The sequence below is a fragment of the Faecalimonas canis genome, from assembly GCF_054601575.1.
The window spans coordinates 57,672-115,175 of sequence record NZ_BAAHSI010000016.1; the positions used below are offsets into that span (position 1 = coordinate 57,672).

General features: G+C 36.7%; 64 protein-coding genes and 1 tRNA gene (2 of these 65 running past the window's edge). 57 read left to right on the forward strand and 8 right to left on the reverse strand.

The window, feature by feature from the left end; translation table 11 throughout:
• Positions 1-589: the 3' portion of a tRNA uracil 4-sulfurtransferase ThiI gene (gene thiI, locus ACYPXO_RS04805; RefSeq protein ID WP_459639515.1), read on the forward strand. 596 nt of this gene lie to the left of the window's left edge; only the last 589 of its 1,185 coding nucleotides appear in the window; its start codon lies beyond the left edge, outside the window; its stop codon occupies positions 587-589.
• Between the two features lie 60 nt (positions 590-649).
• Here the strand turns inward: thiI and ACYPXO_RS04810 are convergent, their stop codons facing one another.
• Positions 650-880, reverse strand: a complete 231-nt coding sequence (locus tag ACYPXO_RS04810) for an HPr family phosphocarrier protein (RefSeq protein ID WP_009757235.1) — start codon at positions 878-880, stop codon at positions 650-652.
• Between the two features lie 131 nt (positions 881-1,011).
• Here ACYPXO_RS04810 and mtaB point away from each other — a divergent pair, with 131 nt between their 5' ends.
• From mtaB to ACYPXO_RS04850, 8 genes are read left to right on the forward strand one after another with little or no spacing between them, the layout of a single operon-like run.
• Positions 1,012-2,304, forward strand: a complete 1,293-nt coding sequence (gene mtaB, locus ACYPXO_RS04815) for a tRNA (N(6)-L-threonylcarbamoyladenosine(37)-C(2))-methylthiotransferase MtaB (protein ID WP_459639516.1) — start codon at positions 1,012-1,014, stop codon at positions 2,302-2,304.
• A gap of 56 nt (positions 2,305-2,360) precedes the next feature.
• Complete coding sequence (locus ACYPXO_RS04820; RefSeq protein ID WP_459639517.1) at positions 2,361-2,624, forward strand: IreB family regulatory phosphoprotein; 264 nt, start codon at positions 2,361-2,363, stop codon at positions 2,622-2,624.
• Between the two features lie 4 nt (positions 2,625-2,628).
• Complete coding sequence (gene ruvX / locus ACYPXO_RS04825; RefSeq protein WP_459639518.1) at positions 2,629-3,057, forward strand: Holliday junction resolvase RuvX; 429 nt, start codon at positions 2,629-2,631, stop codon at positions 3,055-3,057.
• 19 nt (positions 3,058-3,076) lie between these two features.
• Entirely contained in the window at positions 3,077-3,337 is a 261-nt protein-coding gene (locus ACYPXO_RS04830; protein WP_459639519.1) for a DUF1292 domain-containing protein, read from the forward strand.
• 24 nt (positions 3,338-3,361) lie between these two features.
• On the forward strand, positions 3,362-3,838 hold the full coding sequence (locus tag ACYPXO_RS04835; protein ID WP_459639520.1) for a Fur family transcriptional regulator: 477 nt from the start codon (positions 3,362-3,364) through the stop codon (positions 3,836-3,838).
• A 13-nt stretch (positions 3,839-3,851) separates the two neighbouring features.
• A complete protein-coding gene (locus tag ACYPXO_RS04840; RefSeq protein WP_459639521.1) occupies positions 3,852-5,519 on the forward strand; it encodes a ribonuclease J in 1,668 nt (555 codons plus the stop codon).
• A 57-nt stretch (positions 5,520-5,576) separates the two neighbouring features.
• Complete coding sequence (locus tag ACYPXO_RS04845; protein ID WP_459639522.1) at positions 5,577-6,218, forward strand: O-methyltransferase; 642 nt, start codon at positions 5,577-5,579, stop codon at positions 6,216-6,218.
• Between the two features lie 14 nt (positions 6,219-6,232).
• Positions 6,233-7,462, forward strand: a complete 1,230-nt coding sequence (locus ACYPXO_RS04850) for a peptidase U32 family protein (protein WP_459639523.1) — start codon at positions 6,233-6,235, stop codon at positions 7,460-7,462.
• A gap of 16 nt (positions 7,463-7,478) precedes the next feature.
• On the opposite strand, the gene sigK is transcribed toward ACYPXO_RS04850, so the two are convergent.
• The gene (sigK, locus tag ACYPXO_RS04855) at positions 7,479-8,099 is read right to left on the reverse strand and encodes an RNA polymerase sporulation sigma factor SigK (RefSeq protein ID WP_459639524.1); all 621 of its coding nucleotides are present in this window, start codon (positions 8,097-8,099) and stop codon (positions 7,479-7,481) included.
• Between the two features lie 136 nt (positions 8,100-8,235).
• Between sigK and ACYPXO_RS04860 the strand changes: the two genes are divergently transcribed.
• The 15 genes from ACYPXO_RS04860 (at position 8,236) to efp (ending at position 23,244) form a co-directional block, all read left to right on the forward strand.
• Positions 8,236-8,811 carry a YARHG domain-containing protein gene (locus ACYPXO_RS04860; RefSeq protein ID WP_459639525.1) on the forward strand — a complete coding sequence of 192 codons (576 nt, stop codon included), beginning with the start codon at positions 8,236-8,238 and terminating at the stop codon, positions 8,809-8,811.
• Between the two features lie 10 nt (positions 8,812-8,821).
• Positions 8,822-9,859 carry a hypothetical protein gene (locus ACYPXO_RS04865; protein WP_459639526.1) on the forward strand — a complete coding sequence of 346 codons (1,038 nt, stop codon included), beginning with the start codon at positions 8,822-8,824 and terminating at the stop codon, positions 9,857-9,859.
• Positions 9,860-10,027: 168 nt separating this feature from the next.
• The gene (locus tag ACYPXO_RS04870) at positions 10,028-11,536 is read left to right on the forward strand and encodes a YifB family Mg chelatase-like AAA ATPase (protein WP_459639527.1); all 1,509 of its coding nucleotides are present in this window, start codon (positions 10,028-10,030) and stop codon (positions 11,534-11,536) included.
• Position 11,537: 1 nt separating this feature from the next.
• The gene (gene dprA, locus ACYPXO_RS04875; protein WP_459639528.1) at positions 11,538-12,623 is read left to right on the forward strand and encodes a DNA-processing protein DprA; all 1,086 of its coding nucleotides are present in this window, start codon (positions 11,538-11,540) and stop codon (positions 12,621-12,623) included.
• A 35-nt stretch (positions 12,624-12,658) separates the two neighbouring features.
• Complete coding sequence (topA, locus tag ACYPXO_RS04880; RefSeq protein WP_459639529.1) at positions 12,659-14,725, forward strand: type I DNA topoisomerase; 2,067 nt, start codon at positions 12,659-12,661, stop codon at positions 14,723-14,725.
• Positions 14,726-14,867: 142 nt separating this feature from the next.
• Positions 14,868-15,650, forward strand: coding sequence for a GTP-sensing pleiotropic transcriptional regulator CodY (codY, locus tag ACYPXO_RS04885; protein ID WP_459639530.1), 783 nt, complete (start codon positions 14,868-14,870; stop codon positions 15,648-15,650).
• Positions 15,651-15,722: 72 nt separating this feature from the next.
• A complete protein-coding gene (locus tag ACYPXO_RS04890) occupies positions 15,723-16,049 on the forward strand; it encodes a hypothetical protein (protein ID WP_459639531.1) in 327 nt (108 codons plus the stop codon).
• A gap of 80 nt (positions 16,050-16,129) precedes the next feature.
• Positions 16,130-16,414, forward strand: coding sequence for a co-chaperone GroES (locus tag ACYPXO_RS04895; RefSeq protein WP_459639532.1), 285 nt, complete (start codon positions 16,130-16,132; stop codon positions 16,412-16,414).
• Between the two features lie 30 nt (positions 16,415-16,444).
• Positions 16,445-18,067 carry a chaperonin GroEL gene (gene groL, locus ACYPXO_RS04900; protein ID WP_459639533.1) on the forward strand — a complete coding sequence of 541 codons (1,623 nt, stop codon included), beginning with the start codon at positions 16,445-16,447 and terminating at the stop codon, positions 18,065-18,067.
• Positions 18,068-18,182: 115 nt separating this feature from the next.
• Positions 18,183-18,671: a DUF6106 family protein gene (locus ACYPXO_RS04905; RefSeq protein WP_459639534.1), complete on the forward strand. Its 489-nt coding sequence runs from the start codon at positions 18,183-18,185 to the stop codon at positions 18,669-18,671.
• Between the two features lie 132 nt (positions 18,672-18,803).
• Complete coding sequence (gene guaB, locus ACYPXO_RS04910; protein ID WP_459639535.1) at positions 18,804-20,258, forward strand: IMP dehydrogenase; 1,455 nt, start codon at positions 18,804-18,806, stop codon at positions 20,256-20,258.
• 162 nt (positions 20,259-20,420) lie between these two features.
• Positions 20,421-21,095 carry a peptidoglycan recognition protein family protein gene (locus ACYPXO_RS04915; RefSeq protein WP_459639536.1) on the forward strand — a complete coding sequence of 225 codons (675 nt, stop codon included), beginning with the start codon at positions 20,421-20,423 and terminating at the stop codon, positions 21,093-21,095.
• A 26-nt stretch (positions 21,096-21,121) separates the two neighbouring features.
• Positions 21,122-22,090: a carbohydrate kinase family protein gene (locus ACYPXO_RS04920; RefSeq protein WP_459639537.1), complete on the forward strand. Its 969-nt coding sequence runs from the start codon at positions 21,122-21,124 to the stop codon at positions 22,088-22,090.
• Between the two features lie 2 nt (positions 22,091-22,092).
• Entirely contained in the window at positions 22,093-22,614 is a 522-nt protein-coding gene (locus ACYPXO_RS04925; RefSeq protein WP_459639538.1) for a YqeG family HAD IIIA-type phosphatase, read from the forward strand.
• 72 nt (positions 22,615-22,686) lie between these two features.
• The gene (efp, locus tag ACYPXO_RS04930; protein WP_459639539.1) at positions 22,687-23,244 is read left to right on the forward strand and encodes an elongation factor P; all 558 of its coding nucleotides are present in this window, start codon (positions 22,687-22,689) and stop codon (positions 23,242-23,244) included.
• A 44-nt stretch (positions 23,245-23,288) separates the two neighbouring features.
• Here efp and ACYPXO_RS04935 read toward each other — a convergent pair whose 3' ends face one another.
• Positions 23,289-24,074 carry a hypothetical protein gene (locus ACYPXO_RS04935; RefSeq protein ID WP_459639540.1) on the reverse strand — a complete coding sequence of 262 codons (786 nt, stop codon included), beginning with the start codon at positions 24,072-24,074 and terminating at the stop codon, positions 23,289-23,291.
• A gap of 208 nt (positions 24,075-24,282) precedes the next feature.
• Here ACYPXO_RS04935 and ACYPXO_RS04940 point away from each other — a divergent pair, with 208 nt between their 5' ends.
• The 3 genes from ACYPXO_RS04940 (at position 24,283) to pepV (ending at position 26,870) form a co-directional block, all read left to right on the forward strand.
• Entirely contained in the window at positions 24,283-25,158 is an 876-nt protein-coding gene (locus tag ACYPXO_RS04940; protein ID WP_459639541.1) for a DUF5688 family protein, read from the forward strand.
• Between the two features lie 67 nt (positions 25,159-25,225).
• Positions 25,226-25,297 (forward strand) — tRNA-Arg (locus ACYPXO_RS04945).
• Between the two features lie 202 nt (positions 25,298-25,499).
• Positions 25,500-26,870 carry a dipeptidase PepV gene (gene pepV / locus ACYPXO_RS04950; RefSeq protein ID WP_459639542.1) on the forward strand — a complete coding sequence of 457 codons (1,371 nt, stop codon included), beginning with the start codon at positions 25,500-25,502 and terminating at the stop codon, positions 26,868-26,870.
• Between the two features lie 44 nt (positions 26,871-26,914).
• Here the strand turns inward: pepV and ACYPXO_RS04955 are convergent, their stop codons facing one another.
• From ACYPXO_RS04955 to ACYPXO_RS04975, 5 genes are all read right to left on the reverse strand, one after another.
• Positions 26,915-27,712, reverse strand: a complete 798-nt coding sequence (locus ACYPXO_RS04955; protein WP_459639543.1) for a hypothetical protein — start codon at positions 27,710-27,712, stop codon at positions 26,915-26,917.
• On the reverse strand, positions 27,706-28,404 hold the full coding sequence (locus ACYPXO_RS04960; protein ID WP_459639544.1) for an ABC transporter ATP-binding protein: 699 nt from the start codon (positions 28,402-28,404) through the stop codon (positions 27,706-27,708). The genes ACYPXO_RS04955 and ACYPXO_RS04960 overlap by 7 nt, the downstream gene beginning before the upstream one ends.
• Positions 28,405-28,773, reverse strand: a complete 369-nt coding sequence (locus ACYPXO_RS04965) for a GntR family transcriptional regulator (protein ID WP_459639545.1) — start codon at positions 28,771-28,773, stop codon at positions 28,405-28,407.
• Between the two features lie 111 nt (positions 28,774-28,884).
• Positions 28,885-29,790, reverse strand: a complete 906-nt coding sequence (locus ACYPXO_RS04970) for a deoxyribonuclease IV (RefSeq protein ID WP_459639546.1) — start codon at positions 29,788-29,790, stop codon at positions 28,885-28,887.
• Between the two features lie 20 nt (positions 29,791-29,810).
• Positions 29,811-30,449, reverse strand: a complete 639-nt coding sequence (locus tag ACYPXO_RS04975; RefSeq protein ID WP_459639547.1) for a flavin reductase — start codon at positions 30,447-30,449, stop codon at positions 29,811-29,813.
• A gap of 178 nt (positions 30,450-30,627) precedes the next feature.
• Between ACYPXO_RS04975 and argS the strand changes: the two genes are divergently transcribed.
• From argS to ACYPXO_RS05125, 30 genes are all read left to right on the forward strand, one after another.
• Complete coding sequence (gene argS / locus ACYPXO_RS04980; protein ID WP_459639548.1) at positions 30,628-32,394, forward strand: arginine--tRNA ligase; 1,767 nt, start codon at positions 30,628-30,630, stop codon at positions 32,392-32,394.
• 2 nt (positions 32,395-32,396) lie between these two features.
• A complete protein-coding gene (locus ACYPXO_RS04985) occupies positions 32,397-33,560 on the forward strand; it encodes an alanyl-tRNA editing protein (protein ID WP_459639549.1) in 1,164 nt (387 codons plus the stop codon).
• A 30-nt stretch (positions 33,561-33,590) separates the two neighbouring features.
• A complete protein-coding gene (locus tag ACYPXO_RS04990; protein WP_459639550.1) occupies positions 33,591-34,442 on the forward strand; it encodes a CPBP family intramembrane glutamic endopeptidase in 852 nt (283 codons plus the stop codon).
• A 103-nt stretch (positions 34,443-34,545) separates the two neighbouring features.
• Complete coding sequence (locus ACYPXO_RS04995; protein WP_459639551.1) at positions 34,546-35,580, forward strand: C40 family peptidase; 1,035 nt, start codon at positions 34,546-34,548, stop codon at positions 35,578-35,580.
• Between the two features lie 163 nt (positions 35,581-35,743).
• Positions 35,744-36,931, forward strand: coding sequence for a C40 family peptidase (locus ACYPXO_RS05000; protein WP_459639552.1), 1,188 nt, complete (start codon positions 35,744-35,746; stop codon positions 36,929-36,931).
• Positions 36,932-37,099: 168 nt separating this feature from the next.
• A complete protein-coding gene (gene rpsB, locus ACYPXO_RS05005; RefSeq protein WP_459639553.1) occupies positions 37,100-37,846 on the forward strand; it encodes a 30S ribosomal protein S2 in 747 nt (248 codons plus the stop codon).
• Positions 37,847-37,931: 85 nt separating this feature from the next.
• A complete protein-coding gene (gene tsf, locus ACYPXO_RS05010) occupies positions 37,932-38,855 on the forward strand; it encodes a translation elongation factor Ts (RefSeq protein WP_459639554.1) in 924 nt (307 codons plus the stop codon).
• 144 nt (positions 38,856-38,999) lie between these two features.
• Positions 39,000-39,530, forward strand: a complete 531-nt coding sequence (locus ACYPXO_RS05015) for a GNAT family N-acetyltransferase (protein WP_459639555.1) — start codon at positions 39,000-39,002, stop codon at positions 39,528-39,530.
• A gap of 150 nt (positions 39,531-39,680) precedes the next feature.
• On the forward strand, positions 39,681-40,217 hold the full coding sequence (locus ACYPXO_RS05020) for a dihydrofolate reductase family protein (RefSeq protein ID WP_459639556.1): 537 nt from the start codon (positions 39,681-39,683) through the stop codon (positions 40,215-40,217).
• 26 nt (positions 40,218-40,243) lie between these two features.
• On the forward strand, positions 40,244-40,774 hold the full coding sequence (locus tag ACYPXO_RS05025) for an N-acetyltransferase family protein (protein ID WP_459639557.1): 531 nt from the start codon (positions 40,244-40,246) through the stop codon (positions 40,772-40,774).
• Between the two features lie 46 nt (positions 40,775-40,820).
• Positions 40,821-41,576, forward strand: a complete 756-nt coding sequence (locus ACYPXO_RS05030; RefSeq protein WP_459639558.1) for a class I SAM-dependent DNA methyltransferase — start codon at positions 40,821-40,823, stop codon at positions 41,574-41,576.
• A gap of 174 nt (positions 41,577-41,750) precedes the next feature.
• A complete protein-coding gene (locus ACYPXO_RS05035) occupies positions 41,751-42,071 on the forward strand; it encodes a GNAT family N-acetyltransferase (protein ID WP_459639559.1) in 321 nt (106 codons plus the stop codon).
• 196 nt (positions 42,072-42,267) lie between these two features.
• Complete coding sequence (locus ACYPXO_RS05040; protein WP_459639560.1) at positions 42,268-44,358, forward strand: polyribonucleotide nucleotidyltransferase; 2,091 nt, start codon at positions 42,268-42,270, stop codon at positions 44,356-44,358.
• Positions 44,359-44,489: 131 nt separating this feature from the next.
• Positions 44,490-45,413 carry a stage III sporulation protein AA gene (gene spoIIIAA, locus ACYPXO_RS05045; RefSeq protein ID WP_459639561.1) on the forward strand — a complete coding sequence of 308 codons (924 nt, stop codon included), beginning with the start codon at positions 44,490-44,492 and terminating at the stop codon, positions 45,411-45,413.
• A gap of 14 nt (positions 45,414-45,427) precedes the next feature.
• Positions 45,428-45,946: a stage III sporulation protein AB gene (locus ACYPXO_RS05050; RefSeq protein ID WP_459639562.1), complete on the forward strand. Its 519-nt coding sequence runs from the start codon at positions 45,428-45,430 to the stop codon at positions 45,944-45,946.
• A gap of 12 nt (positions 45,947-45,958) precedes the next feature.
• On the forward strand, positions 45,959-46,153 hold the full coding sequence (gene spoIIIAC / locus ACYPXO_RS05055; RefSeq protein WP_459639563.1) for a stage III sporulation protein AC: 195 nt from the start codon (positions 45,959-45,961) through the stop codon (positions 46,151-46,153).
• A gap of 10 nt (positions 46,154-46,163) precedes the next feature.
• Positions 46,164-46,550, forward strand: coding sequence for a SpoIIIAC/SpoIIIAD family protein (locus ACYPXO_RS05060; protein ID WP_459639564.1), 387 nt, complete (start codon positions 46,164-46,166; stop codon positions 46,548-46,550).
• A gap of 6 nt (positions 46,551-46,556) precedes the next feature.
• The gene (locus ACYPXO_RS05065; protein ID WP_459639565.1) at positions 46,557-47,702 is read left to right on the forward strand and encodes a stage III sporulation protein AE; all 1,146 of its coding nucleotides are present in this window, start codon (positions 46,557-46,559) and stop codon (positions 47,700-47,702) included.
• A gap of 11 nt (positions 47,703-47,713) precedes the next feature.
• The gene (locus ACYPXO_RS05070) at positions 47,714-48,043 is read left to right on the forward strand and encodes a stage III sporulation protein AF (protein ID WP_459639566.1); all 330 of its coding nucleotides are present in this window, start codon (positions 47,714-47,716) and stop codon (positions 48,041-48,043) included.
• Positions 48,024-48,572 (forward strand): stage III sporulation protein AG, encoded by a 549-nt coding sequence (locus tag ACYPXO_RS05075; protein WP_459639567.1) that lies wholly within the window; start codon positions 48,024-48,026, stop codon positions 48,570-48,572. The genes ACYPXO_RS05070 and ACYPXO_RS05075 overlap by 20 nt, the downstream gene beginning before the upstream one ends.
• 19 nt (positions 48,573-48,591) lie before the next feature.
• Positions 48,592-49,194 (forward strand): SpoIIIAH-like family protein, encoded by a 603-nt coding sequence (locus ACYPXO_RS05080; protein WP_459639568.1) that lies wholly within the window; start codon positions 48,592-48,594, stop codon positions 49,192-49,194.
• Between the two features lie 69 nt (positions 49,195-49,263).
• On the forward strand, positions 49,264-50,856 hold the full coding sequence (locus ACYPXO_RS05085; RefSeq protein WP_459639569.1) for a peptide chain release factor 3: 1,593 nt from the start codon (positions 49,264-49,266) through the stop codon (positions 50,854-50,856).
• A gap of 74 nt (positions 50,857-50,930) precedes the next feature.
• Entirely contained in the window at positions 50,931-51,311 is a 381-nt protein-coding gene (locus ACYPXO_RS05090; protein WP_459639570.1) for an Asp23/Gls24 family envelope stress response protein, read from the forward strand.
• 132 nt (positions 51,312-51,443) lie between these two features.
• The gene (nusB, locus tag ACYPXO_RS05095; RefSeq protein WP_459639571.1) at positions 51,444-51,842 is read left to right on the forward strand and encodes a transcription antitermination factor NusB; all 399 of its coding nucleotides are present in this window, start codon (positions 51,444-51,446) and stop codon (positions 51,840-51,842) included.
• Positions 51,843-51,852: 10 nt separating this feature from the next.
• Positions 51,853-53,088 (forward strand): exodeoxyribonuclease VII large subunit, encoded by a 1,236-nt coding sequence (gene xseA / locus ACYPXO_RS05100; protein WP_459639572.1) that lies wholly within the window; start codon positions 51,853-51,855, stop codon positions 53,086-53,088.
• A complete protein-coding gene (gene xseB / locus ACYPXO_RS05105; protein ID WP_459639573.1) occupies positions 53,057-53,260 on the forward strand; it encodes an exodeoxyribonuclease VII small subunit in 204 nt (67 codons plus the stop codon). Before xseA ends, xseB begins: the two co-directional genes overlap by 32 nt.
• The gene (locus ACYPXO_RS05110) at positions 53,250-54,140 is read left to right on the forward strand and encodes a polyprenyl synthetase family protein (RefSeq protein ID WP_459639574.1); all 891 of its coding nucleotides are present in this window, start codon (positions 53,250-53,252) and stop codon (positions 54,138-54,140) included. The genes xseB and ACYPXO_RS05110 overlap by 11 nt, the downstream gene beginning before the upstream one ends.
• A gap of 12 nt (positions 54,141-54,152) precedes the next feature.
• Positions 54,153-56,015 carry a 1-deoxy-D-xylulose-5-phosphate synthase gene (dxs, locus tag ACYPXO_RS05115; protein WP_459639575.1) on the forward strand — a complete coding sequence of 621 codons (1,863 nt, stop codon included), beginning with the start codon at positions 54,153-54,155 and terminating at the stop codon, positions 56,013-56,015.
• A gap of 3 nt (positions 56,016-56,018) precedes the next feature.
• On the forward strand, positions 56,019-56,828 hold the full coding sequence (locus ACYPXO_RS05120) for a TlyA family RNA methyltransferase (protein WP_459639576.1): 810 nt from the start codon (positions 56,019-56,021) through the stop codon (positions 56,826-56,828).
• 14 nt (positions 56,829-56,842) lie between these two features.
• Positions 56,843-57,504 carry the 5' portion of an NAD(+)/NADH kinase gene (locus ACYPXO_RS05125; RefSeq protein WP_459639577.1) on the forward strand. 148 nt of this gene lie beyond the right edge of the window, so only the first 662 of its 810 coding nucleotides appear in the window; the start codon lies at positions 56,843-56,845; the stop codon falls past the right edge of the window.

Here is a 57,504-nt window from a genome sequence, read left to right on the forward strand (position 1 = left end):
GATTTCAAAGAGGGGGGTAGGATTGGAAGCAACTTATTTCCATGCACCACCGTATACAAGTGAACGCGCAAAACAGAAAGTAATTGATTTGGCAAAACTTGTTTCAAAATATTCAGGACCGATTAAATTAAACATTGTTAATTTTACTGATATTCAGTTGTATATTTATGATAAATGTCCTCATGATGAACTGACAATTATTATGCGTAGATATATGATGAAGATTGCAGAACATTTTGCGAAAGAAAGCGGATGTCTGGGACTTATTACAGGGGAAAGTATAGGACAAGTTGCCAGTCAGACAATGCAGAGTCTTATGGCAACAAACGATGTATGTACATTGCCCGTATATCGTCCGGTAATAGGCTTTGATAAACAGGAAATTGTAGATATTGCAGAAAAAATTGATACTTATGAAACATCTATTTTACCATTTGAAGATTGCTGTACAATTTTTGTTGCAAAACATCCTGTAACAAAACCAAACTTGAATATTATCAGACGTTCAGAAGAAAATCTGGCAGAGAAAATTGATGAATTGTTTGAGCAGGCAATAGAAACTGTGGAAACAATTGTTGTAAAACCGTAAGTAGTACAAAAATGAAAAAGCCCCACAAAATTTGTGGGGCATTTAAACTCATAAATTCAATTAAACGATATATGGTTTTAATACTTCGAGAACAGTTTCTGCATCATCTTCAGCATGAATGTTTAAGTCGATTGGTTTTGATAAATCTAAACTGAAAATACCCATGATAGATTTTGCGTCAATTACATAACGACCGGATACTAAATCAAAATCATAATCAAATTTTGTGATTTCATTTACGAATGATTTAACTTTGTCAATTGAATTTAAAGAAATTTGTACTGTTTTCATTGGAATAACCTCCTTGAATGTTTTTTACTCTATGAATATATTAAGTTGTAAGACAAAAAAAGTCAAGGAACAATATGCCAAAGAAAAGGTTAAATTTTCGTTATTTTATACATAGATTTAAGGAGGAGAAAATGAAAAAAGTTGCACTACATAATTTAGGCTGTAAAGTGAACGCCTATGAAACAGAAGCAATGCAGGAATTATTGGAAAAAGAGGGGTACGAAATTGTTCCGTTTAAAGAAGGAGCGGATATTTATATAATTAATACCTGTACGGTAACAAATATGGCTGACAGAAAATCCCGCCAGATGCTTCACCGTGCAAAAAAAATGAATCCCAATGCTATTGTTGTAGCGGCAGGGTGTTATGTACAAGCAAAAAGTGAATCGGATGAAGTGGACGACAGCATCGATATTATTATCGGGAATAATAAAAAACAGGATTTAATTTCTATTTTGAAAGAATATGAAGAAGAGCATAACGGCGTTCAGAAAGAAATTATTGATATTAATCATACGAAAGAGTATGAAGAATTGCATTTAAGTAAGACGGCGGAACATACGAGAGCATATTTAAAAGTACAAGACGGATGTAACCAGTTCTGTACATACTGTATTATTCCGTATGCTAGGGGAAGAGTACGTAGTAGAGAAAAAGAAAATGTTGTTGCGGAAGTAAAGGAATTGGTGGCAAACGGCTATCAGGAAGTTGTTCTTACGGGAATCCATTTAAGTTCTTATGGGGTGGATTTAGAAGGAGAAAATTTATTGTCGCTTATTTTGGCGGTAAATGAAATTGAAGGATTAAAAAGAATACGTTTAGGCTCATTAGAACCTCGAATTATTACAGAAGAATTTGCAAAAACAATTTCCGGTTTAGAAAAAATATGTCCACATTTTCATCTTTCACTGCAAAGTGGATGTGATGCAACTTTAAAACGAATGAATCGAAGATATACCGCTGAAGAATATTTAGAGAAATGTGAATTGCTTAGAAAATATTTTGATAGCCCGGCATTGACAACAGATGTAATTGTAGGATTTCCGGGAGAAACGGAAGAGGAATTTGAAGAATCAAGAGCATTTGTGGAAAAGGTCAATTTCTATGAAACACATATTTTCAAATATTCCAGACGTGAAGGGACAAAGGCTGCTGTAATGGAGAATCAAGTTCCTGAGCAGATGAAAACAAAAAGAAGTAATATTCTTTTAGAGTTGGATGCAAGAAAAAGAAAAGAATATGAAGAAAAATTTATTGGAAAAACAGTGGAAGTTTTAATGGAAGAAGAGATTGAAAAAGAGGGGAAAATTTATCAGACAGGGCATACAAAGGAATATATAAAGGTTGCTTTGGAGAGTGATGAGAACCTACAAAATCAGTTAACAAAGATTAAAATTGATAATCATTCACAAATTATACGTTGAATTTTATAGGTAATTATATTAGAATAAGGTTGAAATAAAGTAAAGGACGTGGTGAAATGAAAGATTTAAACAGTACACAATTTTTCCGTGTAGAACCCGCTCCACAAATTCAGGCAAAAGATATTCTTGAAATTGTGTATCAGGCTTTGCGGGAAAAAGGATACAATCCGGTCAATCAGATTGTCGGATATATTATGTCAGGCGACCCTACATACATTACAAGTCATAACGGGGCAAGAAGTCTGATTATGAAAATGGAAAGAGATGAGTTAGTGGAAGAAATGCTCAAGACGTATATTGAGCATCACTCATGGGAATAATATAATGAGAATTATGGGATTAGATTACGGCTCTAAGACAGTGGGAGTCGCAATTAGCGATGCCCTTTGTCTTACAGCACAAGGGATTGAAACGATTCAGCGAAAAGAAGAAAATAAGTTGAGGAAAACGCTTGCCCGTATTGAAGAACTGGTAAAGGAATACGAGGTGGAGAAGATAGTTCTTGGTTTTCCGAAGCATATGAATAATGATATAGGCGACCGCGCGGAGAAATCTTTGGCATTTAAGGAAATGTTGGAGAGAAGAACAGGACTTGAGGTCATTATGTGGGACGAGCGTCTGACTACGGTGGAAGCGGAACGGACATTAATAGAGAGTAATGTAAGAAGAGAAGACCGCAAAAAATATATTGATAAAATTGCGGCGATTTTCATTCTTCAGGGATATTTAGACTCGGTTTATTTAAAAAAATAAGTGTTCACGAGGTGAAAAAATGGAAAAAATTCAGTTTATGTTTGATGAAGGGACAGAGTCTGTAGATTTTTATGTTCTGGAAGAAACAAAAGTAAATGGCGTATCTTATATTCTTGTGACAGATTCGGAAGATGATGATGCGGAATGTATGATTTTAAAAGATACAAGTAAGGCGGAAGAAAGCGAAAGTGTTTATCAGATAGTGGAAGATGACACGGAGCTTGAGGCAGTATTGAAAATATTTGAAGAACTATTAGAAGATATTGATATAGAAATGTAACGTACAATTTTTAAGAGGTGGAATATGTCTGTAAATCAGGAAGAATTTAAAGAGATGTTAAAAGAAAAAGGGCTGAAAGTGACAAATCAGCGGTTGGTTGTTCTGAAAGTTTTGGCAGAGCATAAAGATAGACATATGACAGCGGAAGAAATATATGATTTAGTTAGAAATGAGTTTCGGGATATAGGAATTGCGACTGTCTATCGGACGGTTCAGTTACTTTTGGAAATGAAGTTGATAGACCGTATTGAATTAAATGACGGCTGTGTAAGATATGAAATAGGACATCAGTTTTTTGGTGATACGAAACACTATCATCACCATTTAATTTGCAAAGAATGTGGAAAGATTATTCCCTTTGACGATGATTTGCTAGAGGATTTAGAAAAACATATCGAGGAAACATTGGGATTTTGTGTTTTGGACCATGAATTAAAACTTTACGGAAAATGTAAGGATTGTATAGAGAAAGAAAAGAATGTGCGGGAACATATAAAATGATGGAGGTGTAAATTTGAAAAAAGAGAACAATTCAAAATTGAAAATTATTGCTCTTGGCGGACTGGAGCAGATAGGAATGAATATTACTGCTTTTGAATATGAAGATAGTATTATCGTAGTGGATTGTGGGCTGGCATTCCCGGAAGATGATATGCTTGGAATTGACTTGGTTATTCCTGACATCACATATTTAAAAGATAATATTCAAAAAGTAAAAGGGTTTGTGATTACTCATGGTCATGAGGATCATATCGGTGCATTATCATATGTATTGAAAGATTTAAATTTCCCTATTTATGCGACAAAACTTACAATGGGGATTATTGAAAACAAATTAAAAGAGCATAATTTACTTCGCAGTACAAGAAGAAAAGTAGTACGCCACGGACAGTCTATTAATTTAGGACAATTTAGAATTGAGTTTATTAAGACAAACCACAGTATTGCGGATGCTTCAGCATTGGCAATTTATTCTCCGGCAGGTATTGTTGTGCATACAGGTGATTTTAAAGTAGATTATACGCCGGTTTTTGGTGATGCTATTGACTTGCAGCGATTTGCTGAATTAGGTAAAAAAGGTGTGTTGGCGTTGATGTCTGACAGTACAAATGCGGAGCGACCGGGATTTACGATGTCAGAGCGTACGGTAGGAAAAACGTTTGACCATATTTTTGCGGAGCATAGAGATACAAGAATTATTATTGCCACATTCGCTTCTAACGTAGACCGTGTGCAGCAGATTATTAACTCTGCATACAAGTACGACAGAAAAGTCGTCGTAGAGGGAAGAAGTATGGTAAATATTATTGAAACTGCTTCGGAGTTAGGTTATTTGAATATTCCTGATAAAACATTGATTACAATTGACCAGTTGAAAAATTATCCGGACGAAAAGACTGTATTGATTACAACAGGAAGCCAGGGAGAATCGATGGCAGCTTTATCTCGAATGGCTGCGGATATTCACAAGAAAGTAAGCATTAAACCAGGGGATACAGTTATTTTCAGTTCAAGTCCGATTCCGGGAAATGAAAAAGCAGTTTCTCGCGTGATTAATGAACTTTCTCAGAAAGGCGCTACAGTTATTTTTCAGGATACTCATGTTTCGGGTCATGCCTGTCAGGAAGAGATTAAATTGATTTATTCTCTCGTAAAACCAAAATATGCTATTCCTGTGCACGGTGAGTATCGTCATTTGCGTGCAAATGCAGGGATTGCGGAAAGTCTTGGAATACCGAAAGAGAATATTTTCTTGTTACAGTCAGGTGATGTGCTTTCATTAGATGCGAACGGTGCGGAAGTTGTAGATAAAGTGCATACAGGCGCAATTCTCGTCGACGGATTGGGCGTAGGTGATGTTGGAAATATCGTACTGCGTGATCGTCAGCATTTGGCAGAGGATGGTATATTAATTGTTGTTTTAACATTAGAAAAAGGCACAAATCAGGTGTTGGCAGGTCCGGATATTGTATCAAGAGGATTTGTTTATGTAAGAGAATCTGAAGGGCTGATGGAAGAGGCAAGACAAATTTTATCAGAGGCATTGGAACATTGCCTGACACAAAATAGAAATGCAGATTGGAGTAGAATTAAATTGGTTATCCGCGATACAATGAATGAATTTATTTGGAAACGCACAAAGAGAAGACCGATGATTCTTCCGATTATTATGGATGTATAAAAAATAAGGACGGGGAATGAAAATTCTACCGTCCTTACTTGAGGAAAGGAAACTGTCATGATTGTAGATGAACGCATGGTTACATTTATCAATTCTCTGGAAACAGAAAACAGTGAAATATTAGAGATAATAGAAAAAGAAGCGTTGGAAACTTTTGTTCCGATTATCCGAAAGGAAATGCAAAGTTTTATGAAGGTACTTTTGGCAATTCAAAAACCGCTTCATATTCTTGAGGTAGGGACGGCAGTCGGATTTTCAGCACTTCTAATGAGTGAATATGCACCAAAAGAATGTAAAATCACAACGATTGAAAAATACGAAAAGCGTATTCCAATTGCGAAAGAAAATTTCCGTCGTGCAGGAAAAGAAGAACAGATTACTCTTTTAGAAGGCGATGCTTTAGATATTTTAAAAGGTCTGGAAGGCAAATATGATTTTATTTTCATGGACGCGGCAAAGGCACAGTATATTAATTATATGCCTGAAGTACTCCGTTTGCTTGAAAAGGGCGGGGTGCTTGTTTCTGATAATGTGTTGCAGGACGGAGATATTATTGAATCCAGATTTGCGGTGGAAAGAAGAAACCGAACAATACATAGTCGCATGAGAGAGTATTTATATAGATTGAAACATGAAGAACAGTTGTTGACCTCCATTATCCCGCTTGGAGATGGGGTGGCAATCAGTACAAAGCGATAAGAAAGGAAAAGAAAATGGCAAGACACCCAGAATTATTAATTCCGGCAAGTAGTTTAGAAGTATTAAAAACAGCAGTTATATTTGGTGCAGATGCAGTATATATCGGTGGAGAGGCATTCGGACTTCGGGCGAAGGCGAAAAATTTCTCGAAAGAAGATATGGCAGAAGGAATTAAATTTGCCCATGAGCATGATGTAAAAGTATATGTAACTGCAAATATCCTTGCACACAATAGTGACTTGGAAGGAGCAAGAGAATATTTTAGAGAATTGGGAAAAATGAATCCGGATGGATTGATTATTGCTGATCCGGGAATGTTTATGCTTGCAGGGGAAGAATGTCCTCATATTGAAAGACACATCAGTACGCAGGCAAACAATACAAACTATGAAACATACAAATTTTGGCATAAATTGGGGGCGACAAGAGTTGTTTCGGCACGAGAATTGTCTTTGGATGAAATAAAAGAAATTCGTGCAAATATTCCGGATGATTTGGAAATTGAAACATTTGTACATGGAGCAATGTGTATTTCGTATTCGGGAAGATGTCTGTTGAGTAATTATTTTACGGGAAGAGATGCAAATCGGGGGGCGTGTACGCACCCGTGCCGCTGGAAATATTCTATTGTGGAAGAAACAAGACCGGGAGAATACATGCCTGTTTATGAAAATGAAAGAGGAACATATATTTTCAATTCAAAAGATTTATGTATGATTGAGCATATTCCGGAACTTTTGGAAGCGGGAATCGATAGTTTGAAAATTGAAGGGCGTATGAAAACAGCATTATATGTCGCTACGGTTGCGAGAACATATCGAAAAGCGATTGATGATTATCAGAAAGACCCTGAATTATATAAGAAAAATATGCCTTGGTACTTAGAACAGATTTCTAACTGTACATACAGACAATTTACTACGGGATTTTTCTTCGGAAAGCCGGATGAAACAACACAGATTTATGATAATAATACGTATGTGAAAGAATATACTTATCTTGGAATTGTAGGAGAAGAGAGGGAAGGTACATATCGTATCGAACAGAGAAATAAATTTTCTGTTGGAGAAAAAATCGAGGTAATGAAACCGAACGGTGACAATGTTGAAGTGACGGTAAAACGTATTTTGACAGAGGATGGGGAAGAGCAGGAAAGTGCTCCGCATCCAAAGCAAATATTGTATGTAGACTTGGGGATTCCGGTAGACAGATATGATATTTTGAGAAGACAGGAAGAGAAATAATAAAAACTACGGACTTTTATGAAAAGAAAGTCCGTAGTTTTTCTATTGCGCTTTTTTCAATGCGGGAAACGTAGGAACGGGAAATACCGAGTTGACGGGCGATTTCTCGCTGAGTATATTCCTCACCTTTGTAAAGACCGTATCGCATTTTTAAGACAAGTCGTTCTCGGGGAGAAAGTTCAGAGGAAACTTTTTCGTAGAGCATTTTGATGTCGTCTTTTAAGGCGACTTTTGAGGGAGTGTCCTCTTCGTCTGATTCAATCACATCAAAAAGTTGAATCTCGTTACCTTCTCTGTCTGTACCGATAGGTTCATAGAGAGAAACTTCTTTAGAAGTTTTTTTCTTTCCGCGCAGCATCATGAGAATTTCATTTTCAATACATCTTGCCGCATAAGTGGCAAGACGATTCCCTTTTTCCACATTAAAGGTAGAAACGGCTTTTATCAGTCCTATCGTTCCGATAGAAAGAAGGTCTTCAGGGTCTTCGTCTAGATGTTGGTATTTTTTGACGATATGAGCAACAAGACGAAGATTTCGTTCAATTAGAATATGTTTCGCTTCAAGGTCGCCCTCTGTATATTTTTGTAGATAATAACGTTCTTCAGATGCAGTCAATGGTTCAGGAAATGTTTTCAAGAATGGACCTCTAAGCATATTTTTATTATAGTTTATGCAAAATAAAATTGTTTGTGCCTTTCCAAAAATAAAATGGTGGTGTGAAAGGCAAAATAATGGTATATTAGAAGAGAAATAGGAAAAGCAGGGGGATACTATGACGAAAGAAAAGAAGAGCAAAAAAATACGTGCGATAGAGATAATGTTAGCGGCGAGTATTTGTATTCTGTTTGTAACGGAAGGAGTTTTATTACTAAATCAAAAGAAACAGGTTAAAGAAGAAACGCCGATTCTGACTCAGGAAGAAGCGAAAGAAATTGATCGGAAAAATATGGAATCTGCCAAGAATACAACTGTAGAGAAGAAAGGTACAGATATTACCATTGGATCAAAAGACAAGGCAGAAACGCAGGAACCGAACCAGACGAGAGATTATATTATTGAGGATAGTTACACTCGTGCATTGACAATGGATGAACTGACAGGTTATACGGTAGAGGAACTACAAATTGCGAGAAATGAGATTCTTGCCAGACACGGAAGAAAATTTGAAGATGAAAAGATGAAAATGTATTTTGAAAGTAAGAGTTGGTATAGTGGAACGATAGAATCATCTGAATTTGATGCGTACTATGATTCGATTTTAAGTGAAGTGGAAAAAGCAAATATTCAGTTGATTCAGTCAATGGAGTCAGTGGCAGTTACACCGGACGTAACAGAAGAAGAGGAATAGAGGTGAAGAGATGTACGAAGAGTGGAATGAGGACGAGGATATTTTTGAGAAATTAGAAGAGGAATCAAAAAAGACAAAGATAAATGGGAAAAAACTGATTATAGCAGAATTTATCTGTGTATTTATTTTGCTTTGTGTTGTTTTGGGAACATATTTTAAATTAAATGATACAAAGAAGGTTGCTAAAGAATATATGAGAAATGTATTGCAGGGGAATTGGAATGAAGTATACGAATATCTCTATTTTCCAAAAGATGATAATACATTTTTGAATAAGAAAATGTTTGTTTCTGTTCAAGAATTGAGTAATGATACAAGAACATTTCAGGTTAATATTGGCGATGTGAAAGAGGTTGGAAACAGCAGAAAAGATTATCGGCAGTTTGAGGTTTCTTATCGAGATAAACAGGAAAATAAAAAGGCGCTTGTTTCTATGGTGAGGCAGAAGGGTGAATGGTATGTAGATGGTCGTCAACAGTTTGTTGAGGATGTTGTGCATCTGGAAGTGCCGAAAGATACGAAAGTTTCTTTGGATAAAGTGATATTAGATAAGTCTTATCAAAAGAAAACAGAAGGAAATATTGATTTCTATGAAGTTCCAAATATTTTCCGCGGTGTACATTACATTGCACTGGAAAAGGAAAATATGGAGAAGTATGAGGATTTAGTCCGATTTGAAAAAGGTAAACCGGTGCAGGTCACAATGCAGTATGGAAAAGATATTTTAGATACGGCTGCACAGTATGCACAAGGTGAAATTCGTAAAGAATATGAAAATGTAACGAAAAATATAACAGGCGAAAAAGAGTTTCGTTATCTTCAATTAAAAAATAATCAGATAAAGATAAGACCGTCAGAAGAAAATCCGGATTATATTGTAGTGACGGTAGAATCGGAATACGAATATCAGTACCGACAGAAAGTATTTTACTTTTTCCATGTAAATAAAACAGATACGGGAAAATGTACAAATAAATGTGTTTTTTCTTATCAGTCAGGAACACTGAAATTAGAGAACAAAGAAATAAATACATCTTTTCTAAAATAAAAGAGAAAGTTTCCCACAGACAATGTTTGTCGGGAAACTTTTTATTGTATATAAAGAAAAAATGTGCTATGATAAACACATTCAGAAAACAATCTGTTTTCTTAATCATCAGGCGTTTCAGCCAAGTTTTCAATAATTTAGACAATAGAATGAAAGGAGAGAATGTAATTGTATAGTACAGTGTTGTCTGCGGCTATACATGGGCTAGAAGTAAAATGCATTCATGTAGAAGCAGACGTAAGCAACGGACTGCCCTTGTTTCATATGGTGGGGTATCTGTCATCGGAAGTGAAGGAGGCTGGAGAAAGAGTGAGAACAGCTATTCATAATTCAGGGTTTTTGTTGCCTCCGAAAAAAATTATCATTAACTTATCTCCGGCGGATGTGCGAAAGAAAGGTTCTGCTTTTGATTTACCAATCGCTGTTTCTGTTTTAGCATCTCTTGGATATGTTTCCGACAAAAAATTAAAAAACACTCTTTTTATCGGTGAACTGGGGTTAGACGGTAAAGTCCGTAAAGTAGCAGGAGTTTTACCTATTATAATAGAAGCAAAACAGCAGGGGTATAAGGCTTGTATCGTGCCGAAAGGAAATGGTTTGGAAGGTAGTATTATAGAAGGGGTACGGGTGTATGGTGTCAGAACTCTTAAAGAAACAATCGGTTATCTAAATGGTGAAATTCAATTATCTGAGGAGAAGAAACAGTTACCTAAAAAGCAGGAAAAACAGGAAGGGGATTTTGCAGAAGTTCGGGGACAGGCAATGTTAAAAAGGGCGACAGAAATAGCAGTTGCGGGAAATCACAATATTTTATTTATCGGTTCAGCGGGGATTGGAAAAACGATGATTGCCAGTAGAATTTCGACAATCTGTCCGCCGATGACAGAGGAAGAGTGTATTGAGGTCACGAAGATTTACAGTATTCTCGGAATGATTGATGAGGAAAATCCAATTATCAGAGAAAGACCGTTTCGCTCGCCCCACCATACATCGACAAAGGCGTCGTTAATCGGCGGAGGGAATATAGCTATGCCCGGAGAAATCAGTATGGCGAATCACGGAGTACTCTTTTTGGATGAGTTGGATCAGTTTCAAAAACAGGTTTTAGATGCACTTCGACAGCCGATGGAAGAGAGGGTAGTCCGCCTATCGAGAAAATCGGGAGTGTATGTTTTTCCCAGTAACTTTATGCTTGTAGGTTCATGTAATCCATGTCCGTGTGGAAATTATCCGGATTTGAATAAATGTACCTGTACCTCTGCACAGATTCAGCAATACTACAATCATTTCAGTCAGCCATTTCTGGATAGATTTGACCTGTCTATAGAAGTGTCAAAAGTACAGTATGAAGATTTAGAAGGTGGAAAAGAGGAAGAATCTTCAGCAACAATACGAAAAAGAGTATGCAAGGCAAGGGAAAGACAGTATAAGCGATATGGACATACAAAGACAAATGCTGAATTATCGTCTACAGAAGTGGCAGTATATTGTGAACTGGAGCAGAAGGAAAAACAATTTATGGGACAAATATTTGAGCAGATGGAATTAACGGCAAGAACGTACCATAAAGTATTAAAAGTAGCAAGGACGATAGCGGATTTAGCGGAGGAAGAAAAAATACAACTTTGTCATTTGCGTGAAGCGGTAGGATATAGAATGTTTGATAAAAGGAGATAAAATGCAGCAGGAAGAGAAATATGAATATTGGTTTGCCAATATAAAAGGCTTGACGGCGAGAAATAAAAGAGAGATAAGAGAAAAGATACAGTCTGCAGAAGAATTTTATTATATGGAAGAAAGTGAGCGGAAAAAGTATGTGGAGGAGGGGATTGATGAGTGTGTAAGAAAAAGTATAGATGAATGGAAAATAGAAAAGGAATATTCGGTATTAAAGGAGAAGAATGTGCAATTTCTTCCTTTTTTTCAAGAGAAATATCCATCTATGCTAAATGATTTGGAAAATCCGCCCTATGCCATTTATATGAAAGGTAAACCTATAAGAGAAGATACGTTAAAGGTAGCCATAGTAGGTGCAAGAAAATGCAGCCCTTACGGAGAGAGTATGGCGATTCGCTTTGCGGAAAAACTAGCTGAGAATAATATTGAGATAATAAGCGGTATGGCAAGAGGGGTAGATGGAGCAGGACAGAGAGGAGCGTTAAATGTGGGAGGATGTTCTTACGGTGTGCTTGGATCCGGTGTGGATATATGTTATCCGAGAGAACATATAGGATTATATGAGGACTTGCAGGAAAAGGGAGGAGTGATTTCAGAACAACCACTGGGAATGTCCCCGCTTTCGAGAAATTTTCCTGCGAGAAACAGAATTATCAGTGCCTTGGCGGATGTTGTTATTGTTATAGAGGCGAAAGAAAAGAGCGGGTCACTGATTACGGCAGATATTGCTCTGGATATGGGAAAAGATGTATATGCTCTTCCGGGACCTGTGAACAGTGAGTTGAGTAAGGGATGTAATATGCTTATCAGACAGGGAGCGGGGATACTTTTGTCCCCGCAGGATCTGTTGGATGAACTGCGGATTTCGACAAAGGAAGATGTGAAAAAGAAATTAAAAAGTAAAATAAGTCTTGAAACAGAGGAAAATATGGTGTATAGTTGCCTTGATTTGTATCCAAAGAATGTAAATCAGTTAATGATAGAAACAAAAATGGAGATTCCACAGTTGATAAATCAACTGGTATCTTTAGAAATGCAGGGATATATAAGAGAAATATCAAAAAATTATTATGTGAAAAACAATTAGACAGAAAAACTAATTGATTTTGGAGGAATATAATTATGGCACGAAATCTTGTGATTGTAGAATCACCGGCAAAAGTAAAGACGATAAAGAAATTTTTGGGAAGCAGTTATGTGGTAATGGCATCAAATGGTCATGTGAGGGACTTTCCGAAAAGTCAGTTCGGGATTGACGTGGAGAATGACTTTGAACCGAAATATATTACAATCAGAGGAAAAGGAGAGATTCTTGCCAGTTTACGAAAGGAAGTAAAAAAAGCAGATAAAGTATATCTTGCAACTGACCCTGACCGCGAAGGAGAGGCAATTGCATGGCATTTATATGTGGCTTTGAAATTGGAAGGAAAGAAAGTATATCGTATCAGTTTCAATGAAATTACAAAGAATGCAGTAAAATCAGCCATTAAAGAGGCGAGGGAAATCAATATGGACTTGGTTGATGCTCAGCAGGCAAGAAGGGCATTAGACAGAATTGTAGGTTACAGAATTAGTCCTCTTCTTTGGGCGAAAGTGAAGAGGGGATTGAGTGCAGGACGAGTACAGTCTGTGGCGCTTAGAATTATTGCGGACAGAGAAGAGGAAATTGATGCATTTATTCCGGAAGAGTATTGGACAATTGACACAGTGCTTAAAGTTGAGGGAGAAAAACGTCCTCTTATAGCAAAATTTTATGGAACAGATAAACAGAAGATAACAATTCGTTCTAAAGAAGAATTAGACAGTATTCTTGAACAGATAGAAAATGAAGAATATAAGGTGGCGGAAGTAAAGAAAAGCGAACGTTTGAAAAAAGCGCCGCTTCCATTTACGACAAGTACATTGCAGCAGGAAGCGTCAAAAGCATTGAATTTTGCTACACAGAAGACAATGAGAATTGCACAGCAGTTATATGAAGGGATTGATATAAAGGGGCAGGGAACTGTCGGTATTATCACATATCTTCGTACGGACTCAACAAGAGTTTCTGATGAAGCGGAGAGTAGTGTTCGAGCATATATACAAGATGTGTATGGTGAGAATTTTGTGTCTGAGGCAGAACCGAAGAAAGAAACAGGAAAGAAAATTCAGGATGCTCACGAGGCGATTCGTCCGACAGATGTGACAAGAACACCTGCATCACTGAAAGAATCTTTATCAAGAGAACAGTTCCGCCTGTATCAGTTGATTTGGAAGCGTTTTGTAGCAAGCAGAATGAAGCCTGCAAAATACGAAACGACTTCTGTAAAAATCGGGGCAGGGGAATATAGGTTTAATGTGTCTGCATCTAAAGTTGTTTTTGAAGGCTTCCGTTCTGTTTATATCGAATCAGATGAGGAAAAAACAGAAAATAACGTTCTTGTAAAAAGCATAACAACAGATACGAAACTGACAAAATCAGATATTGAAACAAAACAGCATTTTACACAACCACCGGCACATTATACGGAGGCATCACTTGTAAAAATTTTGGAAGAACTTGGAATTGGGCGTCCGAGTACTTATGCTCCGACGATTTCTACAATTATTGCGCGACGCTATGTATCAAAAGAGCAGAAAAACCTGTATTTAACGGAAATTGGTGAGGTTGTCAACAATATGATGAAAACATCTTTCCCAAGTATTGTGGATGTGAACTTTACTGCCAATATGGAAGGCCTTTTAGACAGAGTTGAGGAAGGGGTAGTAGAGTGGAAATCTGTTATTCGAAACTTTTATCCGGATTTAGAAGAGGCAGTTGAAAAAGCGGAAAAAGAATTGGAAAGTGTTAAGATAGAAGATGAAGTGACAGACGTTATCTGTGAAGAATGTGGAAGAAATATGGTTATCAAATATGGACCGCACGGACGATTTCTAGCCTGTCCGGGATTTCCTGAATGCAGAAATACGAAACCTTATTTAGAGAAAATAGGCGTATCTTGTCCAAAATGTGGAAAAGATATTGTACTTAGAAAAACAAAAAAAGGAAGAAAATATTATGGCTGTGAAGATAATCCGGAATGTGATTTTATGTCATGGCAGAAGCCTTCCAAAGAAAAATGTCCAAAATGTAATGGTTACATGGTGGAAAAAGGTAATAAATTACTATGTGGTGACAAGGAGTGCGGGTATATCACAGATAAAAAATAAATAACAAATAATTGAATATGAAAATTTCTTGAAAAAACTAGAATTGTATGATAATATGAAAAAGTAATAGAATGTTTTGAAGTTTATATGCGAAAACATATGAAACAGTTGATAATAGCAAAAAGATACGGAGGAAAGAAATATGAGTGTTCAATTATTAGACAAGACAAGAAAAATTAATAAACTGCTTCATAACAACGATTCCAGCAAAGTTGTATTTAATGATATTTGTGAAGTGTTGACAGAAATTTTGGATTCCACAGTGCTTGTAATCAGTAAAAAGGGAAAAGTGTTAGGTGTGAGTGAATGTGATAAGGTAGCACCTATCAATGAACTTGTACAGGAAGAAGTTGGAGCGTATATTGATTCACTTTTAAATGACAGATTATTAAACATTTTATCTACAAAAGAAAATGTAAATTTACAGACTTTAGGTTTCACTCCGGAAGTTGTACAGGGGTATCAGGCAATGATAACTCCGATTAACACGGCAGGAGAAAGACTTGGTACATTATTTATGTACAAGAAAGATGCCTTGTATGAAATTGATGATATTATTTTAAGTGAGTATGGAACTACAGTTGTAGGTCTTGAAATGCTTCGTTCTGTAAATGAAGAAAGTGCGGCTGAAACAAGAAAAGAACAGATTGTAAAATCGGCAATAAGCACGTTATCATTTTCAGAATTAGAAGCAATTGTTCATATTTTTGATGAACTGGAAGGAACAGAGGGAATTTTGGTAGCAAGTAAGATTGCAGACCGTGTAGGTATTACCAGAAGTGTAATTGTAAATGCCTTGAGAAAATTTGAAAGTGCCGGAGTAATTGAATCCCGTTCATCAGGCATGAAGGGAACTTACATCAAAGTTATTAACGATTATGTGTTTGAAGAATTAGACAGAATCAGAAAGAACAGAAGCAGATAGTGTAAGAGATGAGGGTATCAGGAAAATGACTGATACCCTTGTTTAATACATGGGAAGAAAGGAACAGTCACTATGGAAATATCAAAAGCAAAACTTAAAATGAAAAAGAGCCTTTTGGCAGAGGATCTTATGGATGACAAAACATATCATTGTGATGTTATGAGGTATGACAAAGAAGAAGAGAGCATATATTTGATTTTGAGAGATGAAAAACTTGTGGACATATCATTAGACGGTATTTATGAGTGTGTTATCTATCGTGGCAGTGTAGGAATTAAATGTGAAGGACGCATTGTAGAAAGATATGTGAATCAGGATGAAAGAATCATGCGTTTTCGAGTGGAAAAGGGATTTTATAAAATAAATATAAAGTATGTTGACAAAGAAGAAACAGAGTGATATTTTATTACTAGAGCGATTTAGCACTCGCTTTGATTGAGTGCTAATAACATGAAATCAGTATTCAAGGAGGAATTGACATGAAATTAGTACCATTAGGAGACAGAGTTGTATTAAAACAGTTAATAGCAGAGGAAACAACAAAATCAGGTATTGTTTTACCGGGACAGACAAAAGAAAAACCTCAGCAGGCAGAAGTTGTTGCAGTAGGACCTGGCGGAACTGTAGATGGCAAAGAAGTAGTTATGCAGGTTGCAGTAGGAGATAAAGTAATCTATTCTAAATATTCAGGAACAGAAGTAGAATTAGATGATGAAGAATATATCGTAGTAAGACAGAATGATATTTTAGCAGTGATTAAATAGTATTGAAGATTTCTTAGGAGGTTGATAGAAATGGCAAAGGAAATTAAATACGGAGCAGAAGCGAGAGCAGCATTAGAATCAGGAGTAAATCAGTTGGCAAATACAGTAAGAGTAACATTAGGACCGAAAGGAAGAAATGTTGTACTTGATAAGTCTTTCGGAGCACCATTAATTACAAATGACGGTGTGACAATTGCAAAAGAAATTGAATTGGAAGATGCTTTTGAGAATATGGGAGCACAGTTAATTAAAGAAGTTGCTGCGAAAACAAACGATGTAGCAGGTGACGGAACAACAACAGCTACAGTTCTTGCACAGGCAATGGTTCACGAAGGAATTAAAAACCTTGCTGCAGGAGCAAATCCAATCGTTCTTAGAAAAGGAATGAAAAAAGCGACAGAAGTTGCTGTAGAAGCAATCGCATCTATGAGCAGTAAAGTAGAGAGTAAAGACAGAATTGCAAATGTAGCATCAATCTCAGCAGGAGATACAGAAGTAGGTGCTATGGTAGCGGATGCAATGGAAAAAGTTTCAAATGACGGTGTTATTACAATCGAAGAATCAAAAACAATGAAAACAGAGTTAGACCTTGTAGAAGGTATGCAGTTTGACAGAGGCTACATTTCAGCATATATGGCAACAGATATGGAAAAAATGGAAGCAAACTTAGAAGACCCATATATCTTGATTACAGATAAGAAAATTTCTAACATTCAAGAACTTCTTCCATTATTAGAGCAGATTGTTCAGTCAGGAGCAAGACTTTTAATTGTTGCAGAAGATATTGAAGGAGAAGCACTTACAACATTAATCGTAAATAAATTACGTGGAACATTTAATGTTGTAGCAGTGAAAGCACCGGGATATGGTGACAGAAGAAAAGCGATGTTAGAAGATCTTGCTGTTTTAACAGGTGGTCAGGTTATCTCTGAGGAACTCGGATTAGACTTAAAAGAAACAACTTTAGACCAGTTAGGACGTGCCAAATCCGTAAAAGTACAGAAAGAAAATACAGTGATCGTAGACGGATTGGGGGATAAAAATGCGATTGATGCCCGTGTAGCACAGATTAAAGCGCAGATTGAGGAAACAACGTCTGAATTTGATAAAGAAAAATTACAGGAAAGACTTGCAAAACTAGCAGGAGGAGTTGCGGTTATCCGTGTAGGTGCAGCGACAGAAACAGAGATGAAAGAAGCAAAACTTCGTATGGAAGATGCACTTTCAGCAGCCAGAGCAGCTGTGGAAGAAGGAATTGTAGCAGGAGGCGGTTCTGCGTACATTCATGCCTCTAAGAAAGTTGCGAAACTTGCAGAAACTCTTGAAGGTGATGAAAAAACAGGTGCGAATATTATTTTGAAAGCATTAGAAGCACCACTATTCCATATTTCTGCAAACGCAGGGTTGGAAGGCTCCGTAATTATTAACAAAGTAAAAGAAAGTCAGATCGGTATCGGATTTGATGCTTATAACGAAGAATATGTAGATATGGTTGAAGCGGGTATTCTTGATCCGGCAAAAGTTACAAGAAGTGCATTACAGAATGCGACAAGTGTAGCATCTACATTATTAACAACGGAATCTGTTGTTGCAAATATTAAAGAAGATGCTCCGGCAATGCCGGCAGGAGCAGGTGGAATGGGTATGATGTAATCGAATAAAGATACATTCCGGTATATAAGTCTACCTTAGATATTTTTATCTGAGGTAGACATTTTTTATTCATATGTGATACAATAATAAGAACATCAGAATATGGAGGAAAGATATGAATGATTTTTACACAGAACAGTTGGTAAAACGAAGAACAACAGGGAAAGTGATGTTTGCAAAAGCAGGATTGATTATTCTTACGTTGTTATCGCTCATACTTTTGCTGAAAACTCCGTTTGCATTTATTCTGACGGCGGCACTGATTGCAGCAGACATATTTTTATTTAGAAATATGGATTTGGAGTATGAATATTTATTCGTGAACGGAGAATTGGACGTAGATAAAATTATTGCTCGTTCAAAGAGAAAGAAAGTTTTTTCTACTAATTTGGAAGAATTGGAACTTCTTGCTCCAACAGGGTCAAGTGAACTTCGTCTTGTACAGGCAGAGAAGACATACAATTATAGCAGTATGGCAGAAGGAAGCAAGACGTATGAATTGATTGTTTCTCAAAAAGGACAAAAGATAAAAGTGATTTTTGAACCAAACGATACGATTTTAAATGGGTTTAAAACGCTCGCATCAAGAAAAGTCATTATTTAGTCTTGACAGAACGGAAAGTTTTATGTAATATAACGTTACCTTATAAAAAAAGATATATAATAAGTAGTACTTATTAATATTTAAAACAGAAAGTAACAATGCAACAAGAAACGAAAGAGAGGAAGGAAAATCATGGGAAAAATTATTGGAGAAGGAATTACATTTGATGATGTGCTTTTAGTACCTGCATACTCAGAGGTTATTCCAAACCAAGTGGATTTGACAACTAATTTAACAAACAGCATTCAATTGAATATACCAATGATGAGTGCGGGAATGGACACGGTTACAGAACACCGCATGGCTATTGCAATGGCAAGACAGGGTGGAATTGGTATTATTCATAAGAATATGTCAATTGAAGCACAGGCAGATGAAGTGGATAAGGTAAAACGTTCGGAAAACGGTGTAATCACAGACCCATTCTATTTATCACCTGAACACACACTTGCGGATGCTAATGAATTAATGGCTAAATTCCGTATTTCAGGTGTGCCGATTACAGAAGGAAAAAAATTAGTTGGAATTATTACAAACCGTGATTTAAAATTTGAAGAAGATTTTACAAAGAAAATCAAAGAATCAATGACTTCAGAAGGGTTGATTACTGCACCGGAAGGAATCACTTTAGAAGAAGCAAAACAGATTTTAGCAAAAGCAAGAAAAGAAAAACTTCCAATTGTAGATAAAGATTTTAATTTAAAAGGATTAATCACAATCAAAGATATTGAAAAACAGATTAAATATCCATTATCAGCAAAAGATGCAAAAGGCCGTTTGTTATGTGGTGCTGCAGTAGGAATTACAGCAAACTGTCTGGAACGTGTAGATGCCCTTGTAAAAGCACAGGTAGACGTTGTTGTTATGGATTCTGCACACGGACATTCAGCAAACGTATTAAAAACAGTAAGAATGGTAAAAGAAAAATATCCTGAATTGCAGGTGATTGCAGGAAATGTGGCAACAGGAGAAGCGACAAGAGCCTTAATTGAAGCAGGAGTTGACGCTGTTAAAGTTGGTATCGGACCTGGATCTATCTGTACAACTCGTGTTGTTGCAGGTATCGGTGTACCACAGATTTCCGCAATTATGGATTGCTACGAAGTAGCAAAAGAATATAATATTCCAATTATTGCAGATGGTGGTATTAAATACTCAGGAGATATGACAAAAGCAATCGCAGCAGGTGCTAACGTATGTATGATGGGAAGTATTTTTGCAGGTTGTGATGAAAGCCCGGGAACATTTGAATTATTCCAGGGAAGAAAATATAAAGTATATCGTGGAATGGGTTCTATCTCGGCAATGGAAAACGGAAGTAAAGACCGTTACTTCCAAGCAGATGCGAAGAAATTAGTTCCGGAAGGTGTTGAAGGACGTGTAGCTTATAAAGGAACTGTAGAAGATACTGTATTTCAGTTAATGGGTGGACTTCGTGCAGGTATGGGATACTGTGGAGCACCTACAATTGAAACATTGAAAGAAACAGGAAAATTCGTTAAAATTTCAGCAGCATCTTTAAAAGAAAGTCATCCTCATGACATCCACATTACAAAAGAAGCGCCAAACTACAGTGTAGACGAATAAAAATAGCAGAGGGAATGGAGCGTATAAGATACGTTCCATTCTTTTGTGTTATGCGGAGAAAATATCAGAATAATCTTAAGAAATTTGTAAGTAAGTTTTTACGAAAAACGGATAAAAGTATGCTAGAATGACAATCAGTAAAAACAAATGGAGTTACAAAAGATGAAGAAGAAACGAATGACAAAACGGAGAAAGAAAAGAAGAGTACAGTTATATACCCGAGTGGGAATTGTGCTTATGTCTTTTATTCTTATGGCATTAAGTATGATGAAAATATTTCATTTTGGAGTATTCGGCAGCGAGGCAAAATATACGGAGGAAAACGGTGCGGAGATTGATAAAAGTAAGCCGGATATAGATGTACAGTTGATTACACCGAATCCGTATTCAAGACCTGAAACAAAGACAAAGAGAATAAAGGGGATTGTAATTCACTATACAGCCAATCCCGGTTCAACGGCAATGCAGAATAGAAACTATTTTGAAGGATTAAAAGATAGTCATCAGACGAAGGCAAGCAGTCATTTTGTTGTGGGAATAGAAGGGGAAATTGTACAGTGCGTACCTACATGGGAGGAAGCGTATGCATCTAATACGCGCAATGAGGATACGATTTCTATTGAAACCTGTCATAAAAAATCTGATGGAAAATATACTCGGCAAACATATAAATCTATGGTACAATTAACTGCATGGTTATGTAAAAAATTTGACCTGACAGAAAAAGATGTAATACGTCACTATGATATTACAGGGAAGAATTGCCCTAAATATTTTGTAGAAGATGAAAAGGCGTGGGAGCGGTTTAAACAAGATGTTGGAAATGTACTGCGCTAATAAGTGGGTGGAGAGAAGGTAAATCAATGAAAACATATGATGTAATTGCAATGGGCGAGTTACTTGTTGATTTTACGATGAATGGGGAGAATGAAAGAGGAAATGCTATTTTTGAGGCTTGCCCCGGCGGAGCACCGTGTAATGTACTTGCAATGCTGAGTAAATTAGGGAGGAAAACTTCGTTTTTAGGTAAAGTAGGAAGGGATTCTTTCGGTGAGCAGTTGAGGAATACATTGAGTGACTTAGGGATTGATACTTCTCATTTATATGAAGATACAACTGTGCATACGACACTTGCTTTTGTTCACACACTTCCGGATGGCGACAGGGACTTTTCTTTTTATAGAAATCCGGGTGCGGATATGATGCTGACAGAGGAAGAGATTTCCGAAGAATATATTCGTCAGGCACAAGTGTTTCACTTTGGAACGCTTTCCATGACGCATGAGGGAATTAGAAAGGCGACAAAAAAGGCGGTGGAACTGGCAAAGAAAAATGGGATTCTTATTACATTTGATCCTAATTTACGCCCGCCTTTATGGAAATCTTTGGAAGAGGCAAAAGAGCAGATGAAGTATGGTTTCTCAAAGTGTGATGTGCTGAAAATTTCTGATAATGAATTGCGGTTCATATCAGAAAAGGAGGATTATGATGAAGGAATCTGTATTTTGCAGGAAAAGTATGGAATACCGCTTATTTTTCTGACGCTGGGCAAAGATGGGAGTAGGGCATACTATAAGGGGTGGCGTGTTGAAGAAAAAGGATACAACGTTCGGGTGACAGATACAACCGGTGCGGGCGATACATTTTGTGGAAATATTATACATTATGTATTACAATATGGATTAGATACACTCACGGAGGAGAAACTTCGCGAGATACTTGTTTTTGCAAATAGTGCTGCGGCATTGGTTACAACAAAAAAAGGAGCAATCTGTTCCATGCCGGAACGGGAAGAAATACTATCATTAATAAAGAAAGAGAAAAGGATGTAGAAATGTTTAAGAAGTTTTTTCCGGATGATTATAAAGCGTCCACATACATTATTCCGTTTGAGGATTTGTATAAAGAAGGATACAGAGGACTTATATTTGATATAGATAATACGCTTGTGCCTCACGGAGCGCCGGCTGATGACAGGGCAAAAAAATTGTTTATCCGTCTGAAAGAAATTGGTTTTCAGTGCTCTCTTTTGTCAAATAATAAAGAAGGCAGGGTAAAGATGTTTAATGAAGAAATAGGTGTGAATTACATTTATGATGCCCATAAACCTTCCACAAAAAATTATAAAAAAGCAATGGAAATCATGGGGACAAATTTGCAAAGTACAATTTTTATCGGCGACCAACTTTTTACTGATGTGTATGGTGCAAAACGTACCGGAATTAGAAATATTTTAGTGAAACCGATTCATCCAAAAGAAGAAATACAGATTGTATTAAAGCGATATTTGGAAAAAATCGTACTGTATTTCTATAAGAAAGAGCGTAAAAAGCAAAAAAAGGTTGAAAAACTATAAAAACTATTATAAAATTATATGCAGTAAAAAGAAATGGAATATGTCTTAGACATACTATTAAGGAGGATTATAATGATTTCAGCAGGAGATTTTAGAAATGGTGTTACTCTTGAAATTGAAGGGAACATTTATCAGATTTTAGAATTTCAACACGTAAAACCTGGAAAAGGTGCAGCGTTCGTAAGAACAAAATTAAAAAATATTATCAGTGGAGGAATTGTTGAAAAAACATTCAGACCAACTGAAAAATTCCCTAAAGCACATATTGAAAGAAAAGATATGCAGTATTTATATACAGACGGTGAATTATATCACTTCATGGATGTAGAAACATATGATCAGATTGCGTTAAACGAAGAAACAATCGGTGATGCACTTAAATTTGTAAAAGAAAATGAAATGGTTAAAATCTGTTCACATAATGGAAACGTATTCGCAGTAGAACCACCATTATTTGTAGAACTTCAGATTACAGATACAGAACCTGGATTTAAAGGTGATACAGCGCAGGGTGCTACAAAACCTGCTACAGTTGAAACAGGAGCAGTTGTATATGTACCGTTATTTGTAGAACAGGGAGATGTTCTTAAAATTGATACACGTACAGGAGAATACTTATCAAGAGTATAGTAAAAAACAGGAGGGATATGGCTTTAATCATGTCCCTCCTGTTTTTATTTATTTAGTTTTTTATCATTAAAGTTGTAAGAGCGAAGTTTATCGTCCACAAAAACAGCGGAAAAAGATTTTTTTGAATTGGAGTCTTCCCACATATATAATTTGTTTGTGAATCCGTCTTGCAATGTTTCGGATAAAAGTACTCCTTTTTCTCCGAGAAGTTCAACAATCTCATCGTAACTCATATCAAATTTTAATTCTTTTTTCATATGTTCTGAAAGAGAAACGGATGCATTTGATTTCATGCCTGTTTGGGAAATACTGATAAGTTTTTCGTCTTCAAAAGAAAGGAGAACAGTTCCTTCCCCATTTTTAGTTGTCCATTGATAACGCGTTGCGGAACGCTCATCAGAACTAACTTGTAAAAGTTTATTGCCTTCATTTCCGATAATATCTTTTATCTCGCTGTAAGTCATACCGGTTTCCAGTTGTTCCAGTGCGTTAGATGAAATTTTGTTTTTTCCGACCATTGTGCTGCCTATATTTTCGTTCTGTGCATGAGATTGGTTGAAATGTTTGATAAAGAAGAAAGCGCAGATACCGATAAGAATCAGTATAATAAGTAAAATAGCAATTAAAATTTTAGTTTTTCTTTGTTTTTTTGCCCGATACGATGAACTTCTGTTGGAACGTTTTGCTATTGTCTTTTGCTGTCCCAAGTTTCTTTTTATTTTACAATTGTAACAGTAAGCGTATTTATTGTAGATTGGATTGCCGTAAATATCCGTATCTACTTTTACATTTTTGATTTTCATTTCTGAACCGCAATGTGAACATCTCATTCGATTACCTCCCTTATTTATGTCGTACAGTATGTATTATAGCGAAGATGGAAAAAGAATGCGAGTAAAAAATTCAAGTATTGCAAAAAATCTCATCTTCCTCTATAATAAGACTACATAATATTCTATTTATTCAAATCCAAGATGCAATTCGCATCGCATTCGCCATAGTAAAATAATTAAAGATGGACTGCAAGGAGGAAAAGGGATGACATATTGTCAATTTATTGCAGCCGTAAAGGAAGAAGTGGAATGTAATGTAGACGGAAACGTGAAAATAGATGTTCACATTGCATTAAAAAATAACGATAAAGAAAGGAGAGGACTTGTTTTTCAGGAGGAAGGAATTAATATCTCACCTGCTATTTATTTGGAGGAGGCGTATAAAGAGTTTCAAGAAGGAAAAGATTTGCATAAGATTGTTCATGATATTTTAGAAGTGTATGAAAGTGCCAGATTTTCAAAAAGGTATGAAGTAGATAATCTGCGGGAGTTTGATAAAATAAGAAAGAATGTATTGTGCAAACTCATTAATAGGGAAAAGAACAAAGAATTTCTTAAAGATACTCCATATATTCCATTTTTTGATTTAGCGATAGTCTGCTATGTATTAATTGAATTAAGTGACCGTGGAATTGCTACAATGCCGGTGAAATTTACACAGTTGAAAATGTGGGAAATCGGGGAAATGGAATTGTTTCAGGTGGCGAGGGAAAATGTGCAAAAACAATTTCCGGCTGAATTACGCCGAATGAAAGACGTTATTGCCGAAATGCTCGGAATGGATTTGTTGGATACGGAGGATGACACTATGTACGTACTTAGTAATGAAATGAGAAATTTTGGAGCGGTTTGTATTGCGTATGATAATGTACCTGATTTGATCGGAGCGGAACTGAAAGAAAATTATTACATTATACCGAGTAGCGTTCATGAGGTAATAATTGTTCCTGAGAGTAAAGCACCCAAAAAGGCGGAAATAGAAGAGATGGTAATGGAGATAAATGAAACACAGGTAGAAGAAGAGGAGGTTTTGTCGAACCGGATTTATTTCTATAACATTAAAGAGAAGATGATGAGTTGATTCTTTACTTTTGAAATAAAATGTGTTAAACTGATAAAGCATTTGGGGATAAACCAAATGCGAATATACATCTATAGCTCAGGGGATAGAGCAATGCCCTCCGGAGGCATGAGCGGCGGTTCGAATCCGCCTAGATGTGTATCTGGAATAGATTATTTTTTCATAGTATTAAGTGCTCTAAAAGGATTTTTATGGTGAAACATAAAAATCCTTTTCATGTATATGAAAAAGACAAAACGTTGTTAATTTTTATGAAAATAAATGAAAGAATACTTGCTTTATTATGATATTCGGTATAAACTAAAGATAATTAATTAAACAGGAGGAGAGGGCATAACAACATGAGAAATGAAAAACTTGATGAAAGAATGCTGGAGTTGAAAGAGGATATTTTCACATCTATCCGTGAAAGTGTTGCGATTGAAAGTGTGAAAAGTGAGGCGAAGGAAAATGCACCTTACGGTGAAGGACCAAAGGCTGCACTGGATCACTTGCTTGCACTTGGAGAAAAGTTAGGATTCAAGACAGGTAACGTTGATAACAGAGTAGGTTGGATTGAATACGGCGAAGGTGAAGAAATGGTAGGTGTTTTAGGACACGTTGATATTGTACCTTTAGGAGAAGGCTGGGATTACGATCCACTTGGTTGTGAAGTACATGACGGTAAAATGTTTGGTCGTGGAGTGTTGGATGATAAAGGACCAACAATTGGAGCAATTTATGCAATGAAAGCCATTAGAGATTTGGGACTTCCGATTGATAGAAGAATCCGTGTAATGATTGGAACAGATGAAGAAAATGGTTCTTCATGTGTACAGCATTATATTAAAGTAGGAGGAGAAAAACCAACGATTGGATTTACTCCGGATGCAGAATATCCTGTAATTTTCTGTGAAAAAGGACAGATTTTCTGGGAAGTAACAAAACAGGTTGAAAATCCGTCAACAGTTAAAGTGCTTTCTGTTAAAGGCGGTACAGCGAAAAACGTTGTTACACCAAAATGTACAATGGTGGTAGAAGGTGATTTTGATTTCCCAGCATCAGAAAATATTTCTGTTACAAAAGAAAATGGAAATACAGTAATCGTGTCTTCGGGAATGGGAGCACATGGAAGCCTTCCTCATTTAGGAAGAAATGCGGCAATTCAGCTATTTACTGCGCTGAAAGAAAATGGAATTGATTTAGGCGGAGATTTGCAGAGAATGATTGATTTTGTATTAGATAAAATCAACATGGAAACAAAAGGAGAAACATTAGGTGTATATACTAATGATGAAGAAACAGGAGAAACTTCAGTATGTTTCGGTGTTGTAGATTGTACAGAGGATAAATTATTCTTTACATTAGATGTTCGTTATCCAAATCATGCAGATGATGCAAAAATGACAGAAACAATCAAAAATGCAGCAAAAGAATACGGTTTAGAGGCTGAAGTAGAACAGACAGGAAAAATGTTATATGTGTCTAAAGAATCTGAACTAGTACAGAAGTTAATGGGTGTATATCGTGAATATACAGGAAGTGAAGAAGAACCGATTGCAATCGGTGGTGGTACATATGCGAAAGCATTTGAAAACATGGTAGCATTTGGACCTATCTTCCCAGGAGATGATGATGTGATTCATCAGCCAAATGAATATGCAGATATTGATAAATTGATGAAATCATTCCAGATTGTTGCTACGGCAATGTATGAACTTGCTCAGAAATAATAAAATAAAACCCCTTGCACTTTTGGGTGTGCAAGGGGTTTTGCTTATTCTAAATTAATTTTTTTCTTCATTACATATAGTGTTGCAATGTATGAAACAATAGCCTGAATAATTACGATAATGCAACTGACTGTATAGGAGGTTATAAGTAAATGTGAAACATTTCCAATTTCTGAAAATTCAGAGGCTGGTCCAAAGATAAGAGGAAATGCTCCTGCTATAAACAATACGACAAGACTTAACACTCCCACTATGCTGGATATAGTGAAAAAAAGTACGACAGCTGCCAGTATACGATGTTTGCTGAATAGTTGTCCAAGTGCAATACAGACATAATAGAATGGCAATGCAAAAAAGCAGGAGATTAATCCAACTAAGAAAGTTGAAGTAAAGAATAAAGTGGCAGGCATTTCCATAGCTTTTGACATTTCATTCATAATCATATCCGAATTTTTTGTTATCTCCGGTACAAGAACAATCATCAAAATGGACGCAGTGAGAACAAAATAACTTAAAACAATCCAAAATGTCCCACTGATTGTTTTTGCGAGTAAATGTTGTGAAGGTGTTACCGGCAATGTCAATGTTAAATATCCCTCATCAGTAAAAAGGTTTTTGTAAAAACGGTAGATAACTGCAAACAGAGTTATATAATTGATAAGTACGAGGAGAATAATATATGTTGTTACTCCAAGTCCGATAACATAGTTCGGAAGAGAGTTATATAATTCTGAAGTAATTACCAATCGTGCTACAAAAGCATAAACAAGCAGAAAAAGATTTGTTGGTATTAATATACGAGCAAGAGATTTTAAGTCATATTTAATTAGTTTTGTTAACATTTGAACACCTCCCTAAATAATGCATCTACAGACTGTTTCTTTTCCATTCGGATTTCATCTACTGTTGAATTAGTGATAATATGTCCGTTTTGAATAAAGATAACTCTGTCGAGAATATTTTCAATATCATGAATTAAGTGGGTAGACAATAAAATAGTAGCGTTCTCATTATAATTTGTAAGAATGGTATTTAAAATGTAATCTCTTGCAGCAGGGTCAACAGCGCCGATTGGCTCGTCTAAAATATATAAATCGGCATCTCTGCTCATAACAAGAATAAGTTGTACTTTTTCTTTTGTCCCTTTAGAAAGAGATTTGAGTCTTGCTTCAGGATTGATTTCCAAATGTTTTAACATACGGTACGCTCTTTCGGAGTCAAAGTTATCGTAGAAATCTGCAAAGTAGGAAATAATATCTTTAACTTTTCGGTGAGCGTTTAAATAAGTTCTCTCAGGAAGATAAGATACAATTCTCTTTGTTTCAATACCGAGAGGTTCACCGTTAATATAAATTTCTCCGGAAGTCAATGTAAGTAACCCGTTCAATAGTTTGATTAAAGTTGTTTTGCCGCTTCCGTTTGGTCCTAAAAGACCGATAATCTGCCCTTTTTCCAGTGTAAGATTTAGATTGTTTAATGCATAGAAATTACCGTATTTTTTGGTGAGTGAGCGACACTCTACTATAGGTTTCATTTAATTTTCCTCCTTCATAGTCTGTTCGATTAGTGTTAAAATTTCTTCTTTTGGAAAACCTAAATGTTTCATTTTCTCTAAAAATTCGCGAATATGCTCTTCTGCCATATCGGATTTTAATTTATTTAACATCTTTGTATCCTCCGTAATAAAACGTCCGCTTGTTCGTTGTGAATATACGAGTCCTTGCCTTTCCAATTCTGATAGTGCTTTTTGCATTGTGTTGGGATTTACAGCCGCTTCAAGCGCTAAATCACGTACAGAAGGTAGTTTATCACCTGCGTGGTAAGTGCCGGAAATAATATCGTGGGAAATTCTTTCCATGATTTGCAAATAGATAGGGCGGTCATTATCCAAGTCCCATGCCATAAAAGTATCATCTCCTTTATCTAAAATATTTTATTGTACTATATATCTAATACAATAATAAAACGTATATTATGATTAGTCAAGAAAAAACTCCCCGTGAGGAGTTTTCTCTTACTCGTTATATTGAAGGATGACATCTGTAATATCCGGACGGAAATGATTTGCCCGAAGCATTTCGATTTCATATCGGTAAGGAGCGTAGGATTTCTTTGCCTTTGTCGGAGAAGGAATATAAGGTGTTTCTAAAATTTTAGGAACATCTATAAAATCTTTGTGATGCACAATATAAGAAATTGCGTCAAAACCGATTTCGCCAAAACCTAAATTGGCATGGCGGTCTTTCTTTGCACCGAGAACATTTTTGCTATCGTTGATATGAAAGACGGAAATCTGGTCTTTGCCGATTAATTTATCAAATGTATCTATTACACCGTCAAAATCATTGACAATATCATAACCGCTGTCGTTTGTGTGACAGGTATCGAAACAGACACGGAGTTTATCATTATAGATGACTTTATCATAAATCTGTGCCAGTTCTTCAAACGTTCTTCCGATTTCCGTTCCTTTTCCTGCCATTGTTTCAAGGGCAATATTGCAGGAAGTATCTTTTGTTAAAACTTCATTAATTCCTTTGGCAATTTGCTCAATACCTGCGTCTGTTCCTGCACCTACATGAGCGCCGGGATGTAAAATTAAAGTTTGACTTTTACAGGCGGCGGCACGTTCCAGTTCTAAACGGAGAAATTCGACTGCCAGTTCAAATGTTTCCGGTTTGATTGTGTTTGCGAGATTGATGATGTAAGGTGCGTGTACAACAATTTCATTAATTCCGTGTTCCTTCATATATGCCCATGCGGGTTCGATATTTAATTCAGAAATCTCTTTTCGTTTTGTATTCTGTGGGGCACCTGTATAAAACATAAAAGTATTAGCGCCGTAGGAAACGGCTTCTTTAGCAGAACCAAGTAGCATTTCTTTGCCACTCATTCCTACATGAGAACCTATTTTTAACATAGTGTATCCTTTCTGACTGATTATTTGTAGGTGAATTTTTCCTTAGTTACTTTACAAATCGGACATTGATATGTATCGGGTAATTCTTCAAAAGGAGTCTTGCCGTCATAAATATATCCGCATACACTGCAAATCCAATGTTTGTCAGAAGAAACAGGTTCTTCAGCAATGTAAGTAGGAGCATTTTTTGGACTTTTTCCTTTAACAACTTGATGATAGTAGGCGTAAGTCATCGGAGGTTCGTTTTTGAGTGGATCTCCCTCAATAACTTCACCGAGGAAAACAGTATGAGTAGAAGTTTCCATTGTGTCTGTCACTTTACAGATAACATATCCGCAGCAGTCGTCTGGTATGGGAAGTTCTGATATTGTTTGGAATGGAATTTTGTCAAATTTATTTACATCTTTGCCGGAATGAAAACCAAATTGTCCGATTAAATCAGGAGAAGTATTCTCTGATAAAATGGAAACGGCAAACTGTCCGGATTTCCGAATACATTCATTTGTAAAGTTATCGTGATTTATACTGACGGCAATCGTAGCAGGTGAGGAAGTAATCTGCATAGCACTGTTTGCAATACAGCCTGTCGGTCTTTGCTCGTCTAAAGAAGATACAAGATAAACTCCGTATGAAAAGTTGCGAAATACATTTTTATTCATAATAGACCTCCTTGATAATAGTAATTGTTACTGATATTATAACATGGATGCAATGAAAAGGCAAGAAAGGTTTTCAAAATATATGGTTGTTGTTCATTACCTCATATGATAAAATATACAAAGTATAACAAATATTACTTATTATATGTGATAGAGGATATATATACAAGGAGGCACTATGAAGAAGATAGCAGATATTATCAGTGGAGAATTAGAGAAGGCTTTTGAAGAGTCCGGCTATGAAGCGAAATATGGAAAGGTAACTTTATCAAATCGTCCTGATTTATGTGAGTATCAGTGTAACGGTGCGATGGCTGCGGCGAAAGCATATAAGAAAGCGCCGATTATCATTGCGGGAAACGTTGTTGAGAAATTGCAGAACAGTGAGTCGATTTCTAACGTGGAAGCGGTTAATCCGGGATTTATCAATATTAAGTTAAGTGAAGAATTTGTTGCGGATTACCTGAATAAAATGAGTGAAGATGAACATTTGGGGTTGGAACAGAAAGCAGAGCCGAAAACAATTGTTATTGATTATGGCGGAGCGAACGTTGCAAAACCATTGCATGTGGGACATCTTCGTACGGCTATTATCGGCGAAAGTGTTAAACGTATTGCACGTTTTATGGGCGATAAAGTTATTGGAGATGTGCATTTAGGTGACTGGGGATACCAGATGGGATTGATTATTACGGAATTAAAGAAACGTAAGCCGGAACTTCCATATTTTGATGAGGAGTTTGCGGGAGAGTATCCTGAGGAGGCACCGTTTACAATTGATGAGTTGGAAGAAATTTATCCGACAGCCAGTGCTTATGCAAAAGAGCATGACGATTATAAAGAAGAGGCGCTTCACGCAACGTATTTATTACAAAATGGGCATAAAGGATATACAGCAATCTGGAAACATATTATGCGTGTATCTGTTGCGGATTTGAAGAAAAATTATGCAAATCTGAATGTGGATTTTGACCTTTGGAAAGGAGAATCTGATGCACAGCCATATATTCCTGAGATGGTGGAATATTTGAAAAAAGAAGGGTATGCAAGATATGATGATGGCGCTTTGGTAATCGATGTTAAAGAAGAAACAGATACTAAGGAAATTCCGCCATGTATGATTTTGAAATCTGACGGGGCATCATTATATGGAACAACAGACCTTGCAACGTTAATTGAACGTGAGAAACTATATAATCCTGATGAAGTGATTTATGTTGTAGATAAACGTCAGGAATTACATTTTGTGCAGGTGTTCAGAAGTGCAAGAAAAGCACATATTGTAAAAGATGATACAAAACTTACATTTATTGGATTTGGAACGATGAATGGTAAAGATGGGAAACCGTTTAAAACAAGAGAAGGCGGTGTTATGCGTCTTGAAAATCTTATCGGTGACATTGAAGAGAGAATGTACGGAAAAATTATGGAGAACCGTGCTATTGAGGAAGAGGAAGCATGCAAAACGGCTAAGATTGTTGGTTTGTCTGCAATTAAGTATGGAGATTTATCAAATCAGGCATCAAAAGATTATGTGTTTGACATAGATAGATTTACTTCTTTTGAAGGAAATACGGGACCGTATATTTTGTATACAATTGTACGTATTAAGTCTATCCTTGCAAAATATACAGAAATGAAAGCAAGTCCGGTGAGGGCGGTTGTTAAAAAAGCGGTATCGGACAGTGAAAAAGCATTGATGCTTGAAATTACAAAATTCAATTCAGTGATTGAAAATGCCTATGAAGAAAAAGCACCGCATAAAATTTGTGCATATGTATATGAACTTGCAAATGCCTTTAATCGTTTCTATCACGAAACAAAAATTCTTGCCGAAGAAAATGAAGAAAGACAGATGAGTTTTATTTCTATGCTACTTTTAACAAAAGAAGTATTTGAAGCGTGCATCAATATGCTTGGATTTGAGGCTCCGGAAAGGATGTAAAGATGACAGAGAAATTGTTTTATGAAGATAGTCATTTAACAGAGTTTACGGCGACAGTAGAGTCCTGCGAACAGGAAGAAAAATATTACAAGGTAGTTCTTAACAGGACTGCCTTTTTTTCTGAGGGGGGAGGACAGAGTTCGGATACAGGAATTGTTGATGATGTCAGAGTGTTTGATGTACAGGAAAAAGACGGAATACTTTACCATATGACAGAGAAACCGCTAGAAGTGGGAAAGACGGTAACAGGGAAAATAGACTGGGATGAGAGATTTTCTAAAATGCAGCAGCATTCGGGAGAACATATTGTGTCCGGTCTTATTCACCAAAAATATGGCTATAATAATGTGGGGTTTCACTTGGGACAGGATGCGGTTACAATGGATTTTGACGGTGTTATTACAAAAGAACAGTTGAAAGAGATTGAACTTTTAGCCAATGAAGGTGTTGCAAAAAATTTGGACATTCAGGTGAACTATCCGACAGAGGAAGAATTGGAGAAGATTACATATCGCAGTAAGATAGAAATCGAGGGGCAAATTCGTATTGTTACAATCAAGGGATACGATGTATGTGCCTGCTGCGCGCCTCATGTAAAGAAGACAGGGGAAATCGGTCTGATAAAATTGACAAATGTACAAAACTATAAGGGCGGTGTAAGAATTACAATGCTTTGTGGGTTCAGGGCATTAGCGGATTACAACGAGAAAGAAACAAGTGTTAAAAAGGTTTCTGTATTAATGTCGGCGAGAGAAAATGAAATTACTGAGGCGGTGGAGCAGTTAAAAGAAGAAAAGGCACAGTTGAAAAACGAAATTGCTCTATTACAAGATAAGTTATTGAGAAGCAAGGCGAGTCAGATTGGTGAGGGACAGGAAAGAATATGTCTGTTTGAATCAGAATTGGAAGGAAATGCTCCGCGGGAACTGGTTAATCTATTGTTGGAAAAAGATATAAAAGTTTGTGGCGTGTTTTTTGGAAGTGATAGTGAGGGGTATCGTTATGTAGTAGGGAGTCGAAGTGTTGATACCCGTCCGATAGCAAAAAGGTTGAATGAAAAATTTTCGGGAAGAGGTGGCGGGAAACCGGAAATGGTACAGGGGTCTTTAAAAGGAATGGAGAATGAAATTTATCAGTTTTTCATCTGTGATTTGTCAATGGAATAAGCAGGTGGAAAAGAAAGAGAGGAAAGAAATATGGAAAGAAAGAGAAAAATAGGAGTATTTGCCATAATTTCTCCATTTTTAGTATATTATGCAGTGTCGCTGGTAGTGGAAATTATTGCTTCGGTTATCATTATGATTCCGGAAGTGCAAAAAGGCGGAGTAATAAATGTCGATGAAACGGCAAATTATGTGATGAATATATTTATGTCACATTTGACTTTGATTACGTCAGCAGTGGCTTTTTTTGTTATTCCGTTCTTTTGGCTGATGTATAGAAAAGATGTCAATTATGAAAAAAGTCTTGGAGTTATAGAACGGGAAAAAGCGTCTGTCTGGAAATATGCGGTAATAATTGGTTTGGCAATTACTGCCTGTATCGGATTAAATAACCTTCTGGTTCTTGGAAATGTGGCAGCGTACAGTGGAACTTATGAGGAAACAACGGCGGCGTTATATAAAGAAAGTTTTATTGTGCAGGTTATTGGGCTTGGAATTATTGTTCCGATTGCGGAAGAATTTATGTTTAGGGGGGTTATTTATAAAAGATTGTCATTTATTACAAGAAGAGGTAAAGCAATGATGTTGAGTGCTTTAATGTTTGGGCTGTATCATGGAAATCTTGTTCAGGCAATCTACGGATTTATACTTGGTTATCTTGCGGTATATATTTATGAAAAGTATGGCAGTTTAAAAGCCTCTATTTTATTTCATGCAGTTATCAATCTGACAAGCGTGATTGGAACAGAGTTCGGTTTATATAATTGGATATTTGGAAATGTTCTGCGTGTTGGAATTGTTACGGTTATATGTGGGGCAGCAGCATCCAGTTTTTTTGTACTTATGCAGAAACAGTTTAAAAATGAAGCAAAAGCAGATGCCTAAAATGAAATGTTACAGAAATGTTAAAAAAGTATTGAAAAAACAAAACAGATGAAGTATACTTACTATGTCAAGTTTAATAATAATGTAATAGGAAGGTTAAATCATGAGAAAATTTGCAAAAATTTTAGGCGTATCTGTGTTGGCGGCTTCATTGGTAGTGACACCTATATTGGCTGCACCAAACGTAAGTGATTTAGAGAAGAATAGAAAACAAACTCAGAAAGAAGTTGATTCTCTTCAGTCAGAATTAACATCTTTAATGAATAAGATTAATAAAGTAGAAGAAGATTTAGTTACGAAAGGTAAAGAAGTAACAGATGCTACTGCAAAGTTAAAAGAAGCAGAGAAAAAAGAACAAGAACAGTATGAAAAAATGTTGTATCGTATTAAATATATGTACGAATCAGGCGAAACAAGTTTCATGGAAGGACTTCTGTCAGCGGATGGAATGGGAGAAGTGTTAAGTGAAGCAGAATATGTTGAAGATGTACATGAATATGACAGAAAAATGTTGACGGAGTATGAGAAAACAAAGAAACAGATTACAAAGTTAAAATCAGGTTTGGAAAAAGAACTTTCTGATATTGAAAAAATGCAGAAAGATTTTGAAAAAGACAAACAGAAGTTAGACGATACAATCAAAGAAAAGCAAGGTGAGATTGCAAATTTTGATACACAGATTGAGGCGGCAAGAGAAGAGGCGGCAAGAAGAGCGGCTGAAAGAGAAAGCCACAGAGGAAATTCAGGACATGGAAGTTCTTCGGATAATGGCGCTTCAGATATGAATGTTCCATCGGATTCAAGCAAAGCATCTATTATTGTAAGAACAGCATCCAGTTATTTGGGAACACCTTATGTATGGGGTGGAGAATCTAAATCAGGAATTGACTGTTCAGGGTTGACGATGAGAGCACATCAGGCAGCAGGTATTTATTTATCACATTCTTCAGGGGCACAGGGTGCCGGAGGAAAGAGAGTTGCGAATATGGCAAGTGCATTGCCTGGAGATCTTGTATGTTATAGCGGACATGTTGGAATTTATATTGGTGGCGGACAGATGATTCATGCACCGAAACCGGGAGATCATGTTAAAGTTGCAAAAGTATATGGCTCGCCGTGGTTTAGAAGATACTGGTAAAAGGAAAAGAGAGGGATTGCGTAAGCAGTTCCTCTTTTTGATATAGAAGAGCAGGAAAAATATGTTCATATAAATTTGTCAAAAAGTGTTGAAAGATGAAATGAAGTGTAGTATTTTTAAAATGTATGCACAAAGGTAAGGATTCATATTTGGGAGGAATATGATGAGAAAAATAAAAAAAATATTTGTAGCAACGGTTATTACAAGTTCTTTGATTACAGTTCCCGTATTGGCAACTCCGAATGTAAACCAGATTGAGCAGAACAAGGCGGAAACAGAAAAGAAATTGGAGGATGCCAATAGCAAACTGGTAACGCTTTTGACTGATTTTGAAGTATTAAAGGGGGATATTAGAAATCAGGAAGCGAAGATTGCGTTAGCTGATAAAGATTTACAGAAGGCAAAGAAAAAAGAAGAAAAACAGTATAAAGAGATGCTTGTTCGCATTAAATATATGTATGAAAACAGTGATGGCAGTGAATTGTCAGCATTGCTGGGTGCGGAAAGTTTTGGTGAAATGATAAATCAGGTTGAATACATGAAAAATATACATGAATACGACAGAAAAATGCTTGATGAATATAAAAAATCAAAAGAAAAGGTAGCAACTCTTAAACAGGACTTAGAATCCGGAAAAGCGGATATGGAGTTTATGGCAACTACATATGAACAACAGGAAAAAGAGTTAAAGACAACTATTGAAACGATGAAGACACAGGTTGCGGATTTTGACACGCAGTTGCTAAATGCTCAGAAACAGGCGGAGGAAGAGGCAAGACGTCTAGAGCAACAGACACAGCAGATGGAGGCGAATTTGTCTGATACAAAACCGCAAAATAAGCCTTCAAGACCACAGACAAACAGACCGTCTTCGAATAATGATAATAATGATAAAGAGGAAGAGGAGAAGCCGACTAAACCAAATCCGGAGAAACCATCAAAACCGAATAAACCGTCAAAACCGGATTCAAATGACAAACCGGCAAATGTATCAAAAGGTGAGCAGATAGCGAATGAAGGATTAAAATATGTAGGAAACCCGTATGTGTGGGGTGGAAATGATTTGCACAACGGAATCGACTGTTCGGGGTTCACTTCAAAAATACATTCTATTTGCGGAGTGTATGGTGTACCAAGGAATTCTAAAGAACAAAGAACCGGAGGAAAGGCAGTAAACGGATTGTCCAATGCTCTGCCGGGAGATATTATCTGTTATGAAGGTCATGTGGCAATTTATATTGGAAAGGGTCGTATTGTACACGCTTCAAATCCAAGCCCATATCCAGAAGGGGGTATTAAGACGGGAACAGCAACATATAGAACTATTTTAGCAATCAGAAGATATTGGTAGACAGGCAATTATTTTGAAAAAATTGCTTGCACCTGTAAAATTGATATGATATACTGTGATAGTCGCAAAAAAACACGTATGTGGTGAGCCTTAACGGTGCCTAAACTGTTTATAGTCGGTCTTAAGGAGTAGAAGCATACGGAAGTAAAAACCAATGGAGGAAAAAACATGAGTGTTATTTCAATGAAACAATTATTAGAAGCAGGTGTTCACTTTGGACATCAGACAAGAAGATGGAATCCTAAAATGGCTGAGTACATCTACACAGAAAGAAACGGAATCTACATCATCGACTTACAGAAATCTGTAGGAAAAGTAGACGAAGCGTACAAAGCAATTTCTGACATCGCAGCAGAAGGTGGAACAATTCTTTTTGTAGGAACTAAAAAACAGGCTCAGGATGCTATCAAAACTGAAGCAGAACGTTGTGGAATGTTCTACGTAAACGAAAGATGGTTAGGTGGAATGCTTACAAACTTCAAAACAATCCAGAGCAGAATCGCCCGCTTAAAAGATATCGAAAGAATGTCTGAAGATGGAACATTCGACGTATTACCTAAGAAAGAAGTTATCGAAATCAAAAAAGAATGGGATAAACTTGAAAAGAACTTAGGCGGAATTAAAGACATGAAGAAAGCACCGGATGCAATCTTCGTAGTTGACCCTAAAAAAGAAAGAATCTGTGTTCAGGAAGCACACACACTTGGTATTCCGTTAATCGGTATCGCTGATACAAACTGTGACCCAGAAGAATTAGATTATGTAATTCCTGGTAACGATGATGCTATCAGAGCCGTTAAATTAATCGTAGCAAAAATGGCAGATGCTGTTATTGAAGCAAATCAGGGAACAACAGGTGTTGAAGAAGTATACGAAGAAGTTGCAGAAGAAGTAGAAGCAGCTGAAGAAGCGTAAGAATTTAAACATAAATGCTTCAGCCTAACGAAAGGTTGAAGCATTTTTTAAAGAAACAAATAATATTCAGATGGAGGAAATTATCATGGCAATTACAGCAGGTATGGTAAAAGAATTAAGAGAAATGACAGGTGCAGGTATGATGGACTGCAAAAAAGCTCTTAATGAAACAAACGGTAACATGGATGAAGCAATTGAATTCTTAAGAAAAAATGGTCAGGCTAAGGCAGACAAAAAAGCAGGAAGAATTGCAGCAGAAGGTATCGTAAAAGCTATCGTAAAAGATGATAAAGTAGCAGCAATCGTTGAAGTAAACTCTGAAACAGACTTCGTTGCTAAAAACGCAGACTTCCAGTCATATGTAGAAGAAGTTGCAAATCAGGCATTAAATACAAATGCAGCAGACATGGACGCTTTCTTAGCAGAAGCATGGGTAGCAGATAACTCAAAAACTGTAAAAGAAGTTTTAACAGAAAAAATCTCTGTAATCGGAGAAAACTTAAACATCAGAAGATTTGAAAAAGTTGAAACAGAAGGTTGTGTAGTATCTTACATCCACGGTGGCGGAAGAATCGGTGTTTTAATCGAAGCAGAAACAGACGTTATCAACGATGAAATCAAAGGATGCTTAAGAAACGTAGCAATGCAGGTTGCAGCAATGTCACCAAAATATGTTTCTCGTGATGAAGTATCAGCAGATTACTTAGAACACGAAAAAGAAATCTTATTAGCACAGGCAAAAACAGAAAATCCTGAAAAACCTGATAATATTATTGAAAAAATGATCATTGGTCGTTTAAACAAAGAATTAAAAGAAATCTGTTTATTAGATCAGGTATATGTACAGGATAGCGACTACACAGTTTCTAAATATGTAGAAAAAGTTGCTAAAGAAAATGGTGCTAATGTAACAGTTAAGAAATTCGTTCGTTTTGAAACAGGTGAAGGTCTTGAGAAAAAGAGCGAAGACTTTGCTGCTGAGGTAGCTGCACAGATCGAAGGAAAATAATTTATCAATTATAGGATTGATAAATGCTAATAAAATAGCGATTTAAGTATTAAAGGCATATTGCGAGAGCAATATGCCTTTAATACTTATTGGAGTGAAGAAAAAATGTTAAATATCTTCAAGTAAAAATAGGAGGATTAGAATATGTTTCAATATAGGAATTTGTGTGAAAACGAAATAGATCTCGACTTATTTAAGGGATTTATTCGACACCAGGTTGTCACAAAATGTTGGCGTAAAGAAAAGGGAAAATGGATTGTTAAAGATGATCCGTTTATTGATGATTGGACGGAGGAAGAGTACGAAGAACTAGTATTGTTTCTCAAAAATACAGTTCGCTTAGGTGGTTTGGTATATGCGGTATTCTATAATAGTCAGTTGAAGGGATTTGTTTCTGTAGAACGTACAGTGTTTGGTGGTTTTCATAAATATCTTGATTTATCGAATATTTATGTTTCGGAAGATATGAGAAATCAGGGAATCGGTAAAATACTTTTTGACAAAGCTAAAAAATGGGCGAAGAAACAGGGGGCGAATAAGTTATATATTTCAGCGCATTCGGCGGTAGAAAGTCAGGCGTTTTATAAAAAAATGGGATGTGTTGAGGCGGAAAAATATGATCAGAAGCATACTGAAAAAGAACCGTATGATTGTCAATTAGAATGTGAACTATAAAATAAGGTGTTTTTCTGCAAATGGAGGACAAGCCGAGTCTATATTATCATCTGATAAAAATAATGAGAGATGGGAGTTACAGTTTGAATAAAAAGTGTTATACTGAAAAAATAAATTATCAGTGTTTCGGATATAGAGGAGGTGAGTGAAATGAGAAGGGTAAGTTTGTTTATTGCTATGAGTCTGGATGGGTATATTGCGGATGGTAAAGGAAATGTAAACTGGTTGGAAGGGCATAGCGAAAATGAAGAGAATAAGGATGTATATTCGGAATTTGCAAAAGATATTGATACGATATTGATGGGATGGAACACCTATTATCAAATAGTTACGGAACTTTCGCCGAATGAATGGATATATGGGGAGTTCACAACTTATGTAATTACACATAATAAACATACGTCATCTGAACATATTCGATTTACGAATGAAAATCCTGTTAGTTTGGTAGAAAGATTAAAACAGGAAAAAGGAAAAAATATTTGGATTTGTGGCGGAGCCAATCTTGTTCAGCAGTTAATCAATCGGGATTTGATTGATTATTATTACATTACTTTAATTCCTACGCTATTAGGAAATGGGATTCGACTTTTTGACAACGGAGAGAATGAAATAAAATTGAGATTGATTGGTACGCAAAATTATAATGGTATGGTAGATTTGATTTATAATCGAAGAGATGAATAAGTAATGTGTTGTTGAGGAGGAATACAATGAAGTTTGATGCATTGAAAATAACAGATAAAACAGGGCGGGAAGTGATTTTCAGAAGTGCAGAGAAAAAAGATGCGAAATCTTTGCTGAAATATTTGAAGGTAACAGCAGCGGAAACACCATATTTAATTAGAGAACCGGAGGAAATTACGTTGTCTATTAAAGAGGAAGAAGAATTTATTCAGCGGATAGAAGATTCTGAAAGGGAACTAATGCTTGTTGCAACAGTTGACGGAAAGCATATCGGTAATTGTTCTCTTATGAGTATGGGCAGTTTTAAGAGATATAGACACAGATGCGATGTGGCAATAGCGTTATATCAGGAATATTGTGGAAGAGGCATTGGAAAGATGATGCTTGAAGCAGTTTTAAAGGTTGCAAAAGAACTTGGATATGAACAGGCTGAATTAGAAGTGGTGGCAGATAATAAAACTGCGATAGTTATGTATGAGAAACTTGGGTTTGAGCAATATGGAGTTTTTCCTCATAATGTGAAATATAGTGGCGGAAAATATGCGGATGCGTGTTGAATGATGAAGAGGTTATAATATAAGAGGTTGGCAGGAGGGAACTGAAATGAGTGAAGTTAGACAGAATTATTATGGTAGTCTTTGCACGGAAATGTACGAGATTTTACATGAGAAAGCGCCACAGGATGAATTAGAATTTTATCTTTCTTATGCGAACAAGGGAGATAAGATTTTAGAAGCATTATGCGGAAGTGGACGTTTTCTTGTTCCTTTTATGGAAAGGGGATTAAATATTAAAGGCATTGACTTGTCTGGCGAAATGCTGGAGAAGTTAAAAGAGAAAAGGGAAGATGCCAAAGTTGTTCAGGGAGATATTATAGAATATGTTTTTGAAGAAAAATTTGATTATATATTTATTTCTTCAAGTTCAGTTTCGTTGTTTACAGATATAGAATTATGTAAGAAAATTTTAGGGAGAATAAAGGAAATATTGTCCCCGAAGGGTAAATTTGTGTTTTCGGTTGAAACAATAGCTGACAGATGTTCGGATGACGATGATTATAAAGAAACTGTTTCAGTCAAAACAAAAGAAGGCTTAGAATTGATATTAAAAAGTAAAAAATATTATGATGAACAAAAACAAACACAATTTATGCCGGGGATATATGAACTTTATCGGGAAGGTGAATTGCTTCAAAGAGAAAAAATGGATTTTCAAACACATTTATATAAATTTGGAGAAATGGAGAGATATTTAGAGGAAGTAGGTTTTGTAAATGTGAAAACGTATTCAACATTCTCTAAAAACAATGAAGTCGATTATAACAGTGAAATGTTCCTGTTTGAATGTAGTGTTAGTTGATGTGACTGAGAGTGTAGAAAATAGTAGGAGGGAATATAAATGAATATACGACTTGCAGAAGAAAAAGATTACTTACAGGTAGAAGAGTTAATGAAACAGGTACACGATATGCATGTGGAATTGTGTCCTAATATATACAAACCGGAGAAAGTTGTTTGAACAAAAGAGGAATTTATGACACTGGTGGAAAAAGAAGAGGTTCTTGTTGCGGAGGAAGATGATAAGGTTGTCGGGGTGTTGTCGTACATATTCCGTATGATTTCAGGAAAAGTTGTAGTGGATAGAAAAGTAATGTTTATTGAAAGTCTGGCTGTAGATGAGAAGTATAGAAACAGGGGAATTGGAAGAGGACTGCTTGACCGTGCAAAAGAAATTTGTAAAGCAAAAGGGTGTGATTCTTTGGAGTTGCAGGTGAATGCGAAAAATATTAGGGCGTGGGAGATATATAAAAAATATGGTTTTAAAGAAAAAAGTATTAATATGGAACTAACATAAAAATTAGGCGGTAAATCAAGAAAAGGTTTACTGCTTATTTTCTTGTGGGAAATAATTGCAAGAAGTATGGTAATATGATACAATATTTAAGATTACGGTTGGAGGAAAAGCCGAGACCACTGAAAAGAACATTTGAATAAGTGTGTTTTTCAGTAGTTTCGGAAACCAACTGAATGATATGAAAAAGGAGAACACTATGTTTAAGAAATTTGAAATGGAATTAGCCGGAAGAACACTTCGTGTTGATATCGGCAGAGTAGCCGCACAGGCGAACGGTGCAGCGCTTATGCACTACGGAGAAACTGTTGTATTATCAACTGCAACAGCGTCAGAAAAACCGAGAGAGGGAATCGATTTCTTCCCACTTAGCGTAGAATATGAAGAAAAATTATATGCAGTAGGAAAAATTCCGGGAGGATTTAATAAAAGAGAAGGAAAGGCATCAGAAAATGCAATCTTAACTTCACGAGTAATTGACAGACCGATGCGTCCTCTTTTTCCGAAAGACTATAGAAATGATGTGACATTGAACAACTTAGTTATGTCGGTAGATCCTGATTGCAGCCCTGAATTAACTGCAATGTTAGGTTCTGCTATTGCTACGGCAATTTCTGATATTCCTTTTGATGGACCGACTTCAACAACACAGGTTGGATTGATTGATGGAGAATTTGTATTTAATCCAAATGCAGCACAGAGAGCAGTTTCTGATCTACAGTTGACTGTTGCATCTACAAGGGATAAAGTTATCATGATTGAAGCAGGGGCAAATGAAGTGCCTGAAGATAAAATGATTGAAGCGATTTTTGCAGCACATGAAGTAAACCAGCAAGTAATTGAGTTTATTGATACAATTGTTGCAGAGTGCGGAAAACCAAAACATGAATATACAAGTTGTGCAGTACCTGAAGAATTATTTGAGGCAATGAAAGAAATCGTAACGCCGGAAGAAATGGAAGTTGCGGTATTTACAGATGAAAAGCAGGTTAGAGAAGAAAATCTTCGTGTTATCAGAGAAAAATTAGAAGAAGCATTTGCAGATAATGAAGAATGGTTAGAAATTTTAGGAGAAGCGTTATATCAGTATCAGAAAAAGACGGTTCGTAAAATGATTTTAAAAGATCACAAACGTCCGGATGGCAGAGCAATTGATCAGATCAGACCACTTGCGGCAGAAATTGATTTAATTCCGAGAGTACACGGTTCGGCAATGTTTACACGTGGACAGACACAGATTTGCACAGTTACGACATTAGCGCCATTATCTGAAGCACAGAGAATTGATGGTTTAGATGAGGCAGAAACATCTAAGAGATATATGCATCACTATAACTTCCCTTCATATTCTGTAGGGGAAACAAAACCTTCAAGAGGACCGGGACGTCGTGAAATCGGACACGGTGCATTGGCGGAGAGAGCACTTGTACCTGTACTTCCTACAGAAGAAGAATTTCCATATGCAATCCGTACTGTATCTGAAACATTTGAATCAAACGGTTCTACATCTCAGGCAAGTATTTGTGCATCAAGTATGTCACTTATGGCAGCCGGTGTGCCTATTAAATCGGCAGTTGCAGGTATTTCAGCAGGGCTTGTTACAGGGGATACGGATGATGATTATTTAGTATTAACAGATATTCAGGGACTTGAAGACTTCTTTGGAGATATGGACTTTAAAGTTGCCGGAACACATAAAGGTATCACTGCAATTCAGATGGATATTAAAATTCACGGATTGACAAGACCGATTATTGAAGAAGCAATTGCACGTACAAAACAGGCAAGAACATATATTTTAGATGAAGTTATGCATAATGCAATTGCAGAACCGAGAGAAGAAGTCGGACCATATGCACCGAAAATTCGTCAGATGCAGATCGATCCTGCTAAAATTGGCGATGTTGTAGGACAGCGTGGAAAAACAATTAATGCTATTATTGAGCAGACAGGTGTTAAAATTGACATTACTGATGAAGGTTCAGTATCTGTTTGTGGTGTTGATGCAAAGGCAATGGAAGAGGCAATGAAGATGATTGCCATTATTGTAACTGATTTTGAAGCCGGACAGGTATTGGAAGGAAAAGTAATCAGCATTAAAGAATTTGGTGCATTTCTTGAGTTTGCACCGGGTAAAGAAGGAATGGTTCACATTTCTAAAATTTCAAAAGAAAGAATCAACCATGTAGAAGATGTTCTTACATTGGGAGATAGAGTAAAAGTGGTTTGTCTTGGAAAAGATAAAATGGGAAGAATTAGTTTCAGCATGAAAGATGTTGTAGAAGAATAAGATGAAAAATAAAAGTGTTGAGAATGACTGAAAAGTTGTTTTCAGCACTTTTTTTGATTGTATAGAAAATTCTTGTAACTTTTGTTCTAAAAAGAAAAAGCATTCATATACTGTCTAAAGAGGTGGACAAGATGAAAGAACAGAAAAAACAAATTTTACAGGTATTGGGAAAAAGAATACAGCAGGATGTGGAGAAAGAACAGTTCGATTTTTCCTGCTTACAGGAAATACGCTTGCGGACAGGAAAACCACTTACTGTTTTGTACAGAGGAAAAGAGAAACTTTTGACAAAAGTAGAACAGGAGGATATAAGAGAAACGCTAGAGTACATAAGCAATTATTCTTTATACGCATATGAAAATGAAATGCGTCAGGGATTTATTACGATTGAAGGAGGACACAGAGTAGGTATGGCTGGGAAAGTGGTGATGGAAGAGGGGAAAATAAAAAATTTAAAATATATTTCTTCGATTAATGTAAGGGTGGCTCATGAGGTGAAGGGGTGTGCGGACAGATTGTTTCCCTATATTACAAAGGAAAGACAAATTTGTCATACATTAATTATATCTCCGCCTCGATGTGGGAAGACAACACTTTTGCGGGACATGATAAGGCAAATATCAGATGGAAACAGGTGGGTAAAAGGGGTTCCTGTAGGGGTTGTAGATGAAAGATCTGAGTTAGGAGCGTGCTATATGGGAAGGGCACAGAATGATTTGGGGATACGGACGGATATTTTAGACTGTTGTCCAAAAGCAGACGGAATGTTAATGCTCATTCGCTCCATGGCACCGCAAGTAATTGCTGTAGATGAAATTGGGGCAAGAGAAGAAATATGTGCGATTGAATATGCGCTTCACTGCGGCTGTAAAATGCTGGCAACTGCTCATGGCGTTTCGATGGAGGAAATGAAGAAGAAACCCTTTTTTGAGCAGATGATACGGGAAAAGAGGTTTGAGAGATATGTTGTTTTAGGAAATGAACATCATATGGGAGAAATCCTAGGGATTTATGATGAAAACGGAAATCGTATCTTTGAAAATGTAACCATTTGAAAGGCGGAAAAAAGGTGCAGAAACTAATCGGATGTATATTGATTATATTTGCAAGTTCAGGAATTGGGTGGATGAAAGGAATGGAATTAAAGAAACATTTGTCAGAGGTGGAGAAGGTACGGCAAATGTTTCTTATGTTAAGAAGTGAAATAAAACACATAAAATCCCCTCTTCCTGAAGCGTTTCGTCATATCGGAAAAAGAATGGGTGGTGTTTATGAAAAATGGCTTATAGATTTATCAGAAGAAATGACCCGAAAGTCAGGTGTGACTTTTATGGAATTATGGTCGAAGTCGATTGAATATTACTGGAAAGGGCAAAATCTAAAACAGGGTGATATTGAGAAATTAAAAGCAGCAGGGGAGAATATGGGGTATCTGGATGAGGAAATGCAGATAGGAACAATTGATTTATATATGGAACAGTTGGAGAGGGAGATACAGCGTCTGCAAAAAGAATTTACCGCAGAAAAAAGATTGTGTCATTGTCTGGGTGTTTTGGGAGGGATTTTTTTGGCGGTTATTCTTATATAGAGGGAGGGAAAGATGAACGTAAATCTAATTTTTAAAATAGCGGCGGTAGGCATACTCGTTTCCGTATTAAGTCAGGTGTTAAAGCATAGCGGGAGAGAAGAACAGGCATTTTTAACCAGTTTTGCGGGATTACTACTTGTACTGTTTTGGATTCTGCCATATATTTATGAACTATTTGAGTCGATTAAACGGTTGTTTTCTTTGTGAGAGGTAAAATATGGGAATTATACAGATAGGGGCAATAGGCGTTTTGGGAGCAATTTTAGCAATTCAGTTTAAAAGCGGAAAATCTGAGTATGGGATTTATATCAGTATTGCCCTAAGTCTTCTTATCTTTTTCAGTATTGTGGGGCGTTTGGAAACGATTGTGCAGATTATAAGGGGGATTGGAGAGAAAATACAAATAAAAAGCACATATATTATAGCGCTGTTGAAAATGTTGGGAGTGACCTATGTGGCAGAGTTTTCTTCTGCAATATGTAAAGATGCGGGGTATCAGACGATTGCACAGCAGATAGAGATTTTTAGTAAACTGACGATTTTAGCGTTGAGTATGCCGATTTTACTTGCATTGTTGGAAACAATACAGGCTTTTTTGGGGTAGAAACAGATGAAAAAAATAGTTTTTAGTGTACTTATATTTTTTCTTTTCTTTTGTATATCGACGGAGGCATCAGAAATAATCGATACCGAACCGGAACAAAACGAGGTGGAAGACACAATGTTTAAACTGTTTGATTTCGGGGAGGTCAATCAGGTTTTGAAAGATATTTTACCGGAAGAAAAAATGGATTTCGGAGAAACTGTGCGTGCGGTTATAAAAGGAGAGGTGAAATTTTCTGTAGAATTATTGGAGAAACTTGTGTCGGAGCAATTGTTTTATGAGTTTCGGCAAAATAAAAAGACGGTTATACATATTTTAATAATTGCAATCATTGCAGCAGTTTTTACAAACTTTTCAAATGTGTTTCAAAACAAACAGATTGGAGAAATTAGTTTTTATGTGTTATATCTCCTGTTGATTACCATTTGTCTGAGTACTTTTCAAATTCTTATTGACGGGGCGGGAGGACACTTGGAAAAATTAACGGCGTTTATGCGGGTTCTGGGACCATTATATTTTTTGGCGGTTGCTATTTCAACGGGGAGTGGAACATCCATTATTTTTTATAATTTGCTTTTGTTTCTGATTTATATTGTAGAATTGCTTATTTTGAATTTTTTACTCCCCCTTCTGCATATTTATATGGTAATCAGAGTGTTGAATAATCTTTCGGCAGAAGAATATTTATCCAAGTTTGCTGAACTAATTGAATTTATCGTAACATGGACATTGAAAACATTGCTTGCGGCAATTATCGGGTTAAATGTGATACAGGGGTTAATCAGTCCGGCTATAGATTCTTTAAAACGGGGAGTGCTGACAAAAGGTGTAGAGGCTATTCCGGCGATTGGGGACGCTCTTGGAGGAACTGCGGAGATTGTTTTGGGAACGGCGGTTTTAGTAAAAAACGGTATCGGGGTAACAGGGGCGATTATTTGTATTGCCATTTGTGTTATTCCGATTTTACAGATGTTCGTTATGGCGTTTTTGTATAAACTGACTTCCGCATTTATTCAGCCTGTTTCGGATAAAAGGATTGTAGGATGTGTTTCAGGAATGGGAGAAGGATGTCAGATTCTTTTGCGGGTTATTTTCACAACAGGAATGCTTTTTCTCTTGACAATCGCCATTGTCACGGCAACGACAACATAAGGAGGAGTGAAATGTTTGTTTTTTTATATGAATGGATTAGAAATGTTGCATTTTATATAGTGATTATTACGGCGATCATCCAAATTCTTCCAAATGATACTTATAAGAAATATATTCATTTTTTTACCGGATTGGTTTTGATTTTGCTTTTGATGACCCCCATATTAAAAATACTGGGAATGGATAATTTGTCATCTCCTTTACGACAGGAGAGATTTGAGCAAAAACTAGAGGAGATAGAAAAAGAAACGCAATATTTACAGGAAGTGCAGTTTGAAGACTATTTGCACGAGAAAAACATAGAAGTGGAGGAAGTAGAGATTGGGGTTGAAAGTAAATGAAATTTTATCTAAGAAACGACAGTGGCTTATCGTACTTCTTGTAGGTGTATTACTTATGGTTATCGCAATTCCTTCAGAAAAAAAAGAAGATAGAGAAGAACCCATACAAAAAGTGACAGAAAAAAACGATAGTTCATCCTATACGGCAAAAATGGAGAGAAAATTGGAAAAGGTGCTAGGGCAGGTGGCAGGAGTAGGAGAAACAAAGGTGATGATTACGTTAAAGTCTACTGCTGAAAAAGTGATTGAAAAAGATGGGGAAAATACGAATCAATCTGTAGAGGAGGAAGATGCACATGGAGGAAAGAGAACAACGGAAGATAATAATAAAAAGGAAACAACAATTTATGAGGGGAGGAGTGAGGAACAGAAACCATATGTAAAAAAAGAGATGACACCGGAGATAGAAGGGGTTATCGTAATCGCCGAAGGAGGCGGAAATCCTACAACTGTTCAAAACATTACAGAGGCGGTTTTGGCATTATTTGATGTAGACACGCATAAAATTAAGATAATGAAAATGAATTAAAGAAAATAGGAGGATTATTTTGAAACGTCTATTTAAGAAAAACCAAATGATTATTACAACACTTGCAATTATGATTGCAATAGCAGGGTATCTCAATTATTCGGGAAAGATTTTCGGTGAAAAGCCTGCACAGGAAACGAACGGGGAACTTGCGAGCAAAGATTTATTGGATATTTCAGAGGAAACAACGGGAGATATTGAAAGTCATGACGGAGAAGTTGCAGACGGAAGTGTAGAAGGAACGCCGGGGGAAGCGGTTTTGACAAATGGAGTTGTAGCGGAGGCGAAGGTAACAAGGGAACAGGTAAGAGCAAAAAACAAAGAAACATTACAGGGGATTATTGATAATAAAAATATCAGTGAAGCGCAGAAAAAAGATGCCATTGCTCAAATGGTAGAGATGACGGAACTTGCGGAAAAAGAAGTGGCTGTGGAAACTTTGATGGCGTCCAAAGGATTTAAGAATGCAGTGGTAAGTTTGACGAAAGAATCAGCAGATATTGTTGTAGGAAAATCGGAACTGACAGATGCCAACAGGGCTCAAATAGAAGATATAGTGACAAGAAAAACGGATATTGCTCCCGCAAATATTGTTATTACACCAATTAACGAGAAAAAATAGTTTCTCCTTGAAAAAAAGAACAAAAGAGGGTATCATAAAGACTGCGATTGTGAAAAGAGGAGAATACAAATGTCAAATAGAATAAATGAAATAAAAAAACGAAGAACATTTGCGATTATTTCGCATCCCGATGCGGGAAAAACAACATTGACGGAGAAATTTTTGTTGTATGGAGGAGCGATTAATCAGGCAGGTTCAGTAAAAGGAAAAGCAACAGCAAAACACGCTGTATCCGACTGGATGGAGATTGAGAAAGAAAGAGGTATTTCTGTAACTTCATCGGTACTTCAGTTTAATTATGACGGATACTGCATCAATATTTTGGATACTCCGGGGCATCAGGATTTCTCGGAAGATACATACCGTACATTGATGGCGGCGGACTCAGCAGTTATGGTTATTGATGCGTCAAAAGGTGTCGAGGCGCAGACAAGAAAACTCTTTAAAGTATGTGTAATGCGCCACATTCCTATTTTTACGTTTATCAATAAGATGGACAGAGAGGCGAGAGATACTTTTGAATTGTTAGATGATATCGAAAAAGAACTTGGAATAGCAACTTGTCCGATTAACTGGCCAATCGGTTCGGGAAAAGAATTTAAAGGCGTGTTCGACAGAGAACACAGAGAAATAGAACTGTTTTCGGATACGAAAAAAGGAACAAGTGTAGGAGAAGTGAAAAAAGTTGCATTAAATGATACTTCTGCGGAAACATTAATTAGTGAGGAACAGAGAATGCAGTTGGAAGAAGAGATTGAACTGTTGGATGGGGCAAGCGCTGAGTTTGATCAGGAATTAGTAAATAAGGGAGAACTCTCACCGGTATTTTTTGGTTCGGCATTGACAAACTTTGGTGTGGAAACATTTTTGCAGCACTTTTTGGCAATGACATCATCCCCACTTCCAAGAAAATCTGATGAAGGGGAGATTGACCCGATAAAAGAAGAAGATTTCTCGGCGTTTGTTTTCAAGATTCAGGCTAATATGAATAAAGCACACCGTGACAGAATTGCATTTATGAGAATTTGTTCCGGAGAATTTGATGCAGGTATGGAAGTGTTTCATATACAGGGTGGCAAAAAAGTCCGTCTGTCGCAGCCGCAGCAGATGATGGCAAGCGAGAGAAAAATGGTGGAGAAAGCATACGGCGGAGATATTATCGGTGTGTTTGATCCGGGAATTTTCTCTATCGGTGATACGCTTACAACGTCACCTAGAAAATTTGCATATGAAGGTATTCCGACATTTGCACCGGAGCATTTTGCGAGAGTGCGTCAGGTAGATACGATGAAACGTAAGCAGTTCATTAAAGGAATTAATCAGATTGCACAGGAAGGCGCAATTCAGATTTTTCAGGAATACAATACCGGAATGGAAGAGATCATTGTCGGTGTAGTAGGAGAACTTCAGTTTGATGTATTAAAATATCGTTTGGAAAATGAATATAATGTAGAAATAAGAATGGAAAGATTGCCTTATGAACATATCCGTTGGATTGAAAACGAAGAATTGGATTTAGACAGACTTATCGGAACTTCAGACATGAAGAAAATTAAAGACTTAAAGGACAGACCACTGTTATTGTTTGTGCATAGTTGGAGCATTCGTATGACAGAAGAACGGAACGAAGGACTTAAATTGTCTGAGTTTGGACGTTCTTAAACTTTGTCTTTGCAAACCGTAGTAAAATTTGTTATAATAACAAGAGATAACAAACCAGTCAGGAGGTTTAAGATATGGGAAAAGAAGAAAGAAATGCTTATACGATACAATCAGATGAAAATTTAGGAGAAGTAAAGATTGCTGACGAAGTAGTGGCAATTATTGCAGGACTTGCAGCAATGGAAGTGGACGGAGTTGCATCTATGGCAGGTAATGCGACGAGAGAGATTATCGGGAAACTTGGCATGAAAACATTATCCAAAGGAGTAAAAGTGGATGTGTTGGAAGGAATTGTTACTGTCTGCATGAATTTGAATTTAAAATACGGATATGGCATTAGAGAAATTTCAGGAAAAGTACAGGAAAAAGTGAAGACTGCGATTGAGAATATGACAGGGCTTACAGTTGCTGATGTCAATATCCGCATTGCAGGAGTGGAGATGGACGCACAGTAAACGTGAAAGGAAAACAGTTTTTCTGTTTTCCTTTTTTTAATAAGTATTCAGCATTGGATTTACTTATAAAATGTAGTATAATATATAAATTAGAAAAATACTAAATGAAGAAGATAACAGAGAGGATAAAATATGGGAAGAACAGAATTAAGACAACATATCTTTAAAATGCTATTTTTGATAGAATTTAACGAGAAAGATGAGATGTCCGAACAGATAGAACTTTATTTAGATAATTTGGAAGATTTGTCGGAGAAAGATAGAGTATATATAGAGAATAAATATCATGCAATAGTTGAAAAAGTGGAAGAGATAGATGAACTTCTGAATACAAACACAACAGGCTGGAAGACAGCAAGAATGAATAAAGTTGATTTGACAATTCTTCGTCTTGCGATATATGAATTGAAATGGGATGAGGATGTTCCTGTAGGAGTTGCAATCAACGAAGCGGTTGAACTTGCGAAGAAATACAGCAGTGAAGAAGGACCTTCATTTGTAAATGGTGTACTTGGAAAATTAGTAAATTAGGAGTAGTCCAATGCGTAATGTATATTCGGTTAAACAGGTCAATTCATATATCAAAAATATGTTTACACAGGACTTTATGTTAAACCGTATTTATGTAAAAGGAGAAGTATCCAACTGTAAATATCATACATCGGGTCATATCTATTTTTCTTTAAAAGATGAGTCCGGAACGTTAGCCTGCATTATGTTTGCAGGACAACGGGCGGGGCTTACTTTTCGTATGCAGGAAGGTCAGCAGGTCATCGTTCTGGGCAATGTCACAACTTATGAAAGAGATGGAAAATATCAACTTTATGCCAGAGAAATTATTCTGGATGGTGCAGGTTTATTATATGAGAAATTTGAGGCGCTGAAGAAAGAATTAGAAGAAATGGGAATGTTTGCTTCAGAATATAAGAGAGCGATTCCTTTTTATGCAAAGCGGATTGGAATTGTTACGGCACCTACAGGAGCGGCAATTCGGGATATTATGAATATTGCGGCGAGAAGAAATCCTTATGTGCAGTTGATTTTATATCCCGCTTTGGTGCAGGGAAAGGACGCACCCGAAAGCATTATAAAAGGTATCAGAATGCTGGAAGAAAAGCAGGTAGATTTGATGATTGTCGGAAGAGGCGGCGGTTCAATCGAAGATTTGTGGGCATTTAATGAGGAGAGTGTAGCAAGAGCCATATTTAATTGTGCAGTTCCGATTATTTCAGCGGTAGGACATGAAACGGATACAACTATTGCGGATTATGTTGCGGACTTAAGAGCACCTACACCTTCGGCGGCAGCAGAACTTGCGGTGACGGAATATAGTCAGTTAGAAGAAACGATGTATGATTATAAGGTGCAGTTAAAAAGAAATTTAAGGCAATTTATAGCAGAGAAACGTTTGCTTCTTAAACAGTATGAAATCCGTATGAAATATTTGCAACCATATAATCAACTCCGTGAACAGAAACAGCGTTTAATAAGTATGGAAGAAAAGATGCGTGTTCTTATGGAGAAGAAACTGGAAAAGGCAAAGTATGGATTTTCTGTGCGATTGGAAAATATGAAAGCATTGTCACCTTTAGAGAAGTTAAGTAAAGGATTCGGTTATGTAGAAGGTGAGGATGGAATGGCGGTAAAAAGTGTTAAGCAGGTAAAAATAGGAGATACTTTAAAAATAGAACTGAAAGACGGAACACTTTATGCAAAAGTGACTAGCAGGATAGAGGAGGAAGAAAATGGAAGAGATGACACTGGAAGAAGTGTTTAATCAACTGGATGCGGTCATACAGGATATGGAAAGAGAAGACATTTCTTTAGAGGACTCTTTCCGTTTGTATCATGAAGGTATGCAGATGCTAAAAGTATGTAATGAAAAGATAGATACGGTTGAGAAAAAAATGTTGATTTTGGATGAAGAAGGGACAGAACATGAATTTTAATGAGTTGAGAGAAAAGAAAGTGGCGGAAATTGAAAACGTTCTGAAAAAATACTTGCCAAATCCGTCAGGGCATCAGAAAAAGATTATGGAGGCGATGGAATATAATCTTATGGCCGGCGGAAAGAGAATCCGCCCGATGCTGATGAGAGAAACATATGAGATGTTTGGCGGAACAAAAGAAATAATAGAACCGTTTATGGCAGCAATAGAAATGATTCACACATATTCGCTTATTCATGATGACCTTCCGGCTATGGATAATGACGATTATAGAAGAGGAAGAAAGACGACTCACATTGTTTACGGAGAGGCGATGGCAATACTGGCAGGTGACGCTTTGCTGAACTGTGCTTTTGAAACCGCGGCAAAAGCATTTGATATGGATGAGAAGCACAGTTATCTGATTGGAAAATCACTTCAGATTCTTGGGAAAAAAGCGGGTATTTATGGAATGATAGGCGGTCAGGTAGTTGATGTAGAGTCATCAGGAGAAAAGGTAGATAAAGAGGTGTTGGATTTCATTTATGATCTAAAAACAGGTGCTTTAATAGAGGCAGCTATGATGATAGGAGCAACTTTGGCAGATGCTACCGAAAAAGAAGTGGAGATTGTTGAAAGTGCGGCAAAAAAAGTAGGACTTGCATTTCAGATTCAGGATGATATTTTAGATGTGACAAGTACAAAAGAAGTACTTGGTAAACCAATACACAGTGATGAAAAAAATGATAAAACTACCTATGTAACATTAGATGGATTTGAAAAGGCAAAAGAACAGGTAGAAAAGCTTTCAACAGAGGCGATTGCATTGATGAAAGGATTAAACAGGGATAATCCGTATTTGATGACTCTTTTGGAAAAATTGATTTACAGGGAAAAATAAAGGAGTACGCATATGGTACTGGAACGAATTCAAAAAGAAAATGATATAAAGAAACTGAGCGGACAGGAACTTTCAGTTTTAGCAGATGAAATTCGTACATTTCTAATAGAAAAGATTAGTGTTACGGGAGGACATCTCGCATCTAATTTAGGAGTTGTTGAACTTACAATGGCGATGCATCTTGCTTTTGACCTTCCTCAAGACAGAATGATATGGGATGTGGGGCATCAGGCGTATACACATAAATTGTTGACGGGAAGAAAAGCGGGATTTGATGATTTGCGTAAACACGGAGGAATGAGCGGATTTCCAAAAAGAAAGGAAAGTGACTGTGACGCCTTTGACACAGGACATAGTTCTACCTCTATATCGGCAGGACTTGGTTATGTTGAAGCGAGAGAAATCTTGGGAGAGAATCATCATGTCATTTCAGTGATAGGTGACGGCTCACTTACCGGAGGAATGGCGTATGAAGCGTTGAATAATGCATCTCATTTAAACAGTAATTTCATTATTGTGTTAAATGATAACAATATGTCCATTTCAAAAAACGTAGGAGGAATGTCTAAATATTTAGACGGATTGCGTACGGCAGATGCTTACACCGGATTGAAAAAGGGTGTGGAATCAGCGTTAAAACAAATGCCGGCAGGAAAACCTCTTGTTTCCCATTTGAAGAAAACAAAAAGTAGTATTAAGCAACTTTTTGTACCGGGAATGTTTTTTGAAGATATGGGAATTACTTATCTCGGTCCGATAGACGGACATGATATAAAAGCCTTATACAGAACTTTTGAGGAAGCGAAGAAATTAAATAATGCCGTATTGGTACACGTTATTACCAAAAAAGGAAAAGGATATCTTCCTGCTGAGGAATTTCCTTCTAAATTTCATGGAACAGGCCCTTTTGCTATTGAAACAGGAGAAGCATTGGCAAAGAAAAAACAGGACACATACACGGATGTTTTTGGTAAAGTGATGTGCGATTTGGCGGCGAAAGACCCTAAAATCGTAGCAATTACGGCAGCAATGTCAGACGGAACAGGACTTTCTGAATTTGCCCACAGGTACAAAAAGAGATTTTTTGATGTGGGGATTGCAGAGGAACATGCAGTCACATTTGCGGCAGGTTTGGCTGCAGGAGGTTTAAAACCGGTATTTGCAGTATATTCTTCTTTTTTACAGAGGGCGTATGACCAGTTGATTCATGATGTGGCGTTACAGAATCTGCCGGTTGTATTTGCTGTAGACAGAGCGGGGATTGTAGGAAATGACGGAGAAACACATCAGGGTATTTTTGATTTATCATTTTTGTCAAGCATTCCGAACATGACGATTATTTCGCCGAAAAACCGTTGGGAATTAGCCGATATGATACGTTATGCAGTCAGCTATGAAGCACCGATTGCCATTCGCTATCCGAGGGGTACTGCGTATATGGGATTAAAAGAGTACCGTAAACCGATTACATTTCAGACGAGCGAAGTCATTTATGAGGAAGACGGAATTGCAATATTCTCTGTCGGTCATATGATGGAAGTGGCGGAAAAAGTGAGGGAGAAGTTAAAAGAAATCGGCTATAATTGTAGTTTGATTAACAGTAGATTTATTAAACCGATTGATGAACATATTTTAGATGAGATGGCAAAAGAACATACAATGTTTGTGACGATTGAAGAAAATGTTCTCTCGGGCGGTTATGGAGAAAAAGTACAGGATTATGTGATGCGTCAGCATCTTCCTGTAGATGTATTGAAAATAGGTGTTCCTGATGAATATGTGGAACATGGGAATATAGATGTTTTGCGAAAAGAGATTATGCTGGATGAAGACTCTATTGTAAAACAGATTATTACACAGTATATTGGGAGATAAAGAATGAAAGAACGTTTAGATGTATTGCTTGTAAAGAGAAATTTAGTAGAATCAAGAGAAAAGGCGAAAGCGATTATCATGTCCGGAAATGTATTTGTGGAAGGAGAAAGAGAAGACAAGGCGGGGACAACTTTCTCAGACGAAGTACAGATTGAAATAAAAGGACATACACTTCCTTATGTAAGCCGTGGAGGATTGAAACTGGAAAAGGCGGTTGCTAATTTTGATGTGGATTTGGAAGGAAAAGTATGTACGGATGTTGGTTCTTCGACAGGAGGATTTACGGACTGTATGCTTCAAAATGGTGCGAAGAAAGTGTTTGCCATTGATGTAGGAAGAGGGCAGTTGGCATGGAAACTGCGTCAGGATGATAGAGTTGTATGTATGGAAAAAACAAATATACGTTATGTGACACCGGAAGATTTAGGAGAAAAAATTGATTTTTCTTCGATAGATGTTTCGTTTATTTCTCTGACAAAAGTATTATTACCAATTCGCAATTATTTGAAAGATGACGGTCAGATTGTGGCATTAATCAAACCACAGTTTGAGGCGGGAAGAGAGAAAGTCGGGAAAAAAGGAGTCGTTCGTGAAAAGAGTACTCACCACGAAGTGATTGAAAAAGTTGTATCTTATGCGGTTTCTATCGGATTTAAAGTATTAAATATTGATTTTTCGCCGATTAAAGGACCGGAAGGAAATATTGAATATTTACTCCATATTCAGAAAACGGATAATCCTGAAACATTAGAAGACGTTGATGTTGATTTAAAGGGTGTTGTAAATAATGCGTTTGATACATTAGCAAAATAAGGACGTGTAAAATCATGGATAAATTTTATGTTATCACAAACCAAACAAAAGATGAAAAGTATGAGGTAACAAAAGCAATTAAAAAGTATATCGAAGAAAACGGAAAGAGGTGTATTCTGGAAGGGGAACAGCCGATACCAAATGATACTGAAGGGGTACTTGTGATTGGCGGAGATGGAACACTGATTCAGGCGGCAAGAGAACTATTGGACAAGAAAATGCAACTTATCGGTATTAACTTGGGTACGCTCGGATATTTAACGGAGATTGAAATGCAGACTGTGTATCCTGCATTGGATAAATTGTTTGCGGATGAGTATACGGTGGAAGAGAGAATGATGTTAAGGGGAAGGTTGCCTAATGGAAAAGAAGATGTTGCCTTAAATGATATTATCGTGACTCGTTACGGTTCTTTGCGCCTGATTTCTTTCCGCGTATATGTAAATGGCGAGTTGCTTAATACATATCAGGCGGACGGGATGATTATTTCAACACCGACAGGCTCAACAGCCTATAATCTGTCGGCGGGAGGACCGGTTGTAGAACCTACGGCATCATTGATTGTACTTACGCCTATCTGTTCCCATGCGTTAAATACAAGCAGCATCATTTTATCCGTAGAAGATGAAATTATTATTGAAATGGGAAGCAGAAGAGGAAATGAAGTGGAAGAGGC

What these genes read in the sequence shown, in the direction of transcription:
- dxs (WP_459639575.1), top strand. Translation starts at nt 54,153, where the DNA reads ATGGTACTGGAACGAATTCAAAAAGAAAATGATATAAAGAAACTGAGC.
- ACYPXO_RS04925 (WP_459639538.1), top strand. Translation starts at nt 22,093, where the DNA reads ATGTTTAAGAAGTTTTTTCCGGATGATTATAAAGCGTCCACATACATT.
- ACYPXO_RS04995 (WP_459639551.1), top strand. Translation starts at nt 34,546, where the DNA reads ATGAGAAAATTTGCAAAAATTTTAGGCGTATCTGTGTTGGCGGCTTCA.
- argS (WP_459639548.1), top strand. Translation starts at nt 30,628, where the DNA reads ATGAAGAAGATAGCAGATATTATCAGTGGAGAATTAGAGAAGGCTTTT.
- ACYPXO_RS05035 (WP_459639559.1), top strand. Translation starts at nt 41,751, where the DNA reads ATGACACTGGTGGAAAAAGAAGAGGTTCTTGTTGCGGAGGAAGATGAT.
- spoIIIAC (WP_459639563.1), top strand. Translation starts at nt 45,959, where the DNA reads ATGAACGTAAATCTAATTTTTAAAATAGCGGCGGTAGGCATACTCGTT.
- efp (WP_459639539.1), top strand. Translation starts at nt 22,687, where the DNA reads ATGATTTCAGCAGGAGATTTTAGAAATGGTGTTACTCTTGAAATTGAA.
- xseA (WP_459639572.1), top strand. Translation starts at nt 51,853, where the DNA reads ATGCGTAATGTATATTCGGTTAAACAGGTCAATTCATATATCAAAAAT.
- ACYPXO_RS05020 (WP_459639556.1), top strand. Translation starts at nt 39,681, where the DNA reads ATGAGAAGGGTAAGTTTGTTTATTGCTATGAGTCTGGATGGGTATATT.
- ACYPXO_RS04960 (WP_459639544.1), bottom strand. Translation starts at nt 28,404, where the DNA reads ATGAAACCTATAGTAGAGTGTCGCTCACTCACCAAAAAATACGGTAAT.
- ACYPXO_RS04850 (WP_459639523.1), top strand. Translation starts at nt 6,233, where the DNA reads ATGGCAAGACACCCAGAATTATTAATTCCGGCAAGTAGTTTAGAAGTA.
- ACYPXO_RS04985 (WP_459639549.1), top strand. Translation starts at nt 32,397, where the DNA reads ATGACAGAGAAATTGTTTTATGAAGATAGTCATTTAACAGAGTTTACG.
- ACYPXO_RS05025 (WP_459639557.1), top strand. Translation starts at nt 40,244, where the DNA reads ATGAAGTTTGATGCATTGAAAATAACAGATAAAACAGGGCGGGAAGTG.
- ruvX (WP_459639518.1), top strand. Translation starts at nt 2,629, where the DNA reads ATGAGAATTATGGGATTAGATTACGGCTCTAAGACAGTGGGAGTCGCA.
- ACYPXO_RS04820 (WP_459639517.1), top strand. Translation starts at nt 2,361, where the DNA reads ATGAAAGATTTAAACAGTACACAATTTTTCCGTGTAGAACCCGCTCCA.
- ACYPXO_RS04970 (WP_459639546.1), bottom strand. Translation starts at nt 29,790, where the DNA reads ATGTTAAAAATAGGTTCTCATGTAGGAATGAGTGGCAAAGAAATGCTA.
- topA (WP_459639529.1), top strand. Translation starts at nt 12,659, where the DNA reads ATGGCACGAAATCTTGTGATTGTAGAATCACCGGCAAAAGTAAAGACG.
- spoIIIAA (WP_459639561.1), top strand. Translation starts at nt 44,490, where the DNA reads ATGAAAGAACAGAAAAAACAAATTTTACAGGTATTGGGAAAAAGAATA.
- rpsB (WP_459639553.1), top strand. Translation starts at nt 37,100, where the DNA reads ATGAGTGTTATTTCAATGAAACAATTATTAGAAGCAGGTGTTCACTTT.
- ACYPXO_RS04920 (WP_459639537.1), top strand. Translation starts at nt 21,122, where the DNA reads ATGAAAACATATGATGTAATTGCAATGGGCGAGTTACTTGTTGATTTT.
- ACYPXO_RS05070 (WP_459639566.1), top strand. Translation starts at nt 47,714, where the DNA reads ATGTTTGTTTTTTTATATGAATGGATTAGAAATGTTGCATTTTATATA.
- ACYPXO_RS04905 (WP_459639534.1), top strand. Translation starts at nt 18,183, where the DNA reads ATGAATGATTTTTACACAGAACAGTTGGTAAAACGAAGAACAACAGGG.
- ACYPXO_RS05120 (WP_459639576.1), top strand. Translation starts at nt 56,019, where the DNA reads ATGAAAGAACGTTTAGATGTATTGCTTGTAAAGAGAAATTTAGTAGAA.
- ACYPXO_RS04915 (WP_459639536.1), top strand. Translation starts at nt 20,421, where the DNA reads ATGAAGAAGAAACGAATGACAAAACGGAGAAAGAAAAGAAGAGTACAG.
- ACYPXO_RS05110 (WP_459639574.1), top strand. Translation starts at nt 53,250, where the DNA reads ATGAATTTTAATGAGTTGAGAGAAAAGAAAGTGGCGGAAATTGAAAAC.
- pepV (WP_459639542.1), top strand. Translation starts at nt 25,500, where the DNA reads ATGAGAAATGAAAAACTTGATGAAAGAATGCTGGAGTTGAAAGAGGAT.
- ACYPXO_RS05040 (WP_459639560.1), top strand. Translation starts at nt 42,268, where the DNA reads ATGTTTAAGAAATTTGAAATGGAATTAGCCGGAAGAACACTTCGTGTT.
- ACYPXO_RS05085 (WP_459639569.1), top strand. Translation starts at nt 49,264, where the DNA reads ATGTCAAATAGAATAAATGAAATAAAAAAACGAAGAACATTTGCGATT.
- tsf (WP_459639554.1), top strand. Translation starts at nt 37,932, where the DNA reads ATGGCAATTACAGCAGGTATGGTAAAAGAATTAAGAGAAATGACAGGT.
- ACYPXO_RS04965 (WP_459639545.1), bottom strand. Translation starts at nt 28,773, where the DNA reads ATGGCATGGGACTTGGATAATGACCGCCCTATCTATTTGCAAATCATG.
- ACYPXO_RS05030 (WP_459639558.1), top strand. Translation starts at nt 40,821, where the DNA reads ATGAGTGAAGTTAGACAGAATTATTATGGTAGTCTTTGCACGGAAATG.
- ACYPXO_RS04860 (WP_459639525.1), top strand. Translation starts at nt 8,236, where the DNA reads ATGACGAAAGAAAAGAAGAGCAAAAAAATACGTGCGATAGAGATAATG.
- ACYPXO_RS05015 (WP_459639555.1), top strand. Translation starts at nt 39,000, where the DNA reads ATGTTTCAATATAGGAATTTGTGTGAAAACGAAATAGATCTCGACTTA.
- ACYPXO_RS04990 (WP_459639550.1), top strand. Translation starts at nt 33,591, where the DNA reads ATGGAAAGAAAGAGAAAAATAGGAGTATTTGCCATAATTTCTCCATTT.
- ACYPXO_RS05060 (WP_459639564.1), top strand. Translation starts at nt 46,164, where the DNA reads ATGGGAATTATACAGATAGGGGCAATAGGCGTTTTGGGAGCAATTTTA.
- ACYPXO_RS04865 (WP_459639526.1), top strand. Translation starts at nt 8,822, where the DNA reads ATGTACGAAGAGTGGAATGAGGACGAGGATATTTTTGAGAAATTAGAA.
- ACYPXO_RS05090 (WP_459639570.1), top strand. Translation starts at nt 50,931, where the DNA reads ATGGGAAAAGAAGAAAGAAATGCTTATACGATACAATCAGATGAAAAT.
- groL (WP_459639533.1), top strand. Translation starts at nt 16,445, where the DNA reads ATGGCAAAGGAAATTAAATACGGAGCAGAAGCGAGAGCAGCATTAGAA.
- ACYPXO_RS05065 (WP_459639565.1), top strand. Translation starts at nt 46,557, where the DNA reads ATGAAAAAAATAGTTTTTAGTGTACTTATATTTTTTCTTTTCTTTTGT.
- ACYPXO_RS04890 (WP_459639531.1), top strand. Translation starts at nt 15,723, where the DNA reads ATGGAAATATCAAAAGCAAAACTTAAAATGAAAAAGAGCCTTTTGGCA.
- guaB (WP_459639535.1), top strand. Translation starts at nt 18,804, where the DNA reads ATGGGAAAAATTATTGGAGAAGGAATTACATTTGATGATGTGCTTTTA.
- ACYPXO_RS04830 (WP_459639519.1), top strand. Translation starts at nt 3,077, where the DNA reads ATGGAAAAAATTCAGTTTATGTTTGATGAAGGGACAGAGTCTGTAGAT.
- ACYPXO_RS05000 (WP_459639552.1), top strand. Translation starts at nt 35,744, where the DNA reads ATGAGAAAAATAAAAAAAATATTTGTAGCAACGGTTATTACAAGTTCT.
- mtaB (WP_459639516.1), top strand. Translation starts at nt 1,012, where the DNA reads ATGAAAAAAGTTGCACTACATAATTTAGGCTGTAAAGTGAACGCCTAT.
- xseB (WP_459639573.1), top strand. Translation starts at nt 53,057, where the DNA reads ATGGAAGAGATGACACTGGAAGAAGTGTTTAATCAACTGGATGCGGTC.
- nusB (WP_459639571.1), top strand. Translation starts at nt 51,444, where the DNA reads ATGGGAAGAACAGAATTAAGACAACATATCTTTAAAATGCTATTTTTG.
- ACYPXO_RS04975 (WP_459639547.1), bottom strand. Translation starts at nt 30,449, where the DNA reads ATGAATAAAAATGTATTTCGCAACTTTTCATACGGAGTTTATCTTGTA.
- ACYPXO_RS04935 (WP_459639540.1), bottom strand. Translation starts at nt 24,074, where the DNA reads ATGAGATGTTCACATTGCGGTTCAGAAATGAAAATCAAAAATGTAAAA.
- codY (WP_459639530.1), top strand. Translation starts at nt 14,868, where the DNA reads ATGAGTGTTCAATTATTAGACAAGACAAGAAAAATTAATAAACTGCTT.
- ACYPXO_RS04810 (WP_009757235.1), bottom strand. Translation starts at nt 880, where the DNA reads ATGAAAACAGTACAAATTTCTTTAAATTCAATTGACAAAGTTAAATCA.
- dprA (WP_459639528.1), top strand. Translation starts at nt 11,538, where the DNA reads ATGCAGCAGGAAGAGAAATATGAATATTGGTTTGCCAATATAAAAGGC.
- ACYPXO_RS04835 (WP_459639520.1), top strand. Translation starts at nt 3,362, where the DNA reads ATGTCTGTAAATCAGGAAGAATTTAAAGAGATGTTAAAAGAAAAAGGG.
- ACYPXO_RS04940 (WP_459639541.1), top strand. Translation starts at nt 24,283, where the DNA reads ATGACATATTGTCAATTTATTGCAGCCGTAAAGGAAGAAGTGGAATGT.
- ACYPXO_RS04955 (WP_459639543.1), bottom strand. Translation starts at nt 27,712, where the DNA reads ATGTTAACAAAACTAATTAAATATGACTTAAAATCTCTTGCTCGTATA.
- ACYPXO_RS04895 (WP_459639532.1), top strand. Translation starts at nt 16,130, where the DNA reads ATGAAATTAGTACCATTAGGAGACAGAGTTGTATTAAAACAGTTAATA.
- ACYPXO_RS04845 (WP_459639522.1), top strand. Translation starts at nt 5,577, where the DNA reads ATGATTGTAGATGAACGCATGGTTACATTTATCAATTCTCTGGAAACA.